The sequence below is a fragment of the Staphylococcus nepalensis genome (genome assembly GCF_014635045.1).
In the GTDB taxonomy this organism is placed as follows: Bacteria; Bacillota; Bacilli; order Staphylococcales; family Staphylococcaceae; genus Staphylococcus; species Staphylococcus nepalensis.
Genome location: NZ_BMCF01000005.1, coordinates 1 through 57,671 on the forward strand (window position 1 = coordinate 1; position 57,671 = coordinate 57,671).

The following is a 57,671-nucleotide window of genomic DNA, read 5'->3' on the forward strand; positions in this document are numbered from 1 at the left end:
TAATAATTTGCGTAATCGTGCCTTACTAACTTCACGACTTTATGCTTCTACAATCAAAAAAGAGATTAAGCAACCTACGGTTGCCTAATCTCAAAAATTGTATCAGTCCTCTTTGACAAAGAGCCTAAAAATGATTTTAAAAATCCAACACAATCAAAATTAGACTGCTAACTTCTCTTAGAACATAAGAAATCAGCAGCCTACCTTATCTTTGTCTAAACCTATTTTAGTTATTCAATCTAAACCATTTCTTATAAACCTTAAAAACACTTTTTAAGCGCCGCTTCTTTAAAGGTTTAGCGCTTGCATGTCTTATTTCTAAATTAGTAACACTTATATATGAGGCTTAGCTTATATCATTTCATGCAATATTACTATTTTCTAAATTTATTTGCTAATCTTAGTACGTATTTTATAATGTGTAATAAATTAATGAATAAATTAAAGCCCATTTCACGCGGCGAATATTGCCCTCGTTTCATACGGTTGAAATCATATAATGTATATAATAGAAATAGTAACAAACCAACTATGGTAATGATCGTATGAAAAATTGGATTATTTACAAACATACCAATAATGCCCGCAACAATTAATGCGACTAATGTTACAAATAAGTATTTACCCATACTCGATGCATTACCCACAAAAAAGTAACCTATAATGCCAAACGCAATAAATGCTCCTATAGCTAACAACACATTTTTATAGAATACTTCTGTCCCTAAATTTTGCAGATAAGCTGTAAATGTCGCATACGACAGCAAACCAACAACAATAGCATATATGTGAGAAATGACTAGCCCATATTTACGCGCACGATTAGTTAAAACTGTAAACAATACTAATACTAGCAGTACAATAGAGAGTGGTTTTCTCCATTCCATAGGTAAAAATTGTCCAAAATAACAACCGATACCAAATATAATCCAATAATAAACAAAGAACAGCCATACTTTGCCATAAGCACGTGCTTTAGATTTATCTTGTTTTGGTTTATGTTGCTTGTGGTTTACGTGTTGTGCTGAGTCAGCCAATGCATTCACTCCTTAGATGCTTTTATGTTTTACACGTTGATTATTTTACTCATTCAGACAGCATAATTAACGCATATCAGCTTTAATAAATTTCACTTCTTATTTAAATGTGTTATTATCATTTTCACTAATCCACCAAAAATCAAACATTTCTGATATATTTTTTTGGACATTTTATAATTTAATTGAAATGACTGTCTTTTCAAATGTTACAAAGTAATAAAATTCGAAATCATTTTTTTATAATTAAAGTCTCCTCAATTCCCTAACAAAGGTATTTAGTGGTTTTTATAATCTATTTTTTTAAATGTTAATAATATTACATCTCTATAACAATAAACACAAGCCTCTTATTTTTTGTTAATATGTAACGTGAATCCAGTTAAAGAAAAGATTAAACTCATATATTTAATTTAAACAAAGTTATGTATATAGGTGTGAGGAGGAGTTCTTTTGAAAAAGTTTGCATTTGCAGTAACCGCTGCTTCGGGTGCAGCAGCAGTGATTGCTAACCATGAAGCTGAAGCGTCAACGCAACATACAGTACAATCAGGTGATTCACTTTGGTCAATCTCAGAACAATATGGTGTTTCCGTAGATGAGATTAAACAAAACAATAATCTCGATAACAATATGGTATTTCCGGGACAGGTTATCGAAATTGGTGGAAGTGATCAAGATTCAAGTTCAAACAATTCTTCACAAACATCAGGCGGTTCAACACATACAGTTCAATCTGGTGAATCACTTAATGTAATTGCTAGCAATTACGGCGTGTCAGTAGATGAATTAATGTCAGCTAATAATTTAAATGGTTATTTAATCCATCCTGGACAGTCGCTTACAATCCCAAATGGAACAGGTACTGGTGGTTCTGGTGGTTCTGGTAACGGAGCAACACAAACACCAAATACTGGTAGTTCATCAGCTAGTGACGCTAACTTATATGATTGGGGACAATGTACTTGGCACGTATTTAATCGTAGAGCAGAAACTGGCAAACCAATTAGCACATATTGGTGGAACGCTGATCATTGGGCAAGCAATGCAGCGGCAGATGGCTATACAGTAAATAATACACCAACTGCCGGTTCTATTATGCAAAATTACGAAGGCCCAATTGGTCATGTCGCGTATGTAGAGCAAGTAAATCCTGATGGCAGCATCTTAATTTCAGAAATGAATTATAATACGCCGCCAGGTACAGTGGATTACCGTACAATCCCTGCTTCACAAGCTTCAAGCTATAACTATATTCACTAAAATATAGTTAAAATTTAGAAAATGAATAATGAAAGTAAACCACTAAATCTTATATAAAGTATTTAGTGGTTTTTATTTTTCATCTTGACTGTAAAAAATGAAAACAAACCATTTTCTTTTCATTTTTTACAAAGGGTTTTATTGTCTACGCTCGTAAAAACGTTTAAAAAGGAGACAAACGTTAAATTTTGTATATAATCCCCTTATTAAAAACGAGACAATCCTGCTTATATACTAATCGAGGCCGAGACGTTATTGATGTCCCGACCTCGATTCAAATTTAAGATTAATAATATAAACATAATCTTTTAAATGTTTTATAAGAAAATATCAATAGCATAGTAAATAATTGCCGCTACTAACGCAGAAATTGGTAATGTAATTACCCAAGTTACAATCATGCGTTGTGCTGTATTCCACTTAACACCTTTGATACGATTAGATGAACCGACACCTAGAATAGATGAAGATACAACATGCGTAGTTGATAACGGGAAGTGTAATGATGAAGCAACAAATATTGTTAATGCAGACGATAAATCTGCTGCTGCGCCATTCGCTGGACGTATTTTCATGATATTTCCCCCAACAGTTTTGATGATTTTCCAACCACCAACAGCTGTACCTAAGCCCATTGCAGTGGCACAGGCTATTTTTACCCATAATTGTGGTTCGGTACTTGTCCCTGTTTGGATATTTGCTACTATTAGGGCCAAAGTAATAATCCCCATTGATTTTTGTGCATCGTTTGTACCGTGTGAAAATGATTGTAGCGATGCAGTGAAAATTTGGAAAAATCTAAAGTTACGATTCGTTTTGGTAAGATTAGCATTTTTGAATACCACTTTTACAATTGAATACATAATAAAACCAACACAAAAAGCAATAATCGGCGATAAAAGTAATACAACAATAATTTTTGTAAAACCTTGATAGTGCAGTACAGCAAACGAGCCTTGTGAAGCAATTGCTGCACCGGCGATTGATCCGATTAAAGCATGGGAAGATGAGCTAGGTATACCAAAGAACCAAGTCACTAAATTCCATATAATTGCTGCCAAAATTGCAGCTAAAACAACGATAAGCCCATTTTCTAATTTAAATGGGTCTACAATGTCTTTTGTTATCGTACTTGCAACTCCAGTAAATGTTAACGCACCAATAAAGTTCATAACAGACGCTAAAATAATTGCAGTTCTAGGAGTTAAGGCACGTGTTGAAACAGCAGTAGCGACGGCATTGGCTGTATCATGGAAACCATTGATAAAGTCAAATATCAAAGAAAAAATAACGATAGCTACTGTGATAATCAAAATATATTCCATAAGTTAGGACTCCTTAGCTATTTTTCATTATTATTGTTTCAAAGTTATTCGCTACAGCCTGACATTTATCGGCAACTTCTTCTAAACTTTCGTAAATTTCTTTGATTTTAATCAGTGTGATCGGATCTGTCTCACTATTAAAAATATGTTTAATAGACTGACGTAATATACCGTCACAATTAGTTTCAAATTCTTTAATATTAATAGAATGAATACGCATGTGAGAGAGTTTCTTATCAACCAATAAACCTACTGCCAATTTCATTTCAGCAATAGCTTTTTGGATATTATCAACAAATTCAGCCATATATTCATCCGTATATTCAATAGAGTACATTTCAAACATTGCGGAAGTTTCTTCTATTGCATCTAAAACATCGTCAATGGCGTTACATAAAGAGAGGATATCCTCACGTTCAATAGGTGTAATGAATGTTTGGTTCAAATCTGAAATCACTTGATGCATTAATTCATCACCATGTGATTCGTATGTTTTAATATTGTCTGAGTATGCTTTAAGATCTAAATGTGTATTAAAATCCATTTTGCCAAATTCAATTGCTGCACGGTCTAAGTTGAATACCATTTCCTCAAGTTTCACCATGAACTTATCTTTTTTCTTGTTAAACATTCAAAAAATCCTCCATTTACAGTGACCATTACAATCACCTTCAATAAATTTAAAAAAATTAGATTCCTTTAGAGACAAATTAAGATTGGCAAGATTTACAATGCGCTCATTATTTTGACAATTATTAAAATTATGTAAATGAACTTTTGCTTTCTAGGTTTAAAAAATCTTACAAATGTTGATTTGCTCTTATTTGAAAATAGCACAAATTTAACAAACTCACAATTAAATTTACAAATTCTTAACATTACATTTTAGTTAAATTAATAAAAATGTGCTTATTTCTACTATTACATTTTGCTTTTCCATAAAAAGTTTCAATTGCATATTACACATCGTTAATCAAAACTCACAATAGCAATAATTGCATAATTTCCATCTATAATCAACAACTATTTTGATTCATTTTTTAAAACTTTAAATGGTACGAACCTCTCAATTTCTATTCAATTATAAATATCAAAATAAAAAAATAAAAGAAGCAACAAAATCATACTTTCTTAAAAGATTTTGTTACCTCACTCACTATGAATATTACATTTTAATTCAAACTTATTTTAAATACACTTTCTAATTCAGGCAATCATTACCAATTACATAGAAAAGCTTAACATCTAATAGCCTAGACTCTCTATTTGTTTTCTAAGTTAGTTATAACTTAAGGGTAAAAATACACAGTTTAGATATTTGGAAGTGGTTATTTTAAAAATTGAAATAATTAATGCTCAGATAATCTGGATACTAATTCATTTTGGTTAGGGAAAATAAATTGGACTGATGTTCCTTTTTGCATTTCTGAATTAATATGGACTGTGATACCTAATTTTTCTTTTACATTTTGGACAAGATACAAACCTATACCAGAAGACGTTGTTTCATTACGATTCGAGGTGGAAGTAAAACCTTTATCAAATATTCTTGGCAAATCTTTTTGGCTAATGCCTCTCCCCTCATCTTTTATATTTAACGCTACATGATTTTTAATTAACGTTCCATTAATATGGATTGTACTATGTTCACTATATTTGACTGCATTAGATATAATTTGCCTTATCATCATTCGACACCATTTAGTATCTGTATACACCTTGTAGGATGTTTCGAAATTGAGTTCAAAGTCTATACCTTTTGCTTGGCTGATATATCTAGAAATCTGAATTTCATCAATAACTAAACGTTTTAAATCAACATGTTCATAATACATATCTTTATTTTGTGATTCTAATCTAGTTAAAAATAAATGTCTATCTAACATATCGTTGATACGTGTCCATTCGAATAATAAAGCTCTTTTTCTTGTACCGTCATTTTCTTTTTCAATTAATAACTTTAAAGCAGTAACAGGTGTTTTAATATCATGCACAAAATCAGTTAGTGAAGCTTCAGTAGACTTAATTTGCTTTTTTTGCTTTGTTACTAACATTTTTTGAGTTGTAATTTGATTATACAAATATTCAACCATTTGTTGTTGAAACGGCGTATCTGCAAGTGATTTATGCTTTAAAGCTTCAGGTTCAATATTTTCATCTAAATGTTTTAAAAATTTAACTTCTTTTATATAGGTATACAGTAAAAATATAAAACTTAACCCTATATTTAAAATGATAATATATAAAATGCTATCTACACTTAAATCGTAATCTAAGTACGCAATACCCAAAAAAATAAATTGTAAAAACAGTAGCCATAATATCCAATGCTTACGTGAACGTATAAACATCCATACCCATTTAATACTATCCATGGGCCATATACCCTTTTCCTATTTTAGTTTCAATTGCATCCTTCATATCAATATCAGATAATTTTTTTCTTAAACGATTTACATTGACCGTCAGCGTATTATCACTCACAAATGCTTCATCATCCCATAACGCAGTAATCAAAGTATCTCTAGTGACAATTGTATCTTGTTTTTTCACTAGCATTTCTAAAATAATCATTTCTGTTTTAGATAAATAAATCACCTTATCTTCTCTGCTAATGCTATCTTTTGTAAGATCAAGTGTCGCTTCTTGCCAAGTTATTACTCTTTTTTCATCTAAGCTAAATTGATAAACACGTCTATAGATAGCTTGTAATTTTGCAATTAATACATTTGTATTAAATGGCTTTTGAACATAATCATCTGCCCCTAATTCCATACTCATAACTTGGTCCATTGGGTTATCTCTAGAAGATAAAAAGAGAATTGGTGTATTTGATATTTCTCGGATTTTACGTGTCCAATAGAAACCATCATATTTAGGTAGTTTTATATCCATGATCACAATTGCTGGATCTACTTCATTAAATTTATCCATCACTAGATTAAAGTCCTCAACACCATTAACATTAAAATCCCATTGTTCTAGTTCTTCACTCAGTTCTTTAAATAATGTCATATCATCTTCCACTAACAAAATCTCCATATACTCACCTCAATTATTTTGTATATTTTATTTTTTCACCCGAATTGATACGTACTTGATAATGTTTAATTCGGCAATCGATTTCAAATCCTCTCATCATTAAACCTTGAAATGGGGATTGAAATAGATAATAAACTGGCCAAGTTAACTTAGGAATATAATCATATAAATGCACTAAGACTTGTTGTGTGCCTTTTAATTTACGGAATTCTAACTTTCCTTGCTTTTTGAAATTAGATTTTACAATTTTACCACCTACGAGCAATAAAGTAATCATGTCTGTATCAGTTTCAATCCTCTGAAGTACCAATAAAGGGTCATGCTTATTTTTTATATAAATAATAAAATAATCTTCTTTTTGAACTGTATGTAAAAAAGTACCTTTCGTTTCATCTAACCATTTAAAATAATATTCTACCATTTGATTTAAAGTCCAATTCATCGGTAATTGTATACTCAATGCACTTCTCACATCATCATATTTCGATGATTGGAGTTCTACAGCTACGTGTGGGCGCGCTACTTCCGCTTTCGTCTGTGTTACTTCAGTACCATAAGCTGATAAACGCTGTATTGTTTCGGTATCAAAACGGCTACCACTAATATAAATTATTTTGCCTACACCTTGTTTAGCTGCAGCTCTACCAAAATTATCTGCCGCTATTAAATTCATGTCTCTAGCAGCTGCCTGCGTCAATTTAGCCGAATGTTTCGTTGGATCTAAATAAAATATCGCTATATTCATACCATTCATAGCTGATAACACATCATTATAGTTATAAATATCTTTTTCTAGCCAAATAATTTCTTTAAAATCTTTTTCCTTAGGGTACTTCGACAAAGTATATAATACCGCATCGTCTTTAATAGAGGGAATTAAATTTTTCCCTATATAGCCTGTAACACCTGCAAGTAGTATATTAGGTTTCATAATACTCCATCCTTTAACGTATATTTTCTTATTTTAAATATTCCCTAGTAAATTCAAGTTAATGATGTTAAGTTATACTATAACTGAGTTTAAAAATTAGGAATAAGGAGTGGACATATATGGTTCATCAAATTCGAGAAATTGGTATCAATGATATAGAACCTTTCGTTAAACTATTAAGCACGATCTATGATGAATCTGATTATTTGATATACAATCCGGGCGAATATGCGCCGTCTAATACAGACGCGGTTGCAACTTTAGAACATTACATTACTTCCCCTTCTAATGCCATTTATATCGCAGAAAATAATGGCGAACTCGTTGGCTTTGCAATCGTCGCTACAGAAAATTTCGAACGCACACGTCATGAAGCACATTTTTCTATGGGTGTTATAAGACACTATCGCGAAAAAGGATTAGGACAATCATTAATCAATTCTATCGAAGCGTGGTGTTTAAATCATGATATTCATCGCATCGAAGTCGAAGTAGTTCCTGAAAATACGACCGCTGTTGATTTATTTAAAAGTGCTAATTATCAAATCGAAGGAGAACTTAAAGATAAACTATTTATTGATCATCGTTACTATAATAAATATATCATGGCTAAATTACTAATTTAACGATTTAAATGTAAAAAAACATAAATAACTTTCTTATTTATAGTTTAATCTTTTTTTTATAAATATCCAAATGACAATGACATGTTTTGAATTAAGATATAAAACACTGCTTTTATTTAATTACTAAACTTTGTAAGTTGAAATTCGATGCTTTGAAAAGTGTGAAATACAACTCTAACATTTCCAAGTGCTGTCTGACTAATATGGCTAAAATCAAATAATATATCATGAATCAACTAAACCTTACCCTGTATTCCAAATGAAGTATATGCTTATGATTATGCTACACTCCTAAACTTGAACGCTAAAATTCAACTTCAGGAGTGTTTATTTATGTGTAGTAAAGTGCACTTTAGATTTCAATTAAAGTTAATTCAAGTGTACAACTTTAAAACATGAAGTTATAGAATATGAGGCAAAGCATACAATATTAAATAATTTTAAATAAAATACTATTACAATCAGTGTAACGCTTTAGTTACCAAAATTTCTAATCTCATATAGTTAAAAATACAAAAAACAAGTAAATTAAAAGCAAGATATCTGTGAAAACCAGAAATCTTGCCTTGGTTAGTTATTTTAAACAAAAATGACCACAATCAATATTCAATTCTTTTAAATAAAATTAAACTAGCAGCATAAAGAATTAAACAATAAGCGATAGACATAATTAATATAATAATAAATTGTGATAAAAATACTTTGAGGCTGTTAGCATCTGTGAAACCATTAGGGAAAAGATAATGGAGGCCATGAATTAATGGCGCAATTGATATAAACATAAATAATAAAATAACACCTAATATAGTAAAACCAGTTGAAAACTTCATAGATAATAATACTGCAAAACATATAGCGATAAATGAAATACCAAAAATGCCAAAAATACTTAAAATATCAGAATACATATCCTCTGTTTCAGTAGGCAAAAACATCCCAGAAGCGTAGTTGAAATTTTTAATAAAAGTAAAATAGAGTACTTCCGAGACTATAAACAGTATAAAGAAATAAATAGTGTATATAGTAATCAAAGTAAATAGTTTAGTGTTAAGCAGTTTTGTACGTTTAATATCTTTGTAAAAAATTAATTTACCGCTACTGTATTCTTCGTAAAATAGTAAACTAACAAAATAAGACATCATGATTAAGGGTATGGCGAATTGAGATTGCGCCAATAATATGCCACAATAAAAATCTAAACCAGACAATCCATTGTTGACGCCACCAACTTGCATAAAATTAGTTGGTAGAAATAAAGTGATTAAATAGAGTAACGGATATAAAGCGATAGCGAAAAAAATTTTAGCAGATGTACGGGATGATATATTCAAGAAAATATTTCTAAATAACATTTAATCATCTCCTTTATTTTCAAAATGATTGAAAATGTGATATAAATCTTCTTCAGTATTTTCTATGCTTACTAAATTATATTTTTCGAGTATCTTTTGCATTAAACCATTATAGTCATCTCCCTCTTTATTAATATAAATAATATTATCTTCTATTTTATTAATTATTGGGAAAAATTCTATATATGAAAGCGTGTCTGCTTGTGTAACATTTTTATTAAGTACTATTTTAAACGAAACATGTTTATCTAATTCTATACTATGCAGCTTGCCTTCTTTTAACATGACAAACCTATCACATACTTCTTCTAGTTCATTTAATTGGTGACTTGATATTAAAAGAGAAATACGCTTGTTTTTAACCCAATTTTTAAGTGAGCTTATCAATATTTTCACGCCATTAGGATCTAATCCTACGAAAGGTTCATCCATAATTGCTAATTTAGGCTCAGTTAATAAACACATTGCTAACGAGAGTCTTTGTTTCATACCAAAAGAAAAATCTTTAACTTTTTTATTTTTAGTATCTAATAGGCCCACTAATTTTAATATATTATGAATATTATCTATGTATTGCGTTTGATTATTTACCTTTAAAAAGTATAATAAGTTCCTTTCAGCTGTTAAATGCTCATAATAAACAGTATCAATCATAATTCCAACATTTTTTAATATATTGTCGTGTTTAAAAATATCTATTTTATCAATATAAATATGACCTGAAGTTGGTTTTTTAGTTTTAGCGATTATTTTCATTAAAGTTGTTTTGCCAGCACCATTTTTACCTAGTAGACCCACTATTTCTCCTTCATTAACAGTTAAATTTATATTATCCAAAATCATGACATTATCATTTTTAAACTTTTTATAAATATGATCTATTTTTAACATCTTTGCTCCCTCTTTTCGTAAATAGTTTAGCCAGTAAATAACTTAGAACAAAGTACAGTAAAAAAAGAAATGTTAATTGGGAGAGTGATAACAGATTCGTATTCATACTAGTATAAAATCCGTCTTTTTCATAAGCATATTTTGAAGCTATATCATAAAAAACAGGGTTATGCATAATTGATTTAGCAGATATCACGTAATAGATTAGGTTAAAAATACTCATAATAAATATGAGTGATATAGTATATTTAGTTTTACTAAAACATATAGAAATCATATTTATCATAATTGGAATTATGATAATACCTAATAGCATTACTATCAAACCTAAATTAATATTTATAATTGACATCATTATAGAACATACAATATTTAAAACGAATGAAATTAAAATACTTTTATATTTTGCATTCAATTTTAAAACCTCCACTTTTAAGAAAATCTATATACAAACACGTTATATAACCAATGAAGAAAAATAGCATCCTGTAATTTATATTTATGATATAGATAATACAATAAAAGACTTATTGGAAACTTCGTCAGCAAATTTATTAAAAAATTCCCATTTAAATGTAAAATTAAAGCAAACATTAAAGAACCTATAATAAAACTCCATTTTTTATTAAAAGCAGACATCAGTATCATTAATATTAAATGTCGGAATAAAAATTCTTCACCGAAAGCGACTATAAAATATTCTATTGTTGCTGCTTTGCCAGCTAAATATAATGATAATAAGAAGACTATCGGAAATAATATTACTGTTCTTTTCCAGTCAAATACATGGTTCAAAAGGTGTTTTATAGGTTTGCCTAAAAAACGGTTAATTAATAAAAGCGGTAAAAGTATAAAAGATAATAAAAAACACACCACAAAAGACATTAAGTATATACGTGAAAATACACTGTCGTTGAAAAACGTAATAAACATTATACATACATTAAAAAAAACACCTACAATCATAATTAACGCGCTTGATGATAAAACACTTTCAAATTTTTTCATTATTAGCTCCTAGCCTCAGAATAGAAAAGACTAAGATATTAATTTAAAATTTTATTAATATCTTAGTCTTTAACTACCACTTATTTCGCTTAGAAATACCATCTTTTACCTCTTCTACCAAATTTAAAAATCCATATATTTACCTCATTCAAAGAAAAAAGATCCATTAATGATTTCATAACGCTCCCCTCCTTTCACTATGAGTATACTCTATTTTTTTATAAGACACAATACAATCATAATTTTAATATATTTATATTTTTTTAGTTATCTACAGTTTAATATAAAATAATGATTTTTTAGTTATGATGTTTTAAAGGTATAAGTATATTATACAAAGTTCTATTTATAATACTTCATAATCACTTTAAATAAGCATATAAATATTAAAAAGTGTGCATTAATCTATTTTGATAAGCTAGTGTTATAGTGTGAAAGTAACTGGGTGTTAACAATTATTTCTTAGCATTGATGCGCTTATCATTATTGAAGTAATAATAATGCTTAGGGTACTGACTAAATAATGATATGCTTTTTATAGCTGATTGTTACTTATCTTCTGAAAATAATTGTTCGCGAGTCGTTTTGAATATCCACGATTCGGCCGAAAAATGCACAACCAAAATTAAACTTTTCATATCAAAAAAAGCACCTCCATTAAAATGGGGTGCTTTTTTGGTAAATGTATATAGGCATGATGTTATACTACATTACTTTAGTATGGATTTAGTTCAACGCCATTAGGGTTAGTCTGTTCTGCGTTAAATTCAGTTTCGACACCTGATGATGTTGTGTTTCTACTTAGAAATGCTAACACGTCTTTCATATTTTGTTGTGACTCTGGCAATTCCATATGAAATTGATATTGATGTCTTAATTTATGTGTACCATCATAAAACAATTTGTCGACCGGTACGTCTGTTGCTTTTAATTTTTTATAAAAATTAATATTTTGACTATAAAACGGATCGGCATCACCAACAGATAAAAATGTGGGCGGATAATCTTCAGTAACTTGGTTTATGGTAGACATTTCACTAATATATTTAAATTGTTGTTCCCAATTTCGTTTACCAGTATAACTTTCCATAAACAATTGAATTCTCGGAAACTCTGTTGCCCTAACTGTTTTCATATCAAAGAATCCACCAAAAAAGATTGCTGCTTTAAGTTGGTCAGGCTCAAATTGTTGTTTAAATTCCATATCTTCTCTTAATGATTCATTTGTTTGGATCGCGGCATATTGACTCGACAATTGTGCACCAGCAGAATCTCCACCAAAAATAACTTGATCAAAATCAATCGGTAATTCATGTTTATTTCTTTTAATAAAACTTACTGCTTGATCAATTTGTTGTAGTTGCATAGGATATTTAAAATCCGGCGCAAGTGCATAATTGATATTCACGACAATATACCCTTGCTCAGCAATTTTAGCTAACAAAGGATTTTTGTACTGTTTGTCTCCAGCGATGAAACCGCCCCCATGCATCCAAAAAATCACCGGGAGTTTATTATCTTGGTCTAATTCATTTGGGGTTAATATATCCAGTCGGCTATTCGGCAAGCCGGTGCCATAAGTGATATTTGTAAATGCGTTCACATTTTTATTATTGATTTGTACTTTTTCATCTATTTCTCTTGTATTTTGTCTGTCATATTGGAATTTTAAAAGTAATGCCATAATTACTGCAACAATAATAATAATGACCGTCGTGATAAGGGTCCACTTACGTTTATTTTTCATAGATTACCTTTCCTTTCGGAAGCATTGTACCATAATAAATAATTTCACAATAGTATTATTAAGAATTGACACACTAGAAAACTCAGCTTGCAGTTATTAGCAAGCTGAGCTACATTATATTTTTATTTATATTGTTTCTTTAACATTTTATGCAATGAATTTTTTGTTTTGTCGTTTTCTACTGTAGTACTTAATAAGTACGCCAATAACAACGATAAGACCAACATAACCCATAATTGGATATAAATAGTTTATTAAGCCTGCGAAACCAACAAAGCTTAAACCATAAGCTATAATTACCATAGCTACAATAAAAATATGATACTTTTTACTATATGGTTCTGTGAACCGCGCTGCGAACGAATACATTAAACCAAGGATTGTATTATACATTACAGCTAACATAATGATTGATAAGACAAGCGCTATCCATGGACTTATATCATTCGCTAGCGTCAACATTGGTATGTCTGCATCTTTAATTTTAGGAAATTCAGACTGTAACGCAAAGTTAATTAAAGCTAATAATACCGTATAAACAATACCACCAAATAAAGCGCCTGCGCCTGAAACTCTACGTCTTGAAGCGTCGCCACCGATTGCTACTATTGTACTAAACCCTACGGCAAAAGCCAGTCCACCATAGTTTATACCATATATAATTCCTTTCCATAAAGTAGCTTCTGGTACAGTCTCATTGACCTCACCAAATGAGATACTACCGTTAAATAAATAATACCCAGCAATAATAACTACTAACACAATTAGAAACGGCGTAACAATGCCTAATGCTCTAACAATTTTATTAAAATCCATCAATAGTGTGATATATATTGCAATAACCATTATCAATGCACCTAACCACGTCGGTACACCGAAACTTTCTTGAAATGTTGATCCTGCTCCAGCAATCATTGTAACTGAAATACCGAATAAGAAAAAGATAAGTAAATAGTCCACAATTTTACTGAATGCACTTCCGAATAAATAATCTAAAGTTGATTCATGGTTTTGTGCGTCAAACGCCGTACCAATCTTTGCAACTTGTCTACCTATAAATCCTAAAATGAGACCAGAAAGTATAACACCAATATATGACCACAAGCCATATGGTGAGAAGAATTGCATAACTTCCTGTCCTGTTGAAAAGCCAGCACCTACAACGATACCGACATAAGCGAAACCAATTTTTATAGCTTCTTTATTCAACCCCATGTGATAAATAACCTCCTCATAGTTAACACATTTTGTAATTATAACGTACTGACTATAATTTGCAACATGACAAAATTAAAGTTTACACAATCCATTAAAAAATAAAGATTATATACAGACTATTTATTCCTTTTTAATCATTCACTTTTACTTTTAAAAATAAATAATTGCATATCACATATACTATTATAATAAATAATATCAATTAACATTTTGCAACTTTATACATTTTCTCTTTATAAAGACACACCAAAAATACAAGTAAATTTTTTTGAAAAAATTTTTATTTTTTTAAATAAACGTCTATTTCATCCTAATCATGATTAAACAATAGTCCTATTTTTGAACATAAAAAAACCGAAAACAATCAATATAGAATCGAATTGTTTTCGGCTGAAACCATTTTCATATTCAATTGTTACCACATCAGAATTCAATCATATCCAACATTTAACTATTGCTTATTAATGTGCATTTTTAAAATGATTAAGTTCATTGAAATCGACTACTACATTATCTAAACGTTTAGCAGTTTCTTTTAATACATTACGTGCAACACTATTTGAAGGATCTATTTTCAGTATTTGGCGAGAAATCTCTAATGCTTTTTTATCAGAAATGACTGGTTCGGGAACTGCGTGTAATAATAACATTTGCAATAAGCTTTTTACTTCTTTGCCGTCAGTAAGTTTTATGGATGATTCCGCATGGTAATAAGCAGAATCTAAAGCTCCTTGTAGTTCACTTAATGGATAGACAAGTAATAGAAAAGCTAAGTCGTGCATTTCTGCAGTTTCTTCATTTTTCATCATATCTAAAATACATGTATAGAACATGATACTTTCCACTTCATGAGCACTTGAGATATAAGCTTCTTCAAATTCCATAAAATCTGTCTGGGACATAAGACGTTTTACTGACTCAAATTCGCCGTTTAAGACATGCTTCTGTATCAATGCTTTCATGGCAATGTCCTCCTAGATATCCAGATTTCTATAACAGTTATACATTATTTTACCACATCTCAATTATATATTCATTTAAAAAGAATATTTTTATCAAGTTAATTGAAGGCCTTTTAATTATAACTGTTCAATTCACACCATTGCTGAAATTTTATACATGTATCCTTGAATTTGCACTAATTGAATTGGTTGTTCAATTCATCTACTACTTCATCAATTGAGTTCCCTACAGAGATTTTTACAGCTGCATTAAAAGCACCCTCCACTATCGGTGCATTCATTTTTTCTACACGGTAATTTCCTTCATACATCTCAATGGCTAAATCAAGGTTCATCTCAGCAGAACCTATATCATAAAAACATAAAGCATCATTATCCAATTGGTTGATCATTTCTTGAATATCATCATAAGAAGTGCCAATATTACCATTTGCGCCACCTTGAGCTACAACTCCAACATCTTCTCCTACCATTTGATTAATAAGCGCTTTTGTTCCTTCAGCGATCTCCTTGCTATGGCTTACAATGATAATTTGTGTCATGGTTAATCAACTCCAATCAATGCGTTTAAGATATACACACTACTTTGGGCGCCAGGGTCAACATGACCTTTTGATGCTTCTTTGAAATAAGCTGCTCGGCCTTTTGTAGCTTCTATATTTTCGGTCAAATCTGCATAAGATTGCAGGTCCTCAAACGCTAGTGTGTCTCCATTACTCACCGCTTCGCTTGCACGTTCAATCACGTCATACATTGTTTTTTCATTCAATTCAACTTTGCCACGTTGAGCAACTGCTTCTGAAAATGTTTTGAGCACTTCTTTCAAGTTATCATTATCTAATTCATCTTTGACGACTTGTGACATTTTTACAAAACTAAAGCCATACAATGGACCAGAGGCCCCGCCAATATTTGACATTAATGCCATTCCAGTAGACTTGAATAATGCTGCCATTGAGTTATCATCTAGTTGTTCAGGCAAGGATTTAAATCCTCTTAACATATTCACGCCATGGTCGCCATCGCCAATCGCTCTATCTAACTCTGTTAATAACGGCTCTTTTTCCTCAAAAACATCAACTAAATTAAGTAGTCTCTCTTTTAACTCTGCTACATTCATATATCTTCACTCCCTCTTATATCTATCACCGTATTAAATATTAAAATACGGACTACTTGTAGATGTAGTCAGAGCTTCATATACGGCTTCAGAGTATGGCACAAATGTTAATGAAACACCTTCCATATCTAATGAAGTCATATAATCTCCGACTAACCACAGTTTAACGTCTTTTTGTTTATCATCTAATTGTTGTGACACATATTTTGTTACAATATTTAGTTCAGACAATGGCGTTGCCCCCATGCCATTGACCATGACAATCAGTTGTTTAGCTTTTACTTCTTTTAATAACTCAGCTATTAGTCGTTCTACAATCAAATCAACACTTTCAATTTTCTTACGTGCTAATCCCTTTTCACCATGTATACCAATTCCAATCTCCATTGATTCATCATCAATATCAAAGCCATATTGTCCGGTTGTAGGCACTAACGGGGGCGTTAGTGCCATACCTATAGATTTTATAGTTGGTAATAATTGTTCTAGTTTTTCTTTAATTGTAGCGAGTGACTCTCCTTTATCTGCTAGATAACCAGCAACTTTATGCACAAATACAGTACCAGCTACGCCTCTACGTTGGGTTTCATCACTTACAGCTACATCATCTTTGACTACCACTGTTTCAACTTGTATATCTTCCATCTCCGCCATTTCTTGTGCCATTTCAAAATTCATAACATCTCCGGCATAATTTTTGACAACAAGTAACACGCCATCGCCATTATCTACGGCTTTGATCGCACTTAAAATCTTGTCCGGCGTTGGAGATGTAAAGACCTCACCACACACTGCAGCATCTAACATACCTTCTGCAACGTAACCAGCGTGAGCTGGTTCGTGACCACTGCCCCCGCCAGAAACAATCGCTACACCTTTTTCTTTTTTATTTTTTCGTACCACAATTGTATCGGAAATAACTTCAATCTGTTTATTTGAAATCGTAAGACCATCTAACATATCTGATAAAAATTGTGTTTTATCTTTGATTAATTTTTTCATAACGACGACCTCCTATTTTTAGCTATTCATATATAGTATACATTATCTATAAATGTAAACGCTAACAACTCCTCGTGTACTTTTAAAAAGAGTGGGTTACTAATCAATGTGTACTGGATTGATTATAGATACCCACTCTTGTTGAATAATTATGGTTTTTTAATTTATTAGGTTTAATGTGATACTTTCATATAATTCCCCAAAATATCCCTCTTAAACTGATTTTGTTTTATACATTAAGTATAAGAAATAAGGGGCACCGATAATTGATACTACAATACCTGCTGGGATACCAGAAGGTTGTAATATGATTTGCCCTACCGTATCTGCTAACACAAGTAAAAACGCACCGATAAATATAGATATTGGTAAGAATAATTGATGTCTTGGGCCAACTATAGATTTAGCAATATGTGGGCCCAATAATCCAATAAAACCAATAGCACCAGCAACTGACACCGCTGCTGAAGAGAGTACGACTGCGATTAATAATAGCACTATGCGTTCTTTTCCAATTTTCACACCAACGCCTTGAGCAATATATTGATGCGTATTTAACAGATTTAAAACATTCGATTTTAATAATAAAAATGGGATAAGTACAATGACCCAAGGCAAGAATGCAATTACAAAAGCCCATTCGTCACCCCAAATGTTACCCGCAAGCCATGAAGCAATAAATTCCGATTGGTCTTCATCAAATGTAGACATGAGCGTGAGCGAACCACCGCTTAACGCTGTAGCCATACCCACACCTACTAATACCATACTTGCCGGCGTGATACCTTCACCCCTATTGTAACTAAATGAAAATATAATTAATGCAGTAATTATACCGCCTAACATACTGATAAACGGTAGTACATAAACAAAGTTATCTGCGCTTACTTGTCCTACCACGATAAATAATGCGATAGCGAACCCGCTGCCAGCATTTATACCTAAAATACCAGGCTCAGCTAACGGGTTTTTAGTTACACTTTGTATAATAGCTCCACTCATTGCTAAAGCAGCGCCAGCTAAAATAGTAATAATCATTCTTGGAAGCCTAAATTCCATTAAGATAAGTGTATCAGTGTATTCACCTTGTCCTATTAATGTCTTAAAGAACGTACCTACTGACATCTTGTATTCACCCGATGTCATACTCCAAGCACACGCCAATAGTACCAATATGATAAGTATCGCCATTGTTAATAACTGCTTATGTCTTAACTTTGGATCTATCATGAAAAGCGCCCTCCTCTTTTAACTAAATATAAAAAGTAAGGTACGCCAATAAATGAAATGATTGCCCCAACTGGAGCTTCACCTAACATACGAGCTACCGTATCTGCAACCAACAATAACAAACCACCTATAATAGCTGTTAATGGAAGTACACGTGCATAATCTGTACCGACTAAATAACGCACTATGTGAGGTACCATAAGTCCTACAAATGCAATTTGACCAACCATGGCTACTGCAATACCAGCCATAACCATTGAAATAATCAAAGCAATTGCGCGTGTTAATGCTACGTTTTGACCCAAACCTATGGCTAGAGTTTCGCCTAAATTTAAAATAGTTAGTTGCTTACTCATCGCAACAATGATGACAAGTGCAACTATTATAAATGGAGCTGCCCATATTAATTGACCCCATGTTGTGCCAGATACGCCGCCTGCGCTCCAGAACGTCAAACTTTGATTTAATCTAAACAATAGTGCAACACCTTGACTTAAAGCTGTCAATAAAGCACTTACTGCAGCACCGGCAAGGATAATTCTCATAGGGTTAAAACCATCACTTCTTGATCTACCTATCATGAGGACTATAAAACCACCCATAATGGCGCCGATAAACCCCGCTATCATTAATACTATAAATGGGGCTGTTGGATAAAATGCAAAAGTGAGTGCTAACATGAAAGAGGCTCCTGAATTTAACCCAATCAAACTTGGATCTGCTAAGCCATTTTTAGTCACACCTTGAATAACTGCTCCTGAAGTCGCCAAAGCAACCCCGACTAACATAGCTCCTATATCTCTTGGTATGCGTATTTCACTTATTATATTATGTTGTTGATTTTTACTGTCATAATTGAAAACAGCGTCAAATATAGTTGAGATATGGATTTTAGCATCCCCAATTACAATTGATACAATCAAAGCAACAATGAGTAATACTACGCTAATGATAAATGTTGTTGTAAAATTTAGCTTCCCTTTTTTCTGTGTGGTCATCATTACACCTAAACTTCTGAATAGCTTTTTCTACATAAATCATAGGTAACTAGCATAGGTTTCCCAGTTCTGGGATCAGTACTAATTTCTACGTCTATATTGAATACTTTTTCTAAAATTTCTTTTGTTAATACTTCTTCAGTGTCACCATCTGCAACGATATCTCCTTGCTTCATCGTAATTAAATGGTCTGAGAAACGCACTGCTTGATTAATATCATGTAATACCATAATGATAGTACAACCTTGCTCTTCATTAAGTTGGGTAATTAATTCTAATATTTCTAATTGATGTGAAATATCTAAATAGGTTGTAGGTTCATCTAAAAAGATAATATCTGTACGTTGCGCTAATGCCATTGCAATCCATACTCTTTGACGTTGACCGCCACTTAAATCATTGATAGGACGCAGACGGAATTCATAAGTTCCCGTCACTGTCATAGCCCAATCAATCTCTTTTTTATCTTCTGCAGATAGTCTGCCAAACCCTTTTTGATGTGGAAAACGTCCATAAGATACAAGTTCCCCAACTGTTAATCCATCTGCTACTTCTGGTGATTGAGGTAAAATAGCAATTTTTTTAGCTACTTCCTTGGTTGATTGCGCATGCAAATCTTCGCCGTCTAGTTTAATTTCGCCACCTTTAATTGGCAATAATCGTGAAAGCGCTTTTAATAAGGTTGATTTTCCGCAACCATTAGGTCCAATAATAGATGTTATTTTACCTGTAGGAATGTGTACATCTAACTGGTCCACAATCACATTATCCCCGTAGCCTATCGTAACTTGTTCTCCTTCTAAGCGAGTCATAGTTTCCCTTCTTCCTAATACATAATAAGCATAAAATAATCTATATCGTTTATATTTGTTTATCGTATTGTTCTTCCAAATGATAATCATTATCACAGATGATATTATATCATTTTTTAGGTATGATGACTAATAAATATGATAGATTATCACTGATTATCTTAAGAATTTATACATTTATGTTTGCTATGTAAGTTAAAAAAAAACGATTTGAAGTGCCTATAACAATCGCGTCTTATTCTTGAATATGTTATCAACAGTAATTGGTGAAATAAGACAATTCATGCTGATAAAAACTGCTCCTACATTTGATAATTTAAACTTTATAAAAAATTAAAACCTTGATACACGATTTAAATCCTGTAACAAGGTTTTAATTTACAATTTTTCAATTAATGTTCATCAATTAAAAAACCATTACCATAGACATCACGTACATCATGAATAACGAGAAATGCCTCACTGTCTATTTTTTTGATTAAACGTTTGGCTTTGGTCACTTGCGTTTTTGTAATGACAACATATAATATATCTTTTTCTTGTTTAGAGAAATATCCTCTACCATTTAAAATAGTAAGTCCGCGTCCAACTTGTTCATCAATCACCTTAGCAATTTCATCTGGTTTGCTAGAAATAATCGTCATTGCTTTTTTCGTATTTAAGCCTTCAATAACATAATCCATAACTTTTGTACCGATATACAGTGATATCACTGTAACTAATGCACTAGGAATTGGTATCACTGTTAATGAAATTGCCACAACAATTAAATCGAAGAACAATAAGGCATAGGGCGTACTGACGTCTAAGTATTTATTAGCGATTCTAGCTAAAATAGTTGTACCAGCTGTCGTTCCTCCTGCAAGCACAATCACACCAATACCCAAACCTACACACATGCCCCCAAAAACAGCATTAACGAGTATATTACCAGTTTCTATTTCCCAGCTTACAGTTAATTCTAAAAATAATGATATCAAAATGGTTGCCACTATTGTTAAATACATACTTCTTTTACTCAAGAATTTATAGCCTATGGCAATAAGCACCGCATTAAATACAAAGTTAGTTATACCAGGGGATACGTGAAAGGCATAATAAAGTACGATAGCTATACCGGTCACGCCTCCCTCACCTAAATCAGCAGATATGATAAAAGTGTTAACGCCTGCTGAAAATATAAATGACCCGATTACTACCAAAATTAAATCTCGTACTGTTTTATTCACTCACATGACCCCCTTATATAACTCCAATCACTTGAATATTAGCAAACTATGGAAGATACCACAATATCATTCATAAAATACAGCTTATAAATACATGTGAAAAACCTTGATATTATCATATTTATTGCATTATCTTCTTTTAGAAGTTTAAAAATTCTGAATTTTCGGTTTACTTATACACTTTCCTTTGCTATAATAAAACCTATCTTCTTATTGATTAGCAATAAGAAGCCATCTCCTTTGTGTTGTTTATAGTAACATACAAAACAATTTTTGCTCGAGTATATTGGTAGTACCTAGTCCTTACTATTAATATACAATTAATTCATTTCCCGTGAAAGCCAAGTAATATTGAATGTGTATCGTCACTTCAATTACTTGGCTTTATTTTTTGATTTAATAATCGTTTAAAACAGAAACGGGTAGAAGCTGCTTCCTTCTAAATTTACTTTCTTCTCTCTGAACTTTAATGATTAGATAAAATAATACAAGCGCGGCCTTCTTCTTTTTTTCCAATTAAATGCGCTTTATATAATAATGAGAGAAACATGATTATTTATGTTTCAGACCTTTTTATATCCATTTAATGCACAAAAAAGCGCGAGATGAAAACCAAGTGAATGCATTGGTTTTCTATTTCGCGCTATCTTCATACGCCATGCTAAAAATATATTTTCTATAACACTTCATCATATTTTTCTATTGTTTGATAAATAATTCACTCAGTTTATACAACCACTTCACGCATGGTGTATTACCAAGCAAATAATCCAACAAAGCCAGCAGTCATGAGTGACACTAAAATACCTGCAAGTAACATCATAGGTACATATTGTGACACGAAATCTGAAGTTTTTTTATCTACGATACCTTTCAACGTACCAATAATCATTCCTATCGTTGAGAAGTTAGCAAAAGATACTAAAAACGTAGTAATCACTGCACGTCTATGTGGAGAATAAGCATCTACTACATCTTTAATTTGTCCCATTACCACAAACTCATTTGTTACGATTTTCTTAGCCATTTGTTGCGCAACAATCCAAGCTTCGTCAAATGGTAAGCCAAGTAATAAAGCAAATGGATACATGAAAGTGCCTAAAATTTGGTCAAGACCAAAGCTGCCTTTGAGACCAGCCCAACCGCCAATAATACCTGTAATTAAATTGATAAAGCGATCAATTAAATCAGATAATGCAACAAAGCTAATAACGAAAGCGATAATAATCAAAATTAATTTACCAGCATTTAATACTGAATCTCCTAAAAATGAGAAAAATGGTTGTTTTTCAATTTCTTCATTGCGGATACTGTAAATAACATCTTCTTTCTCTTCTACTGAAACAGGATTTAAGATAGAAGATACGATAATTGCGTTAATGATATTTAATGGAATAGCAGTCAAAACTAAATCGCCCGGTATCATAGAAACATATGCACCAACGATTGCACCAGAGATTGAACTCATAGCCATCATAGCAACTGTTAACACACGTGTTTCTTTCATTCTTTTCAACTGTTCGTTAGATACGGCTAAAGCTTCTGTATTACCTAAAAACATCATTTCAATACCGAAGAAAGATTCGAATTTTGGTTGGCGTGTGACTTTAGCTAAAAACCAACCGATACCACCAATAACTTTAGGTAAAATATTAAAATACATTAAAATATCGAAAAGCGGTACTACCAATAAAATTGGGAATAGCGCACTTACAGCCATATCCATCGTTTCAGTATTTACCCAACTTGCAAAAGCAAACCCTGTACCTGCATGTGCAGAGTCAATCACCCAAGCAATTCCGTTCGCTAAGTATTGGACGCCTGCTTTCCCCCAAGGAAAATACATAAAGAACCATGCTAAGAACAAGTTAATAACGACTAATATACCAATAGATTTCCACTGTATGTCTGATTTTTTTCTAGAAAAAAGTACAGCGATACCTAAGAATACAATTAACCCAATAATGTTAATCAATAAAAACATCATACACCCACCATTTCTTAATTAAATAAATAATTAGCTGAATATATAAAAGCAACACTCGATTATGTATAAGAATTATTAAGATGAGCACATTGTCTACTGCTTGTTTTAAGCTACATGTATTAGTCCAGCTATCGTTCAATGCACTCATCTTTTAATTTTATTTCCTATTTATTTAATACTATGCTTGATGATAAAACCATCATTCCCTCAATGATTGTCACTTAATAATTCACAATAATTATATCATGTATGTACATTATATAAAATAACAATTTTATAGTTCGCATATATTTAAGAAACATAATTGATTCACGCAATATTATACGTGTTTTCATGTTGTTTTCATTAATTGTTCAAACTATCTTGTTAAGTTTTGTGTGTGGACAAATTGCTGATATTTTTCGTGACTAGCCATTAGCGCTTGGTGCGTTCCTATACCTGTTACATTACCATTATCAATAAAAATAATCTGTTCAGCTTTCTTAATTGTGGATAACCTATGGGCAATCACAATTGTTGTTCGATTTTCCATTAATTCTTCTAAAGCATCTTGGATTTTTCTTTCACTTTCACTATCTAAATTGGCAGTAGCCTCATCTAATAATAAAATATCTGGATTTTTAACAAAACTTCGCGCAATATCTATACGTTGACGCTGGCCTCCTGATAATTTTAACCCTCTTTCACCAACAATAGTGTCATAGCCTTCTTCAAACGCTACAATAAACTCGTGACAATTTGCCAATTGTGCGTAATAAATCAATTCTTCATCAGAGACTTCCCGGTTAATACCATATAAAATGTTATCTCTAATCGTACCATTCATCATAGAATTAGACTGCATCACATACCCAATTTTCTCTCGCCATGCTCCTAATGCTATATCATAGATGGATTGATTGCCATATTTAATATCACCATGCTCAATATCATACATACGTTCAATGATATTGAATATGGTACTCTTACCTGAGCCCGAAGGCCCTACGAATGCAGTTACACTGCTAGATGGTATATCAAATGATATATTGGAAAGTATTGGTTTACTACCATATTGAAAATCCACGTTTTCAAAGGTTAAGCTCCCATCAATAATTGGCTGTAGTTGTCCTGTAACAAATACTTCAGTAGGTTCTTCCATAATTTCGTATATACGGCTACTTGCACCAACAGCTTTTTTATAGTCTGTGACTAATGTAGATAAATTTATAAGAGGCTGTGTTAATTGAATAACATAAAAAATCATTGCAATGAGTGTCCCTGCTGTGATTGCGCCAGTTGAAATACGTATCGCACCAAATCCTAAAATAACTGCAATCGTTAATAACATAATAACACCTGATATCGGTTGTATAACTGCTGTAATCTTCGCTTGTTTCAAACCTAAAAAGTATATCTCTTTTAAATTTTTATGCGCATTATCTAATTCAATCTTTTCTGTTCGTGATACTTTAACTAATCGCATTTCTGTTAATACACGGCCTAATAATCCGCTAAAATTAGCTATTTCTGCTTGCGTTTTTTTTGATATATTTTGCATAATTTTACCCAATGGAATCATTATTAATACAAATATAGGTATTGTAATAAATGTTAATAAAGTCATTTGCCAATCCATCACAAATAACATTATTAAAGATCCTACAATAGTTAATACAGAAGGCAGTAAATTGGGCAGTTTTTGCGAAATAAATTCATTAATCACTTTTGTGTCATCCGTTAAACGGCTCATTAATTGACCACTTTCATTTTTATCAAAAAATGGCATTTTTAAATGGATAATATGTTTCCATAAAACGGAACGAATAGCATAAATGATTTTCTCCCCAATTTTACTCAATAAATACAAACCTATACCACTGAGTAAAGCGTTTATAATAAATATGGATATAAAAGCAGCGATAAACATCCAATTAATATTTTCAAAAGAAAATTTATCTACAAGTTTACCTGTAAAAAAAGGAACTACTAGTCCAGTAATACTGCCTAATGAAGAAATTAAAACAGCAATGATAATCAGACCAACAGGCCACGATAATTTTTTAAATAAGTAGAATAACGGATTCTCTTGTTTCATGTGTATTTACCTCTTCTAAAAATTTTTTAATTGTTTCATAACTTATGTTAAATGTGAACAGTTTAACTTTAAAGTAATAAGCTAATTCAATTTTAACTCAATTATTTCGTGTTTTGCACAACAGTTTTCGATAATTTAATTATTTCAAATTTTCATTGGTGTAACATTTTATAATCTTCATACAATATGCTAAAATACTTCTGTTGTAGTCAAACAGAATATATTAAGAGGGAATGTAATTATGAGAAAGTTAATTATGGTAATTGTAACTGCGCTCTTCGTCGGTTCAATTATAACACCTTTTGCCGAAGCAGAAACAATAACACCCACGCAAGCGGCAAACCAATATGGTTATAATGTTACCGATGATTATCAGCCTGAAAGTGCAGTAAACATTGCTCAAACTGGTCAAATTCTTTATCAATATAATATTGATCAAAAATGGTACCCTGCTTCAATGACCAAACTAATGACAATGTATTTAACACTCGAAGCAGTAAAAAAAGGTGATTTAGCTTTAGATGACAAGGTGAAAATCACTGATAAACATTATCGAATGTCTACCTTGCCTGAATTAAGTAACACTAAGCTCTATCCTGGAGAAACTTATACTATAAAAGAGTTGCTTCAGATTACAGTTTCAAATTCAAGTAACGCTGCAGCGCTTATACTTGGACAAGAAGTTTCTGACAACCTTTCAGATTTTACTGATTTAATGAATAAAAAAGCAAAATCTATCGGTATGAAAGATACACATTTTGTAAATCCAACAGGCGCTGAAAATAACCAATTAAAAGATTTTGCACCAAAAAAATACAAAAATGAAGATAATAATACTTCAACTGCTAGAGACTTTGCTATTTTAGCACAACGTACAGTTCAAGACACACCGAATATCCTACACTTTACTAAACAACTAGCACCAACACAACACGGTGTTACATACTATACATTTAACCATTCATTAGAAGGTGCAGATATGAGTTTAGAGGGTACGGATGGTTTAAAAACTGGGTCAAGCGATATTGCGGATTATAATCATACCATCACTACCAAAAGAGATAAGTTGAGAATTAACCAGACGATTATGGGTGCAGGTGATTACAACAATTTAGGTGGTGAAAAACAACGCAATATGATTGGTAATGCCTTAATGAATATGTCTTTCGATCAATATAAATACCAAAAAATTATTTCAAAAGGTACACATAAAATTAATGGCAAAACATATTATGTAGAGAAAGATTTATATGATGTACTTCCAAGTGATTTCGATAAAGATGATTATAAATATGTTATAAACGACGGCAAACTGCATATTGAATATGACCGTAAATTTATTTCTGATAAATACGGACCACCAACAGTTAAGGTAAGTAAGCCAATTATGCATCAAACTACTACAATCGTTAAAACAACTTGGGATGAACATCCTGTCTTAACTTTACTGGGTACTGTTTTAATTATTGCTGCTATTGCTATTATTATTTATCTTATTATCGAAGCTTTCAAAAAAAGAAAAAACCGTAAATAAGCTATAAATAACTGCTTATTAAAAAATGTTTTTCCAATAAAAAGGATCGTTCACATTTTGTGAACGATCCTTTTTACATAGTTACTTAAAATTAATTTAGAGACGAAATCTCTTTTTCAAAAAGATTGCTTTCTTCCAATTCTGTAAAAATCGCTAGACACCTAAAATTAAGTTAATCAAAAATTTAACCTAACCATCTGCGACCAATATCATAGTCAGGGCTGAGACATTGCTTTATGCCCCAGCCCTAATACATATATGTGCCTAACGTATGATTTACGGTTAACTAAACAACCTAAAAATAATTGCTTGTCAGTTTATTTTTCAGCGTCGCCATATAGTTCTTTTTTAATTTGAGTCGTAGAAATGCCTTCAGTACGGTTAAGGTAAATGACTTCACATTTATCTTTCAAGAAATCAAATTCACCTTCCCAATCATGTCCCATTACGAAAGTATCAATTTCATAGCGATCAACATCAATTTCTTTTTGACCCCATCCACTTTCAGGGATTACTAAATCAACATAACGGATAGATTCTAACATCATTTTTCGTTGTTCATAGTTATAGTAAGATTTTTTGTTTTTAACACGATTAAATTCATCTGTAGATAAAGCTACTACTAAATAATCGCCCATTTCTCTAGCTCTTCTCAATAATTCAATATGACCATAATGTAATAAATCATACGTTCCATAAGTAATAACACGTTTCATGCGCTCATACTCCTTAACAAAATTTAATTAAAATTAACATTTTTTAAAAGTATAGCATAATGATCAAAAGTTTACGAATGATACTAAGTTTTACTTTTTAAGTATTTGCTTTAATTTTAATTTCCCTCTAAATTTAAAACGTTTCGGAATTGTTTCAAATTTAAAACGATAATAATTAGGTCGACCAATGCCGACACTTAGTAATGTCTCTTGCCATTTTTTGTATAACGTTTTATCCCAGTACTTGTTCGCTTGTTCAACAACTTTGATGATTCTAAACATTGCTTCCCCAGAATAATCTGTATTCTGCATGCTTTTCATATAAGACGTTACAATATCTAAAAGTTGATGTGTTAATTTTTTGTTATGTTCTAAATACGCTTGTAATAAATAACTCACAATGAGTTCGTCCATACGGTAACTATAATAAATACGTTCTTCCCTCAACAATAGTGTGTTCATAACTCTATTTCTAACTTTAATAGCGTCGCTCATATAACTTACAAATCGACCTGCTCTTTGATCTGTCACTGAACCTTTTTCTTCATGATAACCATATACAATAAAGGGTAATAGTTGAATATCGCGCGCTTTTTTGTACGCCTTAATCATAAAGGTATGTTCTTCGCAAAAAACAACATCTGCATCAAATTGTAAATCTTTAAATTTGGCACTAAACAATTTCCCACCAGGTCCAATAGACTGTATCATTTCAGGGCATTGCGCTAAGTTTACTTTATCAAATTTCTGTATCGGTTTGTGCGTGTAAACGCCTTTCCACTCGCCCTTATTTAATCTACCTATTTGCCCTAGGACGATATCTACATGTTCATCTTGTTGATAGTAATCTGCCATTGCATCTATACTGTTTGGTAAAAATTCGTCATCTGCATCTAGAAATATAAAAGCATCACCTGAAACATGAGTTAAAGCGTTATTTCTACTCATCGCTGCACCTTGATTATTTTGGTTTATGATATAAATATTTTCAGATGATTTTTGCAACTGTTCCAAAATTTGCTGACTTTCATCAGTAGAACCATCATTGATACAAATAATTTCATAATCTTGTTTAGTATCGATAGAACTGATTGCTCTTTGTATTGTGTTAGCTGCATTATAAACTGGTATGATAATTGATAATTTCATTCTTTCACCATTTTCTCTATATGATTTATAACTTGGGTTAAACTATCTTGCACATTATACTCATGCCAAGGTTCAAATAATGGTTTTAAACCATCTCGTTGTTCTTTTAATTTACATATTAATTCCTTTTCACTATACGCTTTATAATATTCTGGAATATTATAATAAAAAGCGTTTAGCCCTCGTTCTTTTTCATAGTCAGCTTCATCATACACATAGAAGAAAGTTGGTTTATTTAGCAAACTTGCTTCTATTGCTAATGAACTATAATCTGTAATAACGATATCTGCCATAATCATCAATGTCTGTAAGTTAATCTTAGATTGTTTGTCTTGAGATAGGGACGGATGCAATTTACTAAACAATGTATATGACGGTAATGCCGCTTCAAATTGTGCTTTATCAATACTACGATTGGATTGATTATGTTCACGGTACGTAGGTACATAAAGCGCTACTTTATCTTTGATGCCGTATTGCAATTTTAATTCTTGTTGTCTTTGGGTTATATCTAACCTTGTGTACGGCACTAAACGTGGTAAACCTGTTCTTAAAAATTGATGGTCTTGTGCACCAAATGAGTCCTTAAAGCATTTAACCATTGGCTCGCCACCGACTAAATATTTGTCAGTAGCTTGATAAACACTTTGATATTGCTTAACCATTTTCTTATTATTTAAATCAACTTGATGGTCTGTAAGTCCAAATTTTTTCAACGCTCCTACAGCATGCCATGTCTGAATAATTGTCTGTTGCGGTTTCTTTTTGAGCCCTCCAAGCATTAAATAATATGTATCAATGACTATGATTTTTGCTGTACTTATTATCTTAATGTGTTGAAACACTTGTTTATTACCTGCAGGAATAAATAGTACATTTTCAAAGTTTTTAACATATTTTCTATTTATTTCCTTGGAAATAACTGTAACATGGTATGACTTACGATTTAATGTTTCAATAATCGGAAGTACATCCTCAACAAATGTCATCATGATTACAATGTGGTTGTTTTTTATTTTTTTCTTTTTATAAATTAAATTCAAAAAGCTAATAATTGTCATATAGAGCTTTTTTATTAACTGTCTCAAAAAATCCACCGCCGATTTATAGTTTGTTTTCTTCTATTATAGCCATCTTATATTTAAAATTATAGAAAAATCCTTTAACGACGTTTAAGCCATTAAAGGATTTTATTTTATATATTAAGAATCAATTATCAAATTGGTATTACATAAAGTCTGCAAAATGGTCTCTATAACGCATATGCATGATTGATCCTATGATAAATAAGAACACAATAATGAAAAAGTTGTAGAATGTTAATTCCCAGTGTGTAATAAAGTACCATTCATTATGTAGAACTGCGGCACGATATGCTTCCGCAAGATAATAAATCGGGTTAAGTTGCATAACGTCTTTAACGATACCTTCTGGAGGTACAATTAAAATAGATGAAGCAAAGAACACCATTCTCATCAATGCTTGAATTGCCGGTTGTGTATCTTTGACGAGCACTCCTAATGTTGACGTAAATAACGCTACTGTTGTAGTAAATATGAGTGCAAATGGCACATATAAGAATAATTGAATTGTGTAAATAGACGGGTAAAAACCACCTAGCATACACAACAAAACAACAACTACTAATAATGCAATATGTCCATAGAACCTACTCATAACAATATAAGAAGGTATAATAGATAACGGGAAATTCATCTTGGCCACATGGTTATATTTACTCGCTATTGATTTTGTGCCTTCTAATATACCTTGGTTCACAAAGAACCACATACTAATACCTACAAGTAACCAATAAATAAATGGTATACCATCAATTGGCCCATTATTTCTGATTCCTAGACCAAACACAAACCAATAAACCATGATTTGCATTGCTGGATTAATTAATTCCCAAGCCATGCCTAGGTAATTATTTGTATTTGTAATTTTGACTTGGAACTGTGCTAATCTTTGAATTAGATAGAAATTTTTGAAATGCTCTTTTAAAACTACCCACACTGCACTCATTTAAATAAACCCACTTTCAATCGATTTACTAATCATAATTATGTTATAACAAGACTATATTCAAATCTAATATACGCTTTATAAATTATCTTAACAACTGCCATTTACTTTAGTAAACTAAATGCATAGAATAATAGCAAAAACACATGAATATTAAACTCATTTATAACAAAAAGTTATTACAATTTGTCAACTTCACTATAGTTGATTTTATAACTCAAATTCAGTAAAATTTAACAATTGTATAAGAACATCGTTTTTAAATTTTGTACTCACTTACTTTACAATAGGTTAATAAATTTAACAACTAATATAATATATAATATACTATACATTATCTGCAAATAAGGAAGGTAAAATTATGAATGTATCGGTTAGCATTGAACATGTAACTAAAGAATACCGCATCTATCGCAATAATAAAGAGCGTTTAAAAGATGCCTTAGTCCCTTTTCATAAAAACAAAACATTTTATGCCCTAAATGATTTATCACTAACTGCATATGAAGGTGATGTCATCGGCCTTGTAGGTATTAACGGGTCAGGAAAGTCTACACTAAGCAACATTATTGGTGGATCACTTTCCGCTACTTCTGGAAATATCGATCGACACGGTGAAGTGAGCGTGATTGCAATTAATGCCGGTTTAAACGGACAATTATCTGGTATTGAAAACATTGAATTTAAAATGTTATGCATGGGATTCACTAGAAAACAAATTAAAGAATTAACACCTGATATTATCGAATTCAGTGAACTTGGGGAATTCATTTATCAACCTGTTAAAAAATATTCAAGTGGTATGCGTGCCAAATTAGGTTTTTCCATTAACATTACAACAAACCCAGATATTCTCGTTATCGATGAAGCATTATCTGTTGGTGATCAAACTTTCGCTCAAAAATGTTTAGATAAGATTTATGAATATAAAGAACAAGGCAAAACAATATTCTTTGTTAGTCATAATATGAGACAAGTTCGAGAATTTTGCACTAAAATTGCATGGATTGAAGCAGGTAAACTGAAAAAATTTGGCGAATTAGAAGAAGTTTTACCTGAGTATGAAAAATTCTTAAATGAGTTTAAAAAGTATTCCAAAGATGAACAAAAAGCATTCAGAAACGAATTAGATAACTCAAGATTCGAAGTAAAATAAAATCCATTAACTCTGAAATAGAATTAAATGAATTTATTTTCGCTACAATGAATCACACTTCAGTATATGATTATAGATTGGTTTAAAATCATTTTTATTATAGCAGTCTTACTAGAAAACTTAATGTTCGTACTTAAATTAAAAGCCTAGGCATAAACCATGCTTGGGCTACAAATATGATATAGACCGTAGATCATCGGTTAAAATGCTTTTTATATTAAGCTTTAGAAAAAGTATCTCTTTACATCTACTTATTACTAAATAAATATTTATATTTTCAACAATAAACCTATATAGAAATTTATAGTTCTAATTAAATGCCACATGTCACTATGTCGTAGATGACTGAAAATCCATAAAGAAACTACTGCCAATCATAAATAATGAGGCTGGTATATTTAGTTTATACCAGCCTCATTACTTAGTTATTTTTTGTTTAATTACTTTAAACACAAATCTAGGTATTGCTTTCATTCTTCCAAGACGTTTCCAATCTATAATAAAGCGATATACCCATTCTATATTTAATTTTTGAAATACATTCGGAGCTCTTTTTTTCGTACCACTGAACACTTCAATAGAACCACCTACACCCATAAGTAAGGTTTGATTAAATTGATTTTCATGACGAACAATCCATTGCTCTTGCTTGGGATAACCCATCCCGGCAAATACATAATCAGGTTTAAACGAAGTGACTTGTTTTAACACCATTTCATCTTCTATATCAAAGTAACCATGATGTGAACCAAAATAAATATTAGGATATTTTTCGCTTAGTTTTTGTACTGCCTGCGTTACGATTTCATCTTTGGCCCCTAATAAAAATACGTTTTGATAATTAGCATTTGCGATTTTCAAACATTCTTCCATTACTTCTATGCCTGGCACGCGTTCCTTTAAAGGTGTTTTAAGTAATTTTGAAGCCATAACAATACCTGTACCATCTGGCACCACATAGTTGGCGCCATTGATTAAATTACGGTAGATTTCATTGTTAGTAGTATAATCTACAATTTCAGGATTAGCTGTAACAATGAATAAATTGTTTTGAGTTTCTGATTCAAAAAATTGTTTGATATGATTTCGCATTTCTATTAGTGTCACATTATCAAATAAAACAGATAGTACATTTACTTTTTCTAATTTGTCAATTTTCGTCATGATTAGTAATCTCCTAACTCCATCTCTCAATATACATTCATTTTTATTGTAATTTTAACATACACTTTCACTCACATATATTACAATATTAATAAAACGATAGCTAAACTATCTCAATATACATCAAAAGTCTAAATGCTTTATGAATGATATTACTCTATACTATTAAGTAAGCAATCGCATTTGATGATTTTCTAAAACATAAACAATTGAAATATTAAAACGAGGTTTTCTATGACTAAAGTTAACGCATTTTTTAGCTCATCCATACAATTACATCTTTATTGGATTATTTTTATCGCCATCCTTTATATCGTGATACATACTTATCGAAATAAATCTATCAACCCAATTTTAGATATATATTTTAACTATATTCCAGTATTAACCCACGAGTTTGGCCATATACTATTCAATAAATTAAGCGGTGGCAAACCTAGAGACCTAGTCATTGTAGCGACACCATCAGAACGACTTGCTACATCGCAACAAGGCTTTGCAATTACACAATCAAAAACAAGTTTAGGTCAATCCATCACTACTTTCGGTGGTTACGTTATGCCTGCACTTATGCTATTTTTAGGTTTTTTATCTATTAAATATCAATATCCAAGTCTATTTATCACTGCGTACCTATTAATGTTTACCTATTTCTTATATTTAACTTCCAGAAAATTACTTCCTATCATCATTGTGATACTATTAGTTGCACTTTTATATTGCTTATTTCAAAGTGACAATCAACGAATGATACTTTACATTGTCACTGTTACCCAACACTTTATATTAGGTGTTTTACTCGGCGAAGTTCTTCAATCATCTTGGACTATATTTAAATTAACATTTTCGGAAAACAGGGTGAGTTGGGATGGTAGCACTTTAAAAGAATTAACACATATACCAACTTTTGTTTATAGTGTCATTTGGATAGCGATTAACTTATTTACAGTTTATCAACTATTCAAAACATACTTCCTTCCATAAAATTATTTTTGAATGTAAAGGAATAAGTGACAGAACAAGCATTACATTTCAAAAAATGATTATAACGTGAAATCACTGGTAACTAGATTTTAAATACTTATTGTAGGATCTAGTTATTTTTCCGTTTTGTTAATTGTTGATTTATCTTAAAAATGATTTTTAACCATAAGTATTCATACTCAAAATAAAAGGCGCCTTCATTTTTGAAATGGAGGTGCCTTTTAGTATTTAAAACCTTGCAATTTTGAATGTTCATACTTACTTATAGCTGCTGTGCCATTTTATGGTCTCTTGTCCTTACACCCCAATAGCATCAGTGCATTAAAATATCGTACCTTTATAAAAAAGTGGGCAAAAACAGACGACTTTGACACGATGAAATTACTTCTATACGTTTGTTTCTATCATCAAGTTAAATCAGCTTTAACAGCTATTAATATATAAACCTTATTTAACTAAATTGTAACTCCTACTTATGCTTAAACAAGGATCATTCTCTTTCTAAACACAATTATATACAATATTCATAAGAAAATGTAAATCAATTCTCTATAATTGAACTCTACTATTTTTCAGCATAAATATGCATTGCATTATCATAACTAAGCACTGTTATTTTATCTTCTTTCTGGACCATAATGACTTTATTTGTATCATCTTTATTCACTATCTTTATTTGTTCATCAATTAATATATCTTTACTTGTTAAATAAACTAACAATTCTGTTCTGTCTCGAACCCGCTTAATTGTCACTTCATCTCCAGCTTCAAATGACAATAAATTGGTTGTATATATCTCTTTATATTGGTTGTCTCTTGGTATAATACCACCATGAGGGCAAGTAATTGGATAATCTAATAATTTATCTAAGCGTTCTACGAATAAATGAGAAACTTTATGCTCTAGTACCTCTGCTTCTTGATGTACCTCTTCCCAATTATATTCTAATATTTTTATTAAAAATAACTCTAATAAACGATGTCTTTTAATAATGTCTAAAGTGTATGTCAATCCTTCTTCTGAAAGTTGCACACCTTTATACGGTTTCGTTTTTACAAATCCAGATTTTTCTAAACGATTTACCATTTCACTTACAGATGGCGGTTTAATATTTAAATACTGGGACAATGTCTTATTTGAAACGAAAGAATGATCGCCATTATGCGTTAAAATTGCTTTCAAATAATCTTCTTTTTCTTCAGTTAGCATGGTCTCACCTCTCAAGTCATTCACTTTATTGTACCACGAATCTACTTGACACGCTAAAAGTTCATGTTATATTATGAATTAAATTAGGTTAGCCTAAAATTTAAATTAAGGAGGTCTAAAATGTTAAAAATTAATAACTTAAATCTCACTTTAGGGAACAAACATGTTTTAGATGATATCAATCTTGAAATTCCTGTCAAAGGTGAAATTATTGGAATTATGGGACCCAATGGTGCAGGAAAATCCTCACTACTTAAATCTCTCATCGGAGAATTTAAATCAACTGGAAGTGCTAATTTACATAATATTGCTATGCAGCAAACGCTAAAAACAATAACATATATACCCCAAAAAGCACATATTGATTTAGATTTTCCAATTAAAGTTGAGGACGTTGTACTTTCAGGGGCTTATAAAGATATTGGATGGTTTAAATTTATTACTCCTAAGACGAGGTCTAGACTTAATCAGCTCTTACAAACATTAGAATTAGAAGATTTAAGAAACAGACAAATATCTGCTTTAAGCGGAGGTCAGTTACAAAGGGTTTTAGTAGCTAGAGCGCTCATGACAGAAAGTACGCTTTACCTTTTAGATGAACCATTTGTTGGCATTGATTTCCATAGCGAACAAATCATTATGTCTCAATTACGCGCACTTAAAAAAGCGGGCAAGTTACTATTGATTGTTCATCATGATTTATCAAAAGCAGAAGAATATTTTGACCGTGTCATTCTTTTAAATAAAACGATTCGTTTCTTTGGAGAAAGTCACGTTGCTATGCAACCAGAATATCTAAACAGAACATTCTTAAATCCTACAAACCAACAACAAAGTTCAGAATCGGCTTAAATAGAAAGGAAGTAGCATTATATGGAATTTTTCCAACATCTATTTGAATACAAGTTTTTAAGTAATGCATTAATTATTTCAATTATTGTAGGAATCGTTTGTGGAACAGTTGGTTGCCTCATCGTGCTTAGAGGCTTATCTCTTATGGGGGATGCAATGAGCCATGCGGTATTACCCGGCGTTGCCCTGTCCTTTTTATTCGGTGTTCCTATGTTTATTGGTGCATTAGTTACAGGTATGATCGCCAGCATTTTTATAGGCTTTATTACTAAAAGCAGTAAAACCAAACCCGACGCAGCTATTGGCATTAGTTTTACAGCCTTTTTAGCAACTGGGGTCATTTTAATTAGTTTAATAAATAGTACTACTGATTTATATCACATTCTTTTTGGTAATTTATTGGCAGTAACACAGTCTACTTTTTGGTCGACTGTAGTCGTGGGTGTCATTGTTATGATTTTAATTATTATTTTTTATAGACCATTAATGATTTCTACATTTGACCCTATTTTTAGTAGAATGAGTGGTTTGAACACTACTTTTCTACACTACTTCGTTATGTTATTGCTTTCACTTGTTACTGTAGCAAGTATACAAACTGTAGGTATTATATTAGTTGTAGCATTACTTATCACCCCTGCTTCAGCTGCATTTTTAATTGCTAAAAAACTACATACAATGATGATCATTTCCAGTTTAATAAGCATTATAAGTGCGATGGTCGGCATGTACTTTAGTTATATTTATAATATTCCAAGCGGTGCAACGATTGTTTTATGCGCGTTTGTTATCTATATCATTATTTTTGCTTGTAATAAAATGCAAGTGTTCACAAAAAAAGGAGTGGTTTAATGAAAAAGTTATTAACAGTTGCACTTATCTTCCTTTTATTCTTAAGTGCGTGTAGCAACGGTAAAAGTGATTCTTCATCTCAATCTCATGACAAAATAAAAGTCGTAACGACAAATTCTATTCTATACGATATGGTTAAAAACGTTGGTGGCGATAATGTTGAAATACACAGTATTGTCCCAATTGGTCAGGACCCACATGAATACGAAGTTAAACCAAAAGATATTAAAGCATTGACAGATGCAGATGTCATCTTTTACAACGGATTAAATTTAGAAACAGGTAACGGTTGGTTCAAAAATGCTTTATCACAGGCCAACAAATCATATGAAGATGGTTCTGTTGTCAAAGTTTCACAGGACGTTAAACCTTTATACTTAAATGGAGCAACAGAAGGCGACGAATCTAAACAAGACCCACATGCCTGGTTAAGCTTAGACAATGGTATTAAATATGTAAAAACAATCAGTGATGCTTTAATTAAAAAAGATGACAAACATAAAGATGATATTGAAAGCCATACAAAGGATTATGTAGCTAAATTGGAATCTTTAAAACAAGATAGTCATGAGAAATTTAACGACATCCCTAAAGAAAATCGTTCAATGATCACAAGTGAAGGTGCTTTTAAATATTTCTCTAAACAGTTTGATATTAAACCTGGATATATTTGGGAAATAAACACTGAGAAACAAGGCACACCTGAACAAATGGAACAAGCTGTTAAATTTGTTAAAGATAACCACCTTAAACATCTACTTGTCGAAACTAGCGTAGACAAGAAAAGCATGCAAAGTTTAAGTGAAGAAACGAATTTAGATATCTACGGAGAAGTTTATACAGATTCCATAGGTAAAGAAGGCACTAAAGGTGATTCTTATTATAATATGATGAAAGAAAATATCGATATCGTACACGGCAGTATGGAATAATAACAAGGCTATTTAACCTACTTTGTAGGTGAATAGTCCCATGTCGTACGTTTCCCTCCTAATGACGTACGACATGGTGGTATTCAAGCCTTAAATCATCTATCTCCCTTAACTCCATCAATGGTTGGCTCCTCCCCCCCATTGATGGAGATTTTTAATGAAAAAGGGAATTTTAGCTCAAATCATTTTATATCCTAAAAAATTCATTTCATTTATACAATTCAATTCACCAAAAAAACAGATTCCGATATCGGAATCTGTTTTTCACTGATAGCTTAATCCGTTAAACTATCAACAATAATCATTTCATCATAGTTAATGGCTTCACGTAATTTCAAAGCAGTTACCTCGTTAATTTCTTCATCTTCAACAAGTTCATTCAAGACGCGACGTTGCTCTCTAAGTGCCTCCAACTTAATTTTAGTGATTGACGTTTCACTTTTAGGATTAAAGAAATTCGAAGGTGTTAAGTTTTCAATTCTCATTAAATAACTATCACAAATCATGCCCACTTCTAATTTATTTTCTTCAGTCGTCTCTTTACCTAGACGACTTACCACGCGATAATGCACTGTTCTCATTACATTAGAAATTTCTCGCAAGTTATCAATCACAGATAAAGACGAAGCAGCGTTGGTTTTTACTTTTGTCTTAATTCTACTTTTTAAAATAAATGCTTTTAATTCAACTTTGATACGTTGGATTAAAGAAGACTGTTTATAAACTTGTGTACGTTCAGCATAACGCATGTAGTTATCTAAAACATTCGTTGTAATATCTCCATTAGATACTAAGCTATTAAGTGTATTGTTTTCAACATCAAATGCGATTTTTTGCAATCTTTCTAGTTCTTTAGTATTTTCATCTTCATTTTCAACCGTTTTAAGAAAAGCTAATTTATCATGATAATCTTTAATGACGTTACCGTATAAAAAACTAGATGCTTCAGATGATAATTGATTTAAGTGTTCTATCACTTTCTCTAAAATATATATACGCGCTTGCTTAAAGTTCATACCACGTTGTTTTGGTTTTACTGCATTAGGTGTCACCATTGGCAACACAATTTGCGCAATGATTAAACTCATGACCACCATACCTGACGCAATAAATAGCAAATCATCTCTAAACACAAAGGAATGGTGATCCGCCAACATGTAAGGTAATGTTAAAGCAATAGCCAGAGAAATTGTTCCATGCACGCCACATAACGTCATGATAAAAGCATACATGCCTCGTTTGGGTGGTGTCTCTGAAACATTAGCATTATCTTCATAGTTGCTAAGTATTTTTTGGAACGGACTGATTGGTAAATAAAAATAAGGATATAAAACAAAAACCCATAAAAATCTAAATAAGTATATTGCTAAAGCGATTAAAACCGTAACAACAATTAGAAAGATAAAATTATGTGGTTCATTTTCTATAATTCTCCCGACAAGTTCAGGAACTAAAAATCCTAAAATAGAAAATACAAAACCATTCAAAGCATAACTTAATATATTCCATGTATGATTGTAACTCATTTGTAACCTTGTACGTGCCTGTGCGATACGATCACGTTCAAAACCATGTACTAATCCTGCTACCACTGCTGCAATAATACCTGATGAATGGAACATTTCAGCAACGAGATATGTAATAAAAGGGGTTAGAAGCTGTATAAATGTAAACATATTTACATTTTCAATACCTCTTCTAGAAAGTGATACTCTGAATCTAACTAAGGCAACACCAATAATTAAACCTACAATAAATCCGCCTATTGAAGATATTAAAAATTGTTCAACAGCATTTACCATTGAAAATCCACCTGTGATTAAAGCTGCTACAGCAATTTTAAAAGAAATAATACCCGCAGCATCATTTAACAATGATTCACCTTCTAAAATTGTCATAGAACCTTTTGGAAGAATTTTTCCATTTGTAATTGCTTGAACAGCTACTGCATCAGTTGGACACAAAATAGCGGCCAATGCGAATGCAGCAGCTAATGGTAATTCAGGCCATATCCAATGCACAAACAATCCAACTACTATAACCGTTGTGACCACAAGTCCTAAGGCCATCATTAATACTGGTTTGATATACCGGCGTAAATGGACACGAGACACTTTTACACCTTCAACAAATAATAATGGCGCTATTAGTGCAACCATAAATAGCTCTGAGTCAAAATGGAATTCAACAGGTATCGGCGTAATATACAATAACATACCGAGCATAATTTGGATAAAAGCTAGGGGGATTTTAGGTAAGGCGATATGTACAAGGGAACTTGCAATAACTACCGCTAAAAATATCAGTATTGTTTCAAATATTTGCATGGTTTCACCTCTTTTCAACATTAATGACTTTCATAATTGTTGAGGTTGAAACAAAAAATACCATCGTTTTTAATGAACAGATTGTGTCTCAAACTCTTACATATCTAGTTATTATTTTTAATAGATATGCTTTTTAAAATTAACACAATTACAGATATGTATTATTTTATCATTTTTTTAGTAACCCCTGAAACGGATTGCACTTCAAAAATAATATTTTCACCAAATATAATTTAAATAATACTGCACGCTTTATATCAATAAAAAAGGCTCTATACTAAACAGGGCTGATTTTTATATCAGTCTTCTTTGACAAAGAGCCATAAAAAAAGAACAGATTAGAAATTAAAGGTTAATTCATTGATTTCTAATCTGCTCATCTATAAATGACGTATTTTCTATAATGCTTTATTTTAACAATGTAAAGAAAGGCTTAAAATTAATATATGTCTTGTTCTTTTTCATTTACTTTACGTCTGCGTTGTTCACGTACTTGAGCACGTTTTTTTAATTGATCAAACGTATCATTTTCTGTAGCGCTTAATAAGATACTTGTTTGTTTAGGAGCATCACTTTTTCGGTACATATAAGCGCCCGTACGATATGCTGCTCTAGATATTAAATGCCCTCCAACAGGAGAGGTTAAATTGATAAATACCAATGCTAAAATCATTCTGACACTTAGGTACCCTTGAGAAGAAATAAAATAAATAATCACGCCAACAAGTGTTAACAATACTGACAGTGTAGAACTTTTCGTAGAGGCATGACTTCTTAAAAATACATCATGGAATTTAATTAGGCCAATCGCACTAATTAAAGCGATAATACTTCCTAAAAACATCATAAAAGCTGCAATTAAATTAACGATTTCGCTTGTTATTTGCATTAAAGACATGCCCCCCTTCTATAAATCTAGAGATAGACACAGTACTCACAAATGAAATAATCGCGATTAATAAGATAGAATCTAGGAATGAAAAAGTACCAAATACAATACTTAACACGCCCACCGTCGACATTAATATCGCACTAGCAGTATCAAATGCAACCACTCTGTCAGCAGTAGTTGGTCCTTTAACTAATCTAAATAAAGTTAAGATTAACGCAATACCAAATAAAATAATTGAACTAGTTATAAAGAAATTTATCAATGATTCGATCATTCTGCCACCTCCAATATGAGACCTTCATATTGTCTAATGCTTTTTAGCAGTTTCTGTTTTTCTTTCTCTGAAATGTCAATTGCATGTATAAAGATTTTCTTTCTTTCTTTTGAAATTCTTATAACCGTTGAACCAGGTGTAATAATAATAAGTATAGTTAAAAATGAAACTTCCCAATCTGTTTCCAATGTCGTTTCATACGTCACTAAGCCTGGATTTAAATCTTTCGTTTTAAATAAAATATAATTGATGGTTGTCATGCTTGATGTGATTAACTGGTATAAGTAAACAGCTAAAAATTTAATAGCCACCCATACTTTTTTCAAATAAAACTGTTGGCCGAAAAAGCGATGCAGTATATAGATAACTACTAAACCAATCAAGTAACCCGAGAAGAAGGTAGAGGCTCTAAATGATTCTTCGTCTTGAAATAACACCCATAAAAACGCAATGACCATATTAAGTAAGACTTGTCTCATTATTTATCCTCCTTCACTAAATGAGGATTCACCATTTTTTCATATAATCCGTCATCCATATTCATGTGGGTAGCATTATCTGTCACTTTAAAAATTAATGGCGCTGCCAGGCCCATCGCTAATATTGTTGCAACAAGCACGCCTATCAAACCTTTACGGTATGTAGGAACTGATTTAAATTCTAATGGCTCTCCTTTTTGAGCATTACCGAGATACATGGTAAAGAAGATTCTAAACAAGCTAAACATGGCAATTAGGCTAGTTAAAATCATCAATGCTAAACCAATGTAGTTACCATTCTCAAGTGCTCCTTCAAAAATAAACACTTTACCTGGGAAACCGCTAAATGGTGGTACGCCTCCAATTGCTAAAATCATCACCACAAAAGCTACGCCAAAAAATGGTTCTTGTTTCGCTAAACCATATAAATTTTTGTATTGTCGGTAACCGGTAATGTACACCAAACTACCAATTATAAAGAATAGTAATGTTTTTACAACAATATCATTCGCCAGATAAAAGATAGCGCCATTAACACCGGCAAATGTATTTGATCCTAAACCTAATATGATAAATCCAATAGAAAGGATAACCTGATATGCTGCTATCTTTTTTATATCTCGATAAGCTAGTACGCCAAACGCACCTATTAACATAGTTACACAAGATAAAAATACAAGCAGTGGATGCGTAATACCATTATGACTATCGAATAATAATGTAAAGAATCGAATTAACGCATAAGCACCTACTTTTGTCATCAGTGCTGCAAATAATGCTGCTAGTTCAGTATTTAATACTGCATAAGCTTTTGGTAACCACATGAACAACACAAGTGCTGCTTTCGCACTAAAAGCAATTAAAAACACCATCGAAATGATGACAACTGAACTTTCACCATGCATTTCACTTAATCTTTGGGCAACTAATGAAAAATTCAAAGTACCCGTTAGCTTATACAGCAAGCCAATTCCTAATAATAGTAACCAAGAACCTAATATATTAAGAACCACGTAAATGATAGCTGCACGTAATTGTTCGACTGATTGTCCCAACGTGACTAACACAAACGAAGCCAGTAACATCACTTCGAACATAACGTATAAATTAAACAAATCAGCTGTTAAAAATGATCCAATCACGCCGACTGTTAAAAACAAAATAAAACTCGGCAAATAGTAACGGATGGCTCGTTTTTCCTTTCTACCAAAGCCATACGCCATGATTAATGTAACGACAAAACTAGAAGTAGTTACCATTAATAGACTTAATGAATCACCCACAAACTGAATGCCATACGGGGCTTTCCATCCACCGAAATCTAAAGCAATTGGTTTATCTCTCATTACATGAATCAATAATAATAAAGATATAAGTGTCGTGACAGCCATTGTTCCAATTGAAAAAATTCTTGAAAGCCTACTCTGTGTACGAATAAATACAAGTACGAGCCCGCAGACTGCTGGGAGAAGTAATGGTAGAATTAATAAATTACTCATCATTATTGTCATCACCTCTTAGCACATCAATTTCATCTTCTTTAGTTACTCGATACGTTCTATATACGAGCACAAGTAAAAACGCAGTCATAGCAAAACCAATCACAATAGCAGTTAATACAATCGCTTGTAGCAATGGATCCACAAAGTTTTTGCTACTTTCACCAATAAGTGGTTCAACCATGTTTTTACCGTACTTACCCATGCTCATAATAATTAAATTTCCTGCATGCGTATAAATTGAGATACCAATAACAATACGTATTAAGTTGACGGATAATATCATATACGTTCCTATAAATATTAAGAAGCCAATAACCATTAATAATATCAAGTTCATGAGCGACCACCACTTATAGAAAGCATAACCGTCACTACAACACCGACTACCGCTAATACAATACCAGCTTCAAATATTGTCACAGTTGTTAAATGTACTTCGCCTAATATCGGCAATTGGACATGTGCATCAGTTTGGTAAAGGAACGGTTTACCAAAGAACATTGGTACGACGGCAGTAGCAAATGACACCAATGAACCAATAATCATTAATATTCTAAAATCAAGCGGTAAAGCGACTAATACTTGTTTAACATCAAAGGCCAAGAACATTAATAAAAATGCAGAACTGAAGACAAGTCCACCAATAAATCCGCCACCCGGATTATTATGCCCAGCTAAAAACAAGTAGAAGCCAAATGTTAACAATATAAAGACTACGATTTTGGTGATTGTGCGTAAGACTACATCATTCTCTTTCATCTTGACCCCTCCGTTCTTTAAAGTTAAGTAATGTATAGATTCCTAAACCAGCGATAATTAATACCATTCCTTCAAATAAGGTATCCATAGCACGGAAATCACCGAGAATTGCATTTACAATATTTCTACCACCTGCTAATTCATATGCATCATGATAGAAAGTAGAAATTGTTGGCATCGTTTCAGCTTGTTGAGCAATAAAGACAAGCATCACTACGATAATTGCCATTGCTAATGAAACGATAATCTTGACGGCCTCACGTTTTTTATGCACTTTCGTACGTGGAACGTTTGGTAAACGTGAAAAACTTACGATAAACAATATAGTAGTAATGGTTTCAACTACGAGTTGTGTTAATGCCAAATCAGGTGCTTTCATCAAGATGAAAAATATTGTTACACAATAACCAACGATACCATTTAATATAACCATCGTTAAACGTTGTCGAATAAATGTTAAGGCAATACCTAAAATAAAGACAACGATTAATGTGATAATTTCTAATGGACCAAACTCACTGACATGTATCTGTTTAACATCCGGAAAACCAGCTTGAATAATACCGTAGACCACTACGATGATGAAAATAGCTAATGTTAATGTAATATAGTGATTCAAACGGTTATTCATCAATGTGCGAATACTATATCCAGAATAATTTTCAAATTGTTTATATGAATCTAAGTATAAATCTGTAATAGATTTAACTTTAATTTTTTCTGCTTGCTTTTTCCAATTAATTTTAAACACTGCTATAAATCCTACAACAATTACAATTAAACTTAATATCAGTGGTAAATTAAAACCGTGCCATTGAGAAATATGTGGTGCGATGTCATCTACTTTTTCTCCAATTGTGATACTTCGTAATGCCGGTAAAATAATATAATGACCAAATAAATTTGGTATAAAGAACACGACCGGTAACAAAATCATCATAATTGCAGAAGGTAATGTAAATAAAAATGGCTCATGAGGCGTTTGTACTGGTAAATCTGCTTTTTTAAATTCACCCCAGAACACTTCTTTAATCATGTAAACTGCATAAATAAGCGTAAATATACTGGCAGTCACGCCTATAAATGCAATCATTATAGTTAAAATTAAATTAAATTGTGGTAATTGATGTGAACTTACCAAACCTTCAAAAAACATTTCCTTACTTAAGAACCCATTAAGGAATGGTATACCTGCCATAGATAAGGCAGAAAGTAACATAACTATATGTGTAATCGGTAGTACTTTCCTTAAACCAGATAATTTACGGATATCTCTTGTGCCTGTTTCATGGTCAATAATACCTACGCCCATAAATAATGCACCTTTAAATAACGCATGGTTCATCAAATGAAACAGACCCGCAAAGAGTATAAGTCCATAAATTTTTGAGAGCTCACCAGTGGTATGTTGTGCAAAACCACCGCCAAGTCCGACCATCGAAACAATCATACCTAATTGACTAATCGTAGAATAAGCCAAGATGGCTTTTAAATCATATTGACGTATGGCATTAATTGCGCCAAAAATCATCGTTATTAACCCTACAAAGGTAACAGAATATATATAGAAATCACTTAGACCTAAAACAGGTGTAAATCTAAATAGTAAAAAGATACCTGCTTTAACCATTGTGGCAGAATGTAGATAAGCGCTCACCGGTGTTGGTGCTTCCATAGCTTTGGGTAACCAAATATGGAAAGGAAATTGCGCTGATTTAGTAAATGCGCCTAATAGTAACATAATAATAATTGGTATAAATAAATTGCTTTCGGCTATTTTGTCGCTTTGAGCAATAATAGATGAAATAGAATTAGTTCCTGTCACAGTGTAAATCATGATAAACCCTGTCAGTAATGCAAGACCACCAAATACTGTGATTATAAATGATTGAATAGCGCCAAACTGACTTGCTCCTTTATCGTACCAATAAGCAATGAGTAGAAAAGATGATACACTTGTCAGTTCCCAAAACACGTACATCAAAATAGTGTTATTTGAAGTCACAATACCTAACATACTGAACATAAATAGTAATAAATATATATAAAAGCGTGGTAAGTGATCATGTTCTTTTGATAAATATTGTGTTGCATAATAAAACACTGCTAACCCAATAAGTGATATTAACAAACTAAAAAATAAACTTAATCCATCTAGCTTAAAATCTATGTTGATATCTATTAAGGTGAGCCATGGTATTTTTACTGAGACAAATTGTCCCTTCATCACTTGCGGTATTTGCCACAAAAAGTAAACAGAAGAGATAATTGGTGCTATTAAAGCTATTAGACCAGAAATTTTGTGAAATTTACGATTTGTCATCGTAAGCAATACTACTACCATTATTAAAATAATCGCACTAAGTAGATAAATGAAACTCATTCTATCCCCCCTTTAAGTATAATTTATAAATTTAAAGCTATTGTTGTTTTGCTTGATTTCGTAGAGATACCAATAAACTTCATCGTTTCAAACGTGGTCTGGTGCCCCAAATATTTTTGAATAATTGATATAGATATACCAGATTGGTATGCATGATACGCAAATGTTTTTCGCAACGTTGTCAAACCAATGTGTAACATACCTAAATCTTCTGCGGCAGTATGAATAATACGGTAAGCTTGTTGCCTAGATAGACCTTTTAGTGTCCTATTTGACTGAAACAAAAGTTCACCATTTTCTAATTGTTGTTCTGTGATATATGCCATTAATTCATTTCTTAATGTTTCTGGTAATCTAATTTGAATCCTAGGGGCGTGCGTCTCCACCCAATAATATTTTACACCCTTATCTTCAATTCTTACATCTTGCACGTTTAAATTTAATAAAGAAGAAAGTTTCACACCCGTATGTATAGCAAACTTAAATAATAGATAATCACGCTGTGACTTAGACTTTAACGCTTCGTACATCGCTTTTATCTCATTAATATTTCTAATAGGATCTACTTGATTCATACATTCACCTCTGAATTCATTAATGTTCCATATTTAATGATATATCATGATTTTGTCACATGAAAGTATTTTGTCTAATTTTTTTAAATTTTTTTGCCCTTTTTGCAAATGAAAAACGATATATATAGTGAAAGGAGGTTACACAAATGAATCAAATCAGTCAACTAGCAGTCACCATGTCGCGCACATCCTATGATAAAGATGGTAAAGCTACTCAATTCAAGCGTCATTTTGCAAATTTAAATACTGAAGCAACTACTGACCAAATTAAAAGCTTTAAATCTATTATCGAACAAATTACTGGAGAAAAATTTGAAACTGTTGAAATTATCAAAACTGAAACAGTGAACTAAGGAGGTAAACTAAGATGACACAAACTTTAGAACTTGTATTTATTGACGCCGTGAATAAAGATATTAAAATACAAATACCGAAAATTGAACACTTCATCAATGAAAGTGCTGTAAAAGATGGAATGAATAAGTTGATTACACTAGATATATTAAGACCAAAAGCTGGCATTCCAACGAAGGTACATGCGGCACAAATCATCGATAAATCTACAAAACTTATTTTTGAGGTTTAATTAAGGTGTAGTAAGACCAAAAAAGCTATATAAACTAAATATCATGCATAAGTGCTAACTAACATTAAAAGGGATACAAGAAGTATTAATACACTTGCATGGGATGATACTAAGGCCAAGTGGGTTACATGAACTAATGCCCATGCATCATATCACTAACGCGATAAAATTGAGAAGTGATACTTTAGCGTTAGCACTTTAGAAAAGTAACACCTTATCAACTAATACCAACATTAAACTCAAGGCTGAGGCATCATTGAATTTATGGTGTCCCAGCCTTTTATCTATTAATATGCGAAAAATACGTTCCAGTAATCATAGATGTTCCAATTAAGCCGTAATTACAATTTTTGTACGTATCCTTATCACTATCCATTGCATTAACTATTCCTGCAAGGCCGCAACCTAACTGTATCACCGAAAAACACTTTACTTTTCCCCAATTTTTTACACATCGTGTACTGATCAAACACTTCAATAACTTGGGCAAGGTTTTTATACGATCTTCTAGGATTTAAAACTTCTATAAATTGACCTTTATGAACTCCTTCATTACTTCCTGCGCTTATAAAAAACGTTTCTTCATCTAATAAGCGTATAATCGAAAGTTGTTTCAATGTAAATTGCCACCGCTTCTTTAAATATTTAAATTACCATAAAATAATGATCCCTAATTTTTATGAGTATTTTTTATAATTTTGATTGATTCGTTTTACTTTTAAAAATCAATCAATGTAACTATTTTATTATATTTCTTTAATTGTGTACATCATTTTATGTACAGATTTATACACGACCACAAAATAATATAGGCATATCTGCATCTTTCCTATATAATGAAGTTATCTCTATAGAAAGCGTGATTTAATGATTCTTTTATATTTAGTAGGCATCATTGCTGGAATGGTTGTTCCATTTCAAACTTCAATTAATTCAAGGTTGAGTCTTTATACAAAATCCTCATTTTATGCTTCAACCATTTCTTTTGCTACTGGCACAATCTTTTTAATTTTGATTAATTTAATTACAAATCCGCATGTTTTTACTACACAATTTTATAGTGACCAAACTTTGAGTTATGTGTGGTTTATCGGTGGTATACTTGGGGTAGTATTTTTAACTGGGAACTTATTATTACTTCCAAGATTGGGCGCTTCCTTAACAGTAGTTATGACTGTCGCTGGACAAATTATTATGGGCGTTACAATTGATACATTCGGTTGGTTCGGCGCAGATGTAGAACCTTTTACTATATTTAAAGTGTTAGGTATCTTATTTTTAATTTTGGGGATCATTCTTATGAATTATGTACGCAGAAACCCAAAAGATAAAAATATGAATTCTAAAGTTTATATTTGGCTCATAATTGGATTTATATTTGGTTTTTGTCCTCCAATACAAACAGCTATCAACAGTGCTTTAGGCCAACAAGTGCATTCATCTATATTAGCATCATTAATCTCATTTATAATTGGAACAATAACATTATTTATTTTAACAATGATTTTCAACAGAACACTTAAAATGACTACTTACCATTCACAAAAAGGTAAATTAAAACCTATTTATTTCATTGGTGGTATCTTGGGTGTAATTTTTGTTACTACAAATATTATACTAATGCCTCATCTTGGTGCAGCATTAACTACAATCATTGTGATGTTAGGTCAAATGTTGATGGGAATTATCATCGACCATTTTGGTCTATTAGGCACATTTGTAAACAAAATCACCAAAAGAAAAATCATCGGCATCATTGCAATGATGATTGGTATTATACTTTTAAGATTATTTTAATAAATAAAGCACAGCGTTATTTACTTTTAAAAAATGGTGGATAACGCTTTTTTTATATGGCAGAAAAGATACAAACACAGTATAATCATTACATTAAAACATTAGAGGTGATAAATTATTGAAACGTATCTGTATTCTACTACTCGCATTGCTTATCTTATTTAGCACAACTGCATTATTTTTATGGTTATATTTAAAATCAAAAACAACCTTCATCGCAAATAACCAAATTGAAACGATAAAGGTTACCTACAAAAAGCCCCAATACTTCATAGGCAAACAAGAGCCTTCTCAGTTAATCACAATCGATTATAATCCAACTAAGGGCGCCATACATGATTGGTATGTTCAAAACCAATCGAAGGTAGCACAAAATCAACCACTTTTCGAATACTATAATCCCCAAATCGAACAGCGCATTACTTTAAAACAAAGACAACTCGCTCAATTAACTCAAAACAAAACATACGCATCTACGAACTATGATTTAGCTATAAAAAATCTAGAAACTGAAATTGCGCAACTACAAACTCAATTACGCACAACCATCTTCGCTCCTATCTCTGGTATAATTAACATAAATTACACATATTCTTCTTTAAATAAGTTACCATTGGTTCAAATATACGATGCAACACCTATCATAAGAGCAAAGGTTTCTGAAAACGACCGCCCCTTTTTGCATGTAAAAGATAAATTAAAAATAAAAGCCAAGAACGGGAGGACTTCTAGCGGAGAAATAAAGCAAATTTCTACACTGCCACTCAAGCAAAATCAAGCATCTCAAAATTCCAAATATTTAATTGAAATTACACCAAAACCTGCTTACTTCTTTGGAAGTCATGTTGAAATTGAAATACCTAATACTCAAATTGAAATACCTAATACTCAAATTGAAATACCTCGCACAGCAATAGATAATGATCAATTCGTTTACCTGCTAAGAAATAAAAAAATTATTAAAAGGGTTATTAAACTAGAAAAATCGGGTAATAAAAAAACTATGTTGATAACTGAAGGATTAAAGCCCGGCGATGTCATAGCTAGGAATGCTGATACTGTGCGATTTAAAAATTAAATGTGTACAGTATAAATGCCATAATCTTTTAAAATGATATTTGTCTTTTATGTTTTTTATCAAATAGTGACAAATTGTAATAGAGAAGCATTAATTATGATTCAATCATTGGTATTTAAATAATTGAATTAATAATTTAAATCATTACTGTGATGTTTAAACGGTTTTTTGTTTACTTTCTATTTTTATTTAGTTATAATAAACTAAATAATGCTGGTTTTAATATATTTTACCCAAATTTATTAGAGCTGTAAATTATGATAAAAACTTTGTATTCAACTTTGAATTAAGACAAATTATTATACAAAAAGATTTTTAATATGTATATTTGATTGGGCATATAAATTAGGGAGGAATTAAGCATGGCTATCACCAAAATTAACGATTGTTTTGAATTATTAGCGATGGTAACATACGCTGATAAATTAAAGAGTATTATCAAAAAAGAATTTTCAATAAGTTTCGAGGAGTTTGCTGTATTAACATATATTAGCGAACACGAAAGTGAAGAATATTACTTAAAAGATATCATCAATCACCTAAACTATAAACAGCCACAAGTTGTTAAAGCAGTTAAAAATTTATCTCAAGAAGATTACTTTGATAAAAAACGTAATGAGCACGATGAAAGGACTGTATTAATATTAGTTGATTCTAAGCAACGCAAAAAGATCAACGAATTATTATCACGTATCGACAAACGTATCCAAGCAGCAAATGATGAAAAAGAAGTATAAACAGCTTTTTCTTTCACATAATACATCTATAAATAATTCAAAGTCTGGGTCATGACTAAATGATTCAGACTTTTTTATGCGGCGCTTTGCCAAAGCGGTCTGAGACAAATTTTTTCGCTTAGACATTCTTAGGTTACTTAATCTCTTTTTTAATATAAGAAGCATAAAGTCGCGAAATTAATAAGATATAGTTGCCCAAGTTTTCATGATTTCTATACCCGAATGATATTTTCTTATAATAAGCTGCATTTTTTATTGGTAGTTATTTATTCTGATGTGGTAACACTATGAGTTGAGGCTGTGCCCGTGAAAAGTGTGCATAAAAAACTGTCGACAAAATCAGAGACTTTGTCGACAGTCTAAATAGCTCAGCTAGTTCATTACTCTTGATACACGCTCGGTTTTATAAAGTTCAAAAAAGCTTCTAAAAAATGTTTCGGTTCTTCTATATGGGGAGCGTGGCCTGATTGATTAAATTCAACCAAGGTTAATTTTTTAAACACTTGTTTATACTTATTCAACATTTCTTCAGTAACAAAAGGATCGTATTTACCATTAACGATTAAAGTAGGTATGTCTGTTTCTTCAATTATAGTATCCTTGTTAAATACTGGAAATTGCATTAAAGCTCGTGTAGCAACGGCGCTATCTTCAGCTGATTGCCTATTATAAATAAGCTGTGATTGAAACCACTTTTTAGCCTTTTCTTTGTCTTTGTATATATAAGGCAGTAATAATAATAAAGATTCAGATTTATCAAAACCTTCTATTTCGTCTTCATGTTCAATCATTAATTTATTTAATTCAAATACACTATCTACTAAATTACAGGCAACTAATGTTAATGACTCTACCATCGATGCATATTCATCAGAAAAATGCTTAGCAATGAGACCGCCCATATCATGCCCTATTAAGTGTGCCTTTTTAACATTTAATTTATGCATCAATATATATAAGTCTTCTACATGATCTTTCAAACGAAATGCATTGGGCTTGGATGACTTACCATGTCCCCTAACGTCATAAATGATGACGTCAAAGTCGTTTTTTAATTCGTCTTTCAAGTTACATAGAGAAGCAAGATTGCCATCTAAGCCATGAATTAAAATGATAGGAAAGCCTTGACCCTCACGGATATATGCCAATTCAATGTCACAATTAATTCTTACTTTTTCCATTTTGGGCCACCTCCTTTATATGATTTATATACCCTTGTTTAATAATGCTTACGCTCAATTTTAAATATTTAGCCATAGTACCTTCTTTTTCTTCATTCTATAAACTTAATATTAAATTAAACGCGTTAAAAACCTATAGGTCTCGCATGACATACTTATTTTCTAAAAGTGTTTCTTGCGCCTGTCCTGTCTTGGTCAAGATGAAACCACAATATAAGCAACAGCAGATAGATTAGAACTATTTCGTAAGCTAATATACATGTTCGAAATAAAACAATTTTAAATAAAAAAATGCATCTCCATTCAAAAAATGAAGATACATTTTTATTTATTAGTATAAATATTACTATTTTCTAGAAGATATTCTAATCGTGTAATAGATAATCACGATTAATAATAAAACCCAAATTACGATTGAAGCAATTTGTGTAACGATAGGGTTACTAATCATTGCATCTATCGTTTTTTGACAAAATAACAAACCTATGCCAGTAAATTCTAACCTTCTAAAGTAAATACCTGAAATGCTAAAAATGATACCAACAAAAAAGACAAATTGATGTGCGTATATTGTGACAGCTACAATACCTAAATCAAAGCCAAAAGCATGCGCAAAGACTAGTATTAACGCTACTGCAGCAACACTAAGGCCAATAATCCTCTCGAATTTATTACTATAGAGATAATTTTTCCAATCAATTCTCAAATAAATAAAAATTGATATTGGCAAGATAATTAAACAGTAAAAAATGGATAATCCAGTCGCAGCCTGAAATGGCACATATTGTTTGTCATACAAATAGGATAGCAAAATAAAATTGATAATAAAAAATACGATAGGATTTAATTGTAATGTAAATAAATTACGTTGAATCGTTAAAATAATTTCAGCTGGTGACTTTCTTCTGTATTCTATATAATCCAAATCTTGTGCTTCCGATTTTTTCAATTCTTTTTTTAGTTTCCCCTTAATATCATCTATAAGATTTGGGGAAAGACCTTTATGAGTGAAATAATCATTGATATTTTCTACTAATACTTTGTCGTTAACTCTCATGATAGGCTCCTTTTTTATATTAAATAAATACTCTATATATTAATATATGTAAATGACTAACATATATAATTAAACTTTCTCTCATTGTAACAATAAAATAACCGACAAGTATATAGCATTACACTTGTCGGTTTATTATTCATTTTAAATATTACAAGTGAAAGTTATTTACCAATATCAATACGATAAAGCTTGATATTTTTATCACTTGGTGATGAAGAGCTAAATTGGTAAGATACTTCGTTATCTTGAACGTAACCAAAGTTACCTGTCACATTATTATAATGCTCACGCGTAATAGCCGTGTCACTTACATGTTTTTTCACTTCTTTGTATGCGGGACCATTTGTATCATTATAGCTCATAGAAATACGAGTGATTTTACCATCGTTTTTCTTACCATCCGCAGTTACAACAAGTACACCATTATCTTTTTTGAATTCATAATAGTGTTCTGAACCGTCAGGTTTATATGAGTAAATTGGTTTTTTATTATCTTTTAATACAGTTTGAATAGAATTTCCTAATTTTGCGCCTTCTAACGATTGATCGCCATGTTGTAATTCAGTAACGTTTTGGATTGAGTTCCCAGATGCCGCTTCAACAGTTCCTGCATTAATACCAGAAAATGTTAATCCTGCAACTAAAACTACTGCACATAACCTTTTCATAAGCACTCTCTCCTTCTATATTTAACTGACTTTTATTGTGCTTGTTTTTATTGTACTATAAATATTACTAAAATAACAGTCATGTTACAAAAAGATTACAAAACAAGTTATCTTGTAATCTTTTTGTGGTACTAAGCTACTGATGGAACTTGCTGTTTTATAAATTCAGCAACATGATTCATAAATTTATCTTTTTCTTCTACAAATGGATATAACCCCGATGCTTCAAAAACTTCAAATCGCGTGTCACCGATATAATCAGCAACTTCTTTCGCTTCGAATACCGTCGTCCGTTCACCATGTTGCCCTACTACAATTAATGTCGGTGCTTTTAGTTCTTTTAAATAATTCATAACATTGTTATCAATAAATGATTCTTTTACTGCTTCAATTTCAAATTTTGTAGACATACTGTTGGTATATTCCACTTGTTTCAAGAATTTTTTAGCTTTCCTTTTAGAATAATATAGTTGTTTATCAAGGAATTTCTGTTGTGCTTCACCATCCCAATTTCTAATCTTATCTGCATATTTTCTATATAAACGCTCTTCAGGCGTGATGTCATTTAATAGTGTAGGATTAACCATTGTTAATGAAGTTACAACGTCAGGATATTGTGCAGTAAATAACGCAGCAATCGAACCACCCAACTCATGTGCTATAATCGAACACTCACTAATATATAAGTAATCTAATAGCTCTTTTATATCTTTGGCATATGTCTTAAAATTAATTTTAGTAGGTTTATCCGAGTAACCATGACCCCTTAAATCAATGAGTACGACTTGATAAGCATGATTAAATTTAGCTTCTAAACCTTGAAATACTGAAAAATTATCAAAAGCAGTGTGAATCATTACGATCGCTTTGCCTTCCCCACTCGTCTTATAGTTTAAAGCTATACCATCACTTGTTGTAAATAAGTTCATATTTTATCTTCCTTTCTTACTAATTGATAATATGGAGAGTAATTCTTCTGTAGTTTTAATTGTAAAATCTACTTCCTCTGGTAATGGCGTAAGATCATTTTCATTATCTTCTTTAAACCAAACACTAATCATGCCCATTGCTCTAGCAGGTGCCACATCATTAAGTGGGTCGTCACCAACATACATTGTCTCTTCAGGTTTGGTGCCGAGTTGAGTTAACATATCTTCGAAAATTTTAGGATGCGGTTTACGGTATCCTACTGTCTCTGAAGTAGATAAATAATTTACATTATCCTCAATCCCTAATGCGTGTAAACGAAACTGTTTAATTTTTGACTTACCATTTGCGATTACACCAGTTAAATATCCATATTGTGTTAATTTTTCTAAAGTATATTGCGTATCATAATAAGGGAATACATACCTATAAAAATGCATTTCAAAATCACTGAATAAATCTTTCCAAGTTAGTCGATCTATATGGAAATCTTTAATTATTGCTTTATACAATTCAGGTTTATCATGGTCTTCGTCATCATCCAATTCTATAAATTTCCGTTTAAAATCTTCTAGTTGGATACGTACAAAATAATCATGAAATCTTTCATATTGCTCTTCAATAAATTTTTCTCTAGATTTATTTCTGTCTAATAATGTACCTTCTAAATCAAAAACGATCGCTTTCACGTGCGTTAAATCCATAGCTATAACCTCTTTAATCTTATGTTTACCTTACGCCAAATCATAATTAATAAATATCATTATATAGTATAAATCGTTTCTCGACGATAGTCATTTTTAGTTTATTCAATTGCACGTGGTTGCGTAATCATAATATAAAACAATACTGGGATGCCAAGCATTGCTAATATGATACTGGCCGGGATTTCGAACGGGCTTAACAACACACTACCCAGCCAATCAGACAATACCATAACTGTACCACCAATCAACATATTTAACACCATCTGTTGTCCAATATTAAATTGTTGATTTTGACGACGTACAAGTTGCGGGATGACCATTCCAATAAAACCAATAATACCAACGTACGCTACTATAACAGCAGTAATAATAGATGCAATAAACAACACACCATACGTTAGTAATTGTACATTTAATCCGAGCGATTGCCCTTTTAATTGGCCTAATTGCAATATTTTAATTTTTGAAAGTAGGCTAAACAAAATGATAATACCAATAAAAAGTATGATGCCTATATATATTACTTCATTGTACTCTGCTGAAGAAAAGCCACCAAACATATAATTTACTATATTATTCATTTTCTCTTGATTAAAGATGATTAACACATATAAAAAAGCATTAAATAAGGCGCCTATCATAATGCCAGATAATATTAAAGTTCTTATAGGGTAACCTCTAGACATAGCAGTAGTGAGCGCGATAACAATGATTAATGTAATAATACTGAATAATACTGAAAACACTGGCAACCAAATAAATGATAATCCTAAGACGACAGCCACACCTGACCCGAAAGTGGCACCACTTGCTAACCCTAGAGTGAAACTATCAGCTAATGGGTTATTTAATAATGTTTGGAACATATGGCCTGCTAGTGTTAAACCAATACCAGCTAATAATGCTTGTACTGTTCTAGGGATTCTAACTTGAAATAATATAGACTGTGTCAATGCTTCGTGGATATCACCAATATTCCACAACAAACTTAATAACATACTAGTGATGAGAATTAAAAAACAAATGATTAATGCTTTACTGTATTTCATGTATTTTCCACGCTTTCACTAAAATCTCTTAACCTTTAATAATTATAACAAAATGCGTACCAATCATAACTAGCATGGTATACATTTTTACATATAAAGTAAATAACCTATGTCAACTAACAATAAAACTAAATATAATATCTATAATCATGTTTTATGGTTTCTTTTGATAAAGGCATTTCGGTTAAAAAACACCCCTAAAATGAAGTATTTAAACATCATTTTCAGGGGCATATCTCGTATTTTTAATTATTTT

The 57,671-nt window shown here is 31.6% G+C and carries 57 protein-coding genes; 13 read left to right on the top strand and 44 right to left on the bottom strand.

Annotated features, from left to right (window positions below; genetic code table 11):
- Window positions 1-374 precede the first annotated feature (374 nt).
- Window positions 375-1,037, bottom strand: a complete 663-nt coding sequence (locus tag IEU88_RS08320) for a Bax inhibitor-1/YccA family protein (RefSeq protein WP_096810767.1) — start codon at window positions 1,035-1,037, stop codon at window positions 375-377.
- A gap of 453 nt (window positions 1,038-1,490) precedes the next feature.
- Here IEU88_RS08320 and IEU88_RS08325 point away from each other — a divergent pair, with 453 nt between their 5' ends.
- Window positions 1,491-2,300, top strand: coding sequence for a CHAP domain-containing protein (locus IEU88_RS08325; RefSeq protein WP_096810768.1), 810 nt, complete (start codon window positions 1,491-1,493; stop codon window positions 2,298-2,300).
- A gap of 317 nt (window positions 2,301-2,617) precedes the next feature.
- On the opposite strand, the gene IEU88_RS08330 is transcribed toward IEU88_RS08325, so the two are convergent.
- The 5 genes from IEU88_RS08330 to IEU88_RS08350 form a co-directional block, all read right to left on the bottom strand.
- On the bottom strand, window positions 2,618-3,625 hold the full coding sequence (locus IEU88_RS08330) for an inorganic phosphate transporter (protein ID WP_096810769.1): 1,008 nt from the start codon (window positions 3,623-3,625) through the stop codon (window positions 2,618-2,620).
- Window positions 3,626-3,638: 13 nt separating this feature from the next.
- Window positions 3,639-4,256: a DUF47 domain-containing protein gene (locus IEU88_RS08335; protein WP_096810770.1), complete on the bottom strand. Its 618-nt coding sequence runs from the start codon at window positions 4,254-4,256 to the stop codon at window positions 3,639-3,641.
- A 718-nt stretch (window positions 4,257-4,974) separates the two neighbouring features.
- Window positions 4,975-6,000, bottom strand: coding sequence for a sensor histidine kinase (locus tag IEU88_RS08340; RefSeq protein ID WP_096810771.1), 1,026 nt, complete (start codon window positions 5,998-6,000; stop codon window positions 4,975-4,977).
- Complete coding sequence (locus tag IEU88_RS08345) at window positions 5,993-6,667, bottom strand: response regulator transcription factor (protein ID WP_096810772.1); 675 nt, start codon at window positions 6,665-6,667, stop codon at window positions 5,993-5,995. Before IEU88_RS08345 ends, IEU88_RS08340 begins: the two co-directional genes overlap by 8 nt.
- 13 nt (window positions 6,668-6,680) lie before the next feature.
- Window positions 6,681-7,598, bottom strand: coding sequence for a Rossmann-fold NAD(P)-binding domain-containing protein (locus IEU88_RS08350; protein ID WP_096810773.1), 918 nt, complete (start codon window positions 7,596-7,598; stop codon window positions 6,681-6,683).
- A gap of 119 nt (window positions 7,599-7,717) precedes the next feature.
- Between IEU88_RS08350 and IEU88_RS08355 the strand changes: the two genes are divergently transcribed.
- Window positions 7,718-8,224 (top strand): GNAT family N-acetyltransferase, encoded by a 507-nt coding sequence (locus IEU88_RS08355; RefSeq protein ID WP_096810774.1) that lies wholly within the window; start codon window positions 7,718-7,720, stop codon window positions 8,222-8,224.
- Between the two features lie 599 nt (window positions 8,225-8,823).
- Here IEU88_RS08355 and IEU88_RS08360 read toward each other — a convergent pair.
- From IEU88_RS08360 to IEU88_RS08430, 16 genes are all read right to left on the bottom strand, one after another.
- On the bottom strand, window positions 8,824-9,576 hold the full coding sequence (locus IEU88_RS08360) for an amino acid transporter (protein WP_096810775.1): 753 nt from the start codon (window positions 9,574-9,576) through the stop codon (window positions 8,824-8,826).
- Window positions 9,577-10,467, bottom strand: a complete 891-nt coding sequence (locus IEU88_RS08365; RefSeq protein ID WP_096810776.1) for an ABC transporter ATP-binding protein — start codon at window positions 10,465-10,467, stop codon at window positions 9,577-9,579.
- Entirely contained in the window at window positions 10,442-10,897 is a 456-nt protein-coding gene (locus IEU88_RS13880; RefSeq protein WP_368656175.1) for an Msa family membrane protein, read from the bottom strand. Before IEU88_RS13880 ends, IEU88_RS08365 begins: the two co-directional genes overlap by 26 nt.
- Before the next feature lie 2 nt (window positions 10,898-10,899).
- On the bottom strand, window positions 10,900-11,475 hold the full coding sequence (locus IEU88_RS08370) for a CPBP family glutamic-type intramembrane protease (protein WP_103373743.1): 576 nt from the start codon (window positions 11,473-11,475) through the stop codon (window positions 10,900-10,902).
- A 715-nt stretch (window positions 11,476-12,190) separates the two neighbouring features.
- The gene (locus IEU88_RS08375) at window positions 12,191-13,222 is read right to left on the bottom strand and encodes an alpha/beta hydrolase (protein WP_103373388.1); all 1,032 of its coding nucleotides are present in this window, start codon (window positions 13,220-13,222) and stop codon (window positions 12,191-12,193) included.
- 147 nt (window positions 13,223-13,369) lie between these two features.
- A complete protein-coding gene (locus IEU88_RS08380) occupies window positions 13,370-14,437 on the bottom strand; it encodes a YkvI family membrane protein (RefSeq protein WP_103373389.1) in 1,068 nt (355 codons plus the stop codon).
- A 464-nt stretch (window positions 14,438-14,901) separates the two neighbouring features.
- The gene (locus IEU88_RS08385) at window positions 14,902-15,402 is read right to left on the bottom strand and encodes a hypothetical protein (protein WP_096810781.1); all 501 of its coding nucleotides are present in this window, start codon (window positions 15,400-15,402) and stop codon (window positions 14,902-14,904) included.
- Between the two features lie 176 nt (window positions 15,403-15,578).
- Entirely contained in the window at window positions 15,579-15,944 is a 366-nt protein-coding gene (gene dhaM, locus IEU88_RS08390) for a dihydroxyacetone kinase phosphoryl donor subunit DhaM (protein ID WP_096810782.1), read from the bottom strand.
- Between the two features lie 2 nt (window positions 15,945-15,946).
- Window positions 15,947-16,522: a dihydroxyacetone kinase subunit DhaL gene (gene dhaL, locus IEU88_RS08395; protein ID WP_096810783.1), complete on the bottom strand. Its 576-nt coding sequence runs from the start codon at window positions 16,520-16,522 to the stop codon at window positions 15,947-15,949.
- A 33-nt stretch (window positions 16,523-16,555) separates the two neighbouring features.
- Window positions 16,556-17,524 carry a dihydroxyacetone kinase subunit DhaK gene (dhaK, locus tag IEU88_RS08400; RefSeq protein ID WP_103373612.1) on the bottom strand — a complete coding sequence of 323 codons (969 nt, stop codon included), beginning with the start codon at window positions 17,522-17,524 and terminating at the stop codon, window positions 16,556-16,558.
- 213 nt (window positions 17,525-17,737) lie between these two features.
- A complete protein-coding gene (locus IEU88_RS08405; RefSeq protein ID WP_096810785.1) occupies window positions 17,738-18,754 on the bottom strand; it encodes a FecCD family ABC transporter permease in 1,017 nt (338 codons plus the stop codon).
- Window positions 18,751-19,752 carry a FecCD family ABC transporter permease gene (locus tag IEU88_RS08410; RefSeq protein ID WP_103373611.1) on the bottom strand — a complete coding sequence of 334 codons (1,002 nt, stop codon included), beginning with the start codon at window positions 19,750-19,752 and terminating at the stop codon, window positions 18,751-18,753. The genes IEU88_RS08405 and IEU88_RS08410 overlap by 4 nt, the downstream gene beginning before the upstream one ends.
- Before the next feature lie 8 nt (window positions 19,753-19,760).
- Entirely contained in the window at window positions 19,761-20,564 is an 804-nt protein-coding gene (locus tag IEU88_RS08415; RefSeq protein ID WP_103373610.1) for an ABC transporter ATP-binding protein, read from the bottom strand.
- A gap of 392 nt (window positions 20,565-20,956) precedes the next feature.
- Window positions 20,957-21,793 (bottom strand): YitT family protein, encoded by an 837-nt coding sequence (locus tag IEU88_RS08420; RefSeq protein WP_103372939.1) that lies wholly within the window; start codon window positions 21,791-21,793, stop codon window positions 20,957-20,959.
- Window positions 21,794-22,547: 754 nt separating this feature from the next.
- Window positions 22,548-23,777, bottom strand: coding sequence for a NupC/NupG family nucleoside CNT transporter (locus tag IEU88_RS08425; RefSeq protein ID WP_096810789.1), 1,230 nt, complete (start codon window positions 23,775-23,777; stop codon window positions 22,548-22,550).
- Between the two features lie 361 nt (window positions 23,778-24,138).
- A complete protein-coding gene (locus tag IEU88_RS08430) occupies window positions 24,139-25,857 on the bottom strand; it encodes an ABC transporter ATP-binding protein (RefSeq protein ID WP_103372940.1) in 1,719 nt (572 codons plus the stop codon).
- Between the two features lie 241 nt (window positions 25,858-26,098).
- Between IEU88_RS08430 and pbp4 the strand changes: the two genes are divergently transcribed.
- Entirely contained in the window at window positions 26,099-27,391 is a 1,293-nt protein-coding gene (gene pbp4, locus IEU88_RS08435; protein WP_103373453.1) for a penicillin-binding protein PBP4, read from the top strand.
- A 317-nt stretch (window positions 27,392-27,708) separates the two neighbouring features.
- Here pbp4 and tagD read toward each other — a convergent pair whose 3' ends face one another.
- From tagD to IEU88_RS08455, 4 genes are all read right to left on the bottom strand, one after another.
- Window positions 27,709-28,107: a glycerol-3-phosphate cytidylyltransferase gene (gene tagD, locus IEU88_RS08440; protein WP_096810792.1), complete on the bottom strand. Its 399-nt coding sequence runs from the start codon at window positions 28,105-28,107 to the stop codon at window positions 27,709-27,711.
- A gap of 90 nt (window positions 28,108-28,197) precedes the next feature.
- Window positions 28,198-29,256, bottom strand: coding sequence for a glycosyltransferase family 2 protein (locus IEU88_RS08445; RefSeq protein WP_103373454.1), 1,059 nt, complete (start codon window positions 29,254-29,256; stop codon window positions 28,198-28,200).
- Window positions 29,253-30,344 (bottom strand): teichoic acid glycerol-phosphate primase TarB, encoded by a 1,092-nt coding sequence (gene tarB / locus IEU88_RS08450; RefSeq protein ID WP_103373455.1) that lies wholly within the window; start codon window positions 30,342-30,344, stop codon window positions 29,253-29,255. Before tarB ends, IEU88_RS08445 begins: the two co-directional genes overlap by 4 nt.
- A 139-nt stretch (window positions 30,345-30,483) precedes the next feature.
- A complete protein-coding gene (locus IEU88_RS08455) occupies window positions 30,484-31,284 on the bottom strand; it encodes an ABC transporter permease (protein ID WP_096810795.1) in 801 nt (266 codons plus the stop codon).
- Window positions 31,285-31,645: 361 nt separating this feature from the next.
- On the opposite strand from IEU88_RS08455, the gene tagH reads away from it, so the two are divergent.
- Complete coding sequence (tagH, locus tag IEU88_RS08460) at window positions 31,646-32,440, top strand: teichoic acids export ABC transporter ATP-binding subunit TagH (RefSeq protein ID WP_096810796.1); 795 nt, start codon at window positions 31,646-31,648, stop codon at window positions 32,438-32,440.
- A 417-nt stretch (window positions 32,441-32,857) separates the two neighbouring features.
- Here tagH and tarA read toward each other — a convergent pair whose 3' ends face one another.
- A complete protein-coding gene (gene tarA, locus IEU88_RS08465; RefSeq protein WP_096810797.1) occupies window positions 32,858-33,604 on the bottom strand; it encodes an N-acetylglucosaminyldiphosphoundecaprenol N-acetyl-beta-D-mannosaminyltransferase TarA in 747 nt (248 codons plus the stop codon).
- Window positions 33,605-33,838: 234 nt separating this feature from the next.
- On the opposite strand from tarA, the gene IEU88_RS08470 reads away from it, so the two are divergent.
- Complete coding sequence (locus IEU88_RS08470) at window positions 33,839-34,588, top strand: M50 family metallopeptidase (RefSeq protein WP_103373005.1); 750 nt, start codon at window positions 33,839-33,841, stop codon at window positions 34,586-34,588.
- A 565-nt stretch (window positions 34,589-35,153) separates the two neighbouring features.
- On the opposite strand, the gene IEU88_RS08475 is transcribed toward IEU88_RS08470, so the two are convergent.
- Window positions 35,154-35,798, bottom strand: coding sequence for a metal-dependent transcriptional regulator (locus IEU88_RS08475; protein WP_096810799.1), 645 nt, complete (start codon window positions 35,796-35,798; stop codon window positions 35,154-35,156).
- A gap of 120 nt (window positions 35,799-35,918) precedes the next feature.
- Here IEU88_RS08475 and IEU88_RS08480 point away from each other — a divergent pair, with 120 nt between their 5' ends.
- From IEU88_RS08480 to mntC, 3 genes are read left to right on the top strand one after another with little or no spacing between them, the layout of a single operon-like run.
- A complete protein-coding gene (locus IEU88_RS08480) occupies window positions 35,919-36,650 on the top strand; it encodes a metal ABC transporter ATP-binding protein (protein ID WP_096810800.1) in 732 nt (243 codons plus the stop codon).
- 21 nt (window positions 36,651-36,671) lie between these two features.
- Window positions 36,672-37,502, top strand: coding sequence for a metal ABC transporter permease (locus IEU88_RS08485; protein ID WP_096810801.1), 831 nt, complete (start codon window positions 36,672-36,674; stop codon window positions 37,500-37,502).
- On the top strand, window positions 37,502-38,434 hold the full coding sequence (gene mntC / locus IEU88_RS08490; protein WP_103373006.1) for a manganese ABC transporter substrate-binding lipoprotein MntC: 933 nt from the start codon (window positions 37,502-37,504) through the stop codon (window positions 38,432-38,434). The genes IEU88_RS08485 and mntC overlap by 1 nt, the downstream gene beginning before the upstream one ends.
- A gap of 275 nt (window positions 38,435-38,709) precedes the next feature.
- On the opposite strand, the gene IEU88_RS08495 is transcribed toward mntC, so the two are convergent.
- From IEU88_RS08495 to IEU88_RS08535, 9 genes are all read right to left on the bottom strand, one after another.
- Window positions 38,710-40,761: a cation:proton antiporter gene (locus IEU88_RS08495; RefSeq protein ID WP_103373007.1), complete on the bottom strand. Its 2,052-nt coding sequence runs from the start codon at window positions 40,759-40,761 to the stop codon at window positions 38,710-38,712.
- Between the two features lie 439 nt (window positions 40,762-41,200).
- Window positions 41,201-41,650 (bottom strand): Na+/H+ antiporter subunit G, encoded by a 450-nt coding sequence (locus tag IEU88_RS08500; RefSeq protein ID WP_103372816.1) that lies wholly within the window; start codon window positions 41,648-41,650, stop codon window positions 41,201-41,203.
- The gene (mnhF2, locus tag IEU88_RS08505; RefSeq protein WP_019468408.1) at window positions 41,625-41,927 is read right to left on the bottom strand and encodes a Na+/H+ antiporter Mnh2 subunit F; all 303 of its coding nucleotides are present in this window, start codon (window positions 41,925-41,927) and stop codon (window positions 41,625-41,627) included. Before mnhF2 ends, IEU88_RS08500 begins: the two co-directional genes overlap by 26 nt.
- On the bottom strand, window positions 41,924-42,406 hold the full coding sequence (gene mnhE2 / locus IEU88_RS08510) for a Na+/H+ antiporter Mnh2 subunit E (protein ID WP_096810805.1): 483 nt from the start codon (window positions 42,404-42,406) through the stop codon (window positions 41,924-41,926). The genes mnhF2 and mnhE2 overlap by 4 nt, the downstream gene beginning before the upstream one ends.
- Entirely contained in the window at window positions 42,406-43,908 is a 1,503-nt protein-coding gene (mnhD2, locus tag IEU88_RS08515) for a Na+/H+ antiporter Mnh2 subunit D (RefSeq protein ID WP_096810806.1), read from the bottom strand. Before mnhD2 ends, mnhE2 begins: the two co-directional genes overlap by 1 nt.
- The gene (gene mnhC2, locus IEU88_RS08520; protein WP_096810807.1) at window positions 43,898-44,245 is read right to left on the bottom strand and encodes a Na+/H+ antiporter Mnh2 subunit C; all 348 of its coding nucleotides are present in this window, start codon (window positions 44,243-44,245) and stop codon (window positions 43,898-43,900) included. The genes mnhD2 and mnhC2 overlap by 11 nt, the downstream gene beginning before the upstream one ends.
- Window positions 44,242-44,667 carry a Na+/H+ antiporter Mnh2 subunit B gene (gene mnhB2, locus IEU88_RS08525; protein WP_096810808.1) on the bottom strand — a complete coding sequence of 142 codons (426 nt, stop codon included), beginning with the start codon at window positions 44,665-44,667 and terminating at the stop codon, window positions 44,242-44,244. The genes mnhC2 and mnhB2 overlap by 4 nt, the downstream gene beginning before the upstream one ends.
- Window positions 44,654-47,050 carry a DUF4040 family protein gene (locus IEU88_RS08530; protein WP_103372815.1) on the bottom strand — a complete coding sequence of 799 codons (2,397 nt, stop codon included), beginning with the start codon at window positions 47,048-47,050 and terminating at the stop codon, window positions 44,654-44,656. The genes mnhB2 and IEU88_RS08530 overlap by 14 nt, the downstream gene beginning before the upstream one ends.
- A gap of 23 nt (window positions 47,051-47,073) precedes the next feature.
- Window positions 47,074-47,625, bottom strand: coding sequence for a tyrosine-type recombinase/integrase (locus tag IEU88_RS08535; RefSeq protein ID WP_096810810.1), 552 nt, complete (start codon window positions 47,623-47,625; stop codon window positions 47,074-47,076).
- Window positions 47,626-47,771: 146 nt separating this feature from the next.
- On the opposite strand from IEU88_RS08535, the gene sroA reads away from it, so the two are divergent.
- Together sroA and IEU88_RS08545 are read left to right on the top strand one after the other, a co-directional pair.
- A complete protein-coding gene (gene sroA / locus IEU88_RS08540) occupies window positions 47,772-47,978 on the top strand; it encodes a sigS mRNA-stabilizing protein SroA (protein ID WP_096810811.1) in 207 nt (68 codons plus the stop codon).
- Between the two features lie 14 nt (window positions 47,979-47,992).
- On the top strand, window positions 47,993-48,211 hold the full coding sequence (locus tag IEU88_RS08545; RefSeq protein ID WP_096810812.1) for a DUF2922 domain-containing protein: 219 nt from the start codon (window positions 47,993-47,995) through the stop codon (window positions 48,209-48,211).
- A 380-nt stretch (window positions 48,212-48,591) separates the two neighbouring features.
- Here IEU88_RS08545 and IEU88_RS13695 read toward each other — a convergent pair whose 3' ends face one another.
- Complete coding sequence (locus tag IEU88_RS13695; protein WP_096810813.1) at window positions 48,592-48,828, bottom strand: hypothetical protein; 237 nt, start codon at window positions 48,826-48,828, stop codon at window positions 48,592-48,594.
- Between the two features lie 250 nt (window positions 48,829-49,078).
- Here IEU88_RS13695 and IEU88_RS08550 point away from each other — a divergent pair, with 250 nt between their 5' ends.
- From IEU88_RS08550 to sarA, 3 genes are all read left to right on the top strand, one after another.
- Window positions 49,079-50,008 carry a DMT family transporter gene (locus tag IEU88_RS08550; RefSeq protein WP_096810814.1) on the top strand — a complete coding sequence of 310 codons (930 nt, stop codon included), beginning with the start codon at window positions 49,079-49,081 and terminating at the stop codon, window positions 50,006-50,008.
- Between the two features lie 118 nt (window positions 50,009-50,126).
- Window positions 50,127-51,086: an efflux RND transporter periplasmic adaptor subunit gene (locus tag IEU88_RS08555; protein WP_103373495.1), complete on the top strand. Its 960-nt coding sequence runs from the start codon at window positions 50,127-50,129 to the stop codon at window positions 51,084-51,086.
- 362 nt (window positions 51,087-51,448) lie between these two features.
- The gene (sarA, locus tag IEU88_RS08560) at window positions 51,449-51,823 is read left to right on the top strand and encodes a global transcriptional regulator SarA (RefSeq protein WP_103373494.1); all 375 of its coding nucleotides are present in this window, start codon (window positions 51,449-51,451) and stop codon (window positions 51,821-51,823) included.
- A gap of 380 nt (window positions 51,824-52,203) precedes the next feature.
- Here the strand turns inward: sarA and IEU88_RS08565 are convergent, their stop codons facing one another.
- From IEU88_RS08565 to IEU88_RS08590, 6 genes are all read right to left on the bottom strand, one after another.
- Window positions 52,204-53,004 (bottom strand): alpha/beta fold hydrolase, encoded by an 801-nt coding sequence (locus tag IEU88_RS08565; RefSeq protein ID WP_103373493.1) that lies wholly within the window; start codon window positions 53,002-53,004, stop codon window positions 52,204-52,206.
- Between the two features lie 346 nt (window positions 53,005-53,350).
- Window positions 53,351-54,061, bottom strand: coding sequence for a hypothetical protein (locus IEU88_RS08570; protein ID WP_103373492.1), 711 nt, complete (start codon window positions 54,059-54,061; stop codon window positions 53,351-53,353).
- 164 nt (window positions 54,062-54,225) lie between these two features.
- Entirely contained in the window at window positions 54,226-54,732 is a 507-nt protein-coding gene (locus IEU88_RS08575) for an SA0570 family protein (protein ID WP_096810818.1), read from the bottom strand.
- Window positions 54,733-54,863: 131 nt separating this feature from the next.
- Window positions 54,864-55,661, bottom strand: coding sequence for an alpha/beta fold hydrolase (locus IEU88_RS08580; protein WP_103373310.1), 798 nt, complete (start codon window positions 55,659-55,661; stop codon window positions 54,864-54,866).
- 3 nt (window positions 55,662-55,664) lie between these two features.
- On the bottom strand, window positions 55,665-56,363 hold the full coding sequence (locus IEU88_RS08585; protein WP_096810820.1) for an HAD family hydrolase: 699 nt from the start codon (window positions 56,361-56,363) through the stop codon (window positions 55,665-55,667).
- Window positions 56,364-56,464: 101 nt separating this feature from the next.
- Window positions 56,465-57,415 (bottom strand): FecCD family ABC transporter permease, encoded by a 951-nt coding sequence (locus tag IEU88_RS08590; RefSeq protein ID WP_096810821.1) that lies wholly within the window; start codon window positions 57,413-57,415, stop codon window positions 56,465-56,467.
- Window positions 57,416-57,671 lie beyond the last annotated feature (256 nt).

Excerpts from the sequence above, each read along its gene's own strand:
- IEU88_RS08585 (WP_096810820.1), bottom strand. The coding sequence starts at position 56,363 with ATGGATTTAACGCACGTGAAAGCGATCGTTTTTGATTTAGAAGGTACA.
- tagD (WP_096810792.1), bottom strand. The coding sequence starts at position 28,107 with ATGAAACGTGTTATTACTTATGGAACGTATGATTTATTACATTATGGT.
- IEU88_RS08545 (WP_096810812.1), top strand. The coding sequence starts at position 47,993 with ATGACACAAACTTTAGAACTTGTATTTATTGACGCCGTGAATAAAGAT.
- tagH (WP_096810796.1), top strand. The coding sequence starts at position 31,646 with ATGAATGTATCGGTTAGCATTGAACATGTAACTAAAGAATACCGCATC.
- dhaK (WP_103373612.1), bottom strand. The coding sequence starts at position 17,524 with ATGAAAAAATTAATCAAAGATAAAACACAATTTTTATCAGATATGTTA.
- IEU88_RS08470 (WP_103373005.1), top strand. The coding sequence starts at position 33,839 with ATGACTAAAGTTAACGCATTTTTTAGCTCATCCATACAATTACATCTT.
- pbp4 (WP_103373453.1), top strand. The coding sequence starts at position 26,099 with ATGAGAAAGTTAATTATGGTAATTGTAACTGCGCTCTTCGTCGGTTCA.
- IEU88_RS08330 (WP_096810769.1), bottom strand. The coding sequence starts at position 3,625 with ATGGAATATATTTTGATTATCACAGTAGCTATCGTTATTTTTTCTTTG.
- IEU88_RS08415 (WP_103373610.1), bottom strand. The coding sequence starts at position 20,564 with ATGACTCGCTTAGAAGGAGAACAAGTTACGATAGGCTACGGGGATAAT.
- IEU88_RS08535 (WP_096810810.1), bottom strand. The coding sequence starts at position 47,625 with ATGAATCAAGTAGATCCTATTAGAAATATTAATGAGATAAAAGCGATG.
- IEU88_RS08495 (WP_103373007.1), bottom strand. The coding sequence starts at position 40,761 with ATGCAAATATTTGAAACAATACTGATATTTTTAGCGGTAGTTATTGCA.
- IEU88_RS08410 (WP_103373611.1), bottom strand. The coding sequence starts at position 19,752 with ATGACCACACAGAAAAAAGGGAAGCTAAATTTTACAACAACATTTATC.
- sarA (WP_103373494.1), top strand. The coding sequence starts at position 51,449 with ATGGCTATCACCAAAATTAACGATTGTTTTGAATTATTAGCGATGGTA.
- IEU88_RS08500 (WP_103372816.1), bottom strand. The coding sequence starts at position 41,650 with ATGCAAATAACAAGCGAAATCGTTAATTTAATTGCAGCTTTTATGATG.
- IEU88_RS08360 (WP_096810775.1), bottom strand. The coding sequence starts at position 9,576 with ATGTTATTTAGAAATATTTTCTTGAATATATCATCCCGTACATCTGCT.
- IEU88_RS08455 (WP_096810795.1), bottom strand. The coding sequence starts at position 31,284 with ATGAGTGCAGTGTGGGTAGTTTTAAAAGAGCATTTCAAAAATTTCTAT.
- sroA (WP_096810811.1), top strand. The coding sequence starts at position 47,772 with ATGAATCAAATCAGTCAACTAGCAGTCACCATGTCGCGCACATCCTAT.
- IEU88_RS08480 (WP_096810800.1), top strand. The coding sequence starts at position 35,919 with ATGTTAAAAATTAATAACTTAAATCTCACTTTAGGGAACAAACATGTT.
- IEU88_RS08550 (WP_096810814.1), top strand. The coding sequence starts at position 49,079 with ATGATTCTTTTATATTTAGTAGGCATCATTGCTGGAATGGTTGTTCCA.
- IEU88_RS08570 (WP_103373492.1), bottom strand. The coding sequence starts at position 54,061 with ATGAGAGTTAACGACAAAGTATTAGTAGAAAATATCAATGATTATTTC.
- IEU88_RS08365 (WP_096810776.1), bottom strand. The coding sequence starts at position 10,467 with ATGTTAAAAATAGATCATATTTATAAAAAGTTTAAAAATGATAATGTC.
- IEU88_RS08575 (WP_096810818.1), bottom strand. The coding sequence starts at position 54,732 with ATGAAAAGGTTATGTGCAGTAGTTTTAGTTGCAGGATTAACATTTTCT.
- IEU88_RS08445 (WP_103373454.1), bottom strand. The coding sequence starts at position 29,256 with ATGAAATTATCAATTATCATACCAGTTTATAATGCAGCTAACACAATA.
- IEU88_RS08345 (WP_096810772.1), bottom strand. The coding sequence starts at position 6,667 with ATGGAGATTTTGTTAGTGGAAGATGATATGACATTATTTAAAGAACTG.
- IEU88_RS08370 (WP_103373743.1), bottom strand. The coding sequence starts at position 11,475 with ATGAAAAAATTTGAAAGTGTTTTATCATCAAGCGCGTTAATTATGATT.
- IEU88_RS08590 (WP_096810821.1), bottom strand. The coding sequence starts at position 57,415 with ATGAAATACAGTAAAGCATTAATCATTTGTTTTTTAATTCTCATCACT.
- IEU88_RS08350 (WP_096810773.1), bottom strand. The coding sequence starts at position 7,598 with ATGAAACCTAATATACTACTTGCAGGTGTTACAGGCTATATAGGGAAA.
- tarA (WP_096810797.1), bottom strand. The coding sequence starts at position 33,604 with ATGACGAAAATTGACAAATTAGAAAAAGTAAATGTACTATCTGTTTTA.
- IEU88_RS08335 (WP_096810770.1), bottom strand. The coding sequence starts at position 4,256 with ATGTTTAACAAGAAAAAAGATAAGTTCATGGTGAAACTTGAGGAAATG.
- mnhC2 (WP_096810807.1), bottom strand. The coding sequence starts at position 44,245 with ATGAACTTGATATTATTAATGGTTATTGGCTTCTTAATATTTATAGGA.
- IEU88_RS08405 (WP_096810785.1), bottom strand. The coding sequence starts at position 18,754 with ATGATAGATCCAAAGTTAAGACATAAGCAGTTATTAACAATGGCGATA.
- IEU88_RS08485 (WP_096810801.1), top strand. The coding sequence starts at position 36,672 with ATGGAATTTTTCCAACATCTATTTGAATACAAGTTTTTAAGTAATGCA.
- mntC (WP_103373006.1), top strand. The coding sequence starts at position 37,502 with ATGAAAAAGTTATTAACAGTTGCACTTATCTTCCTTTTATTCTTAAGT.
- IEU88_RS08580 (WP_103373310.1), bottom strand. The coding sequence starts at position 55,661 with ATGAACTTATTTACAACAAGTGATGGTATAGCTTTAAACTATAAGACG.
- IEU88_RS08385 (WP_096810781.1), bottom strand. The coding sequence starts at position 15,402 with ATGAAAGCATTGATACAGAAGCATGTCTTAAACGGCGAATTTGAGTCA.
- dhaL (WP_096810783.1), bottom strand. The coding sequence starts at position 16,522 with ATGAATGTAGCAGAGTTAAAAGAGAGACTACTTAATTTAGTTGATGTT.
- IEU88_RS08430 (WP_103372940.1), bottom strand. The coding sequence starts at position 25,857 with ATGAAACAAGAGAATCCGTTATTCTACTTATTTAAAAAATTATCGTGG.
- mnhF2 (WP_019468408.1), bottom strand. The coding sequence starts at position 41,927 with ATGATCGAATCATTGATAAATTTCTTTATAACTAGTTCAATTATTTTA.
- IEU88_RS08565 (WP_103373493.1), bottom strand. The coding sequence starts at position 53,004 with ATGGAAAAAGTAAGAATTAATTGTGACATTGAATTGGCATATATCCGT.
- IEU88_RS08375 (WP_103373388.1), bottom strand. The coding sequence starts at position 13,222 with ATGAAAAATAAACGTAAGTGGACCCTTATCACGACGGTCATTATTATT.
- IEU88_RS08355 (WP_096810774.1), top strand. The coding sequence starts at position 7,718 with ATGGTTCATCAAATTCGAGAAATTGGTATCAATGATATAGAACCTTTC.
- IEU88_RS08475 (WP_096810799.1), bottom strand. The coding sequence starts at position 35,798 with ATGCTAACTGAAGAAAAAGAAGATTATTTGAAAGCAATTTTAACGCAT.
- IEU88_RS08380 (WP_103373389.1), bottom strand. The coding sequence starts at position 14,437 with ATGGGGTTGAATAAAGAAGCTATAAAAATTGGTTTCGCTTATGTCGGT.
- mnhD2 (WP_096810806.1), bottom strand. The coding sequence starts at position 43,908 with ATGATGAGTAATTTATTAATTCTACCATTACTTCTCCCAGCAGTCTGC.
- IEU88_RS08340 (WP_096810771.1), bottom strand. The coding sequence starts at position 6,000 with ATGGATAGTATTAAATGGGTATGGATGTTTATACGTTCACGTAAGCAT.
- dhaM (WP_096810782.1), bottom strand. The coding sequence starts at position 15,944 with ATGACACAAATTATCATTGTAAGCCATAGCAAGGAGATCGCTGAAGGA.
- IEU88_RS08530 (WP_103372815.1), bottom strand. The coding sequence starts at position 47,050 with ATGAGTTTCATTTATCTACTTAGTGCGATTATTTTAATAATGGTAGTA.
- mnhE2 (WP_096810805.1), bottom strand. The coding sequence starts at position 42,406 with ATGAGACAAGTCTTACTTAATATGGTCATTGCGTTTTTATGGGTGTTA.
- mnhB2 (WP_096810808.1), bottom strand. The coding sequence starts at position 44,667 with ATGAAAGAGAATGATGTAGTCTTACGCACAATCACCAAAATCGTAGTC.
- IEU88_RS08425 (WP_096810789.1), bottom strand. The coding sequence starts at position 23,777 with ATGTTTTTATTGATTAACATTATTGGGTTAATTGTATTCTTAGGTATC.